Genomic DNA, 42,218 nt, shown 5'->3' on the forward strand with positions numbered 1-42,218 from the left:
TCCTTAAAATCAACATCTTCTGGATTCCCGCTTTCGCGGGAATGACGGGAAGGGCCTGGATTTCCGCTTTCCCCTGCCTGCAAGTGCCCGCCGGACAGGCGGGTAATGACAAAATTTACCCACTCACTTCCACGATGAGCCGTTTTTAAAAAAGGTTTTTTTCATCTCCAAAAATTCGCTGCGATATTTCGGGGCCAATTTCTTTAATAATAACCCGTTGGGCAAACCGAACCGCGCGGGCTTCGGCTTCTTTTTTATTCACATGGCCTTCTCGTCCATTCCTGTTGAGGGATCCAAAAACCCTACCGCTGCTTTTCTCCTTTAAAATGGCACTCACCTGCCAATTAAAAAATGGTTGAGCCTGAAGGGTCAGGGGAAAAAGACTAAATTCCACCTTAATTAAAAGAGATTCCACATCCTCTCGGTATTGGTTTTCAATAAACGGGAAACCCTCCTGGGAAAGGGATCGAACAAAAGCCATACGAATCTCCCTTTGAAAAGGACCAGAAACTTCCAAAACCACATCCAAGTCCTGCTCAAGAAATTTTCTGAGCCGGAGTGAAATCTTCTCTAAAGAAAATGGGGATTCCATCCCCCGACCAAAGGGTTCAATAATTTGAAGGTCAGCGTTTAATCCATGCCGAACCAGTACTGTTCGAAGGGCCCCATGTAGATTCTGAACAATTTGCAATTTACTTTCCAACCCTTTTGGGTTTTGAATTTGCTCCAAATTCTGGACATTGTTCAACAACTCCAAAGCTTTTTTATCCAAATCTCTAATCTTCTCCATTAGAATCTGGACAGAGTGCCCCCGGTTAATGATGGCCAGCACGAAAAATTTCTTTTTTTGTTGATCCTCCCAAACTTCAGCAATGGAAATATTTTCAAGAACTTTCTCTGTTGAAACCTGAGTTAATTGATCAATTTTAATTTTTCGTTGGACTACAGGATTTTTGTCTATTTGATTTTGGCCAGATGACTGGAGAAACTCCTCCCACTCACGGCTTTGGGATTGAATGTTGGCTTGAAAAATTTGGGACAGCGCTGCATAGGCCTTCTTCTCAGCGCTCTCCCGGGTATCACCAAATCCCACTCCTGTTAGGTATTCCTCCCTTGGGTAATCAACGCTTTCCCCATTAACCCAATCAGGAGGGGAAATTATTTTAATCCTTCCACACCCGTAAAAAAAATCCCCAAAAAGAAATAGGAGGGCTAAACCAAAAAAATATATTTCTATTTTAGCATCGAATACCATTAAATTTATTAATTTTTCCAATCAAACGCTCATTCAGAAGAGTTAACCATTCGGGCCCCTAAAAAAACCTTCTCTCCTGCCTTCACTTCAATTTTTGAAGGATTTCTTTGGGCTACTTTTTTACCAAATGAATTGAAATACTCCACTCTGATTTGGTATTGCCCTGGAGTAACCAGGACCCCCGCCATCTGGATTTCACCGGGTAAGGTACGCCAGCTCCTTTTATCGGACTGTTCAGAAAATAAAGAGAACAGATTGGTTCCTAGCTCCGCCAAAAAAGAGGAAAGCGGTTCTTCATCCTTCCCAGCCATCTGCCGAATTCCTCTGGCTAGTAAAAATTTTGAAGAAGCACGTGCGATGGCTTTTGTTGTAATCCTTCCCACCCGATCTTCAAGGTTTTTAATCGCAATATCAGAAATATTTTGCACGGTAACCGTTTTCTCGGAAAAAGACTCTTTAGGGTTCCAGACACTGACCAAAGCATAGGAAATATTAGAGGAACGGCGGATAAACCGGGGCATGGCAATATTTAAAATATAAATTCCACCTCGGCCATCAGGAACAGGAGCGGTAATAAAAAAATCTTCTTTAATAGGAGAAAGCCCCTTAAGGCTGATGAAAACCACCTCACCTAATTTTTGATATTCCTCTTGGGTTAACCAATGGGTCTGGCCAAAACCTTCCTGGTATTGGCTATTTTCAGTTTCTAGCCCAAGGAACTGGGTTAATCGGAGTAAATCGCTTTTCAACGCTACCGGAATGGCTATTGCGTAATTATGTTGATCATCCTGGTAAGCCTCATAGGCTTTTCGGAAAGCGATAAGGGCATCATTGGGTTCCTTTTTGGCTTCATATAATTTTCCACTTAAATACCTTGCGAAAGCATCCTGTTTATAAATGCTTTTTTTATCATATCGATCATTTAAAAGATTCAATTGATGGTCTATTTTTCTCACCTCGACCAAAGCCTCATCCAAATTTTTCATATAGGTATAATTCAAAGCTGAAATCAAATGTATCATCACCCGTTCAAAATCCTCTCCCTCATAGGGAAGGGTATTATCATTGGTAAAAAAAGCACCAGTCTCCGATACAATGCTTTTGGTATACAGATTTTCCGCAAATTGTTCTGCTTGGTGAAGGAACTGGTTACTCTCCGTAAATTGACCCAAAAGGTGGAGTGTCATGGCTCGGTCCATTAAATACAGCAACTTATTTTTTGGTCCATAGTGCTTCTGATTTTTCTCGATGACCTGGTCCGCTTGTTCAAAATCCTGTTTTGAGATTAAGGTCTCAACCTGATTATAGTGGTGGGAAATGGGACTACAGGATAAGTTCAGGAAAAGGGAAAGAAAAAAGAATGGAAGTCGAGTGTTATAATATTTCATCCCGCAACGGTTAAGTTAGAAACCGAAACGGCTCCGTTGAATAATTTTTTTTATTTTCTTCTGTCCAAACCAAGCCTTGGTATTATTTTCAATATTAATCATTTCTAGGTCCACCTGGTAAAAAATGGCTTTTGTTCCTTTGGCTTCATCTAAAATGGTATTAATGGTTCCCTTCAGCATAAAATCGGCCCCAATTTCCTTTCCTAGGCCTTTTGCGGTTTCCTCCGAGGAAAACTCCTGTTGTTCCAACCGTTCCTGCCTCACCTCCTCCCTTTCAGATTTGGACGCAACAAAGGTTACCCTTCCGGAATTGGTTAGCTCCCGCTCAAGGTCTTTAATAAAGGTTTGAACATTGATGTGTTCGTGACTTCGATTGACAACGGTTCCAACAATAACCGAGGGCTCCTTCCCTTTTCGGGCAATATAGGTATCCAACCAGGAGCGCCCCAGAGCATCGCCCAGCATCTCTTGGGCCACTAACCTCGAATCAGTGTCATTCCACCGACCGCTGAGGTCCGTCATGGTTTCCGGCTCCACACGGGAAACCTTTAATCCCCCACAGGCCTCTAATAAAAGGAAAATTGCCAATACCAAAAATAAAATTCCAGGTTCTCTTTGGAGTTTCATGTGGTTCCCCTCTCTCAAAATCTCCCATCCCCAAAAAGGCCATTTTCCCATACCCCTGACCTCCTGGACCGGATTACCCCTAATCATCTTAAATGATTCTCTTCGCTAGCCAACTCATTAAAACTTCGGTCAGCATTCTCACGAATAAAGTCTCTAACGTTTGCGTTGAGCTCCTGCATTTTTTCTGTGCTGTTTTTAAAATTTTCCAAATCCAGTTTGGCAAGGGAATAGTGTGTTTCAGTATTTTTATCCACCCAATGATCAACAATCATAACTCCAGACAAGGTCACCGATGAAAAAGTCTTAATCGTTTGCTGGATATGCTGCTCCTCCATTGCAGCCCCTTCCGCTGTTACGGCTGCGCCTCCTGTTGTGGATGCTACATAATCTTTCATCAAAGAGGCGGTGTAGGTTTTAAATATCTTTCCCACTTCCGCCCGAGCCCGGTTTTCTGCGGAAACACGCGCCAAGGGTTCATTTTTAATCCCCACCACCGCACCTACACCATAAAAAACCTTTTTTCCACCATCGGAAAAAGCTCCGTTTCCTTCCTTTACCCAAGGAGGCATCTTCCCCCCCCGTAGGGTAGGACCGGCACAAGCCAACATTAAAAATGAGAGGGAAATCATAATGAGAAAAATTATGCTAGATTGGGTTATGTCTTTCCGGATCATATAATGCCCCCTTGCTTCTTTTTTAACCCCAGTTTTGAAAAATATCATAACATAGTTAATTTCTAAATCCTACCCTTTTGGAATTTCAAAATTTCTTTAATCCTTCTAAAATAAAAACCCCCCTTTCAAGATAGAAAGAGGGGTTTTTCATTTTCTGCTCCTTGAAACAAAGGAACAGGAAAGGTTTGGAGATTTTTACCCGTTCATTCTGGAAAACAAAGGGTAATTTTAGTACATGTCTCCGCCCATTCCGCCCATTCCACCACCAGGCATCGGAGGCATTTTTTGTTCTTTTTCTGGTATCTCAGCCACCATCACTTCTGTGGTTAACATTAAAGATGCCACGCTGGCGGCATTCTGAAGTGCGCACCGGGCCACTTTTGTAGGATCAATGATTCCAGCCTTGAGCATATCCACATATTCCTCCGCTGCTGCATCAAATCCTATTGTGTCTTTCTCTTTTTTGGCCCGTTCCACCACCACAGAACCTTCCAACCCCGCATTGTGGACAATTTGCCGAATCGGCTCCTCTAAACTTCTTTTAATAATATTCACGCCTATCTGTTGATCCCCTTCCAATTTCATCTTATCCAGTGCGGGAATACACCTCAAGAGAGCAATTCCTCCACCGGGGACAATTCCTTCTTCCACGGCCGCTTTTGTTGCATGAAGGGCATCCTCAACGCGCGCCTTTTTCTCCTTCATTTCGGTCTCAGTGGCAGCTCCTACATTAATCACCGCAACACCACCCACAATTTTGGCAAGTCTTTCTTGGAGCTTCTCCCGGTCATAATCCGAAGTGGTCTCCTCAACCTGAGCCTTGAGCTGCTTAACTCTACCTTGAATTTTGCTGGATTCTCCCGCACCTTCAATAATGGTGGTATTATCCTTATCGATGGTGACGCGTTTGGCGCGACCCAAATCGCCAATCTTAACGTTTTCCAATTTTAACCCAAGGTCTTCAGAGATGACTTGTCCACCGGTTAAAACGGCAATATCCTCTAACATGGCTTTTCGCCGATCTCCAAACCCAGGAGCTTTCACAGCTGCACAGGCCAGGGTTCCTCGAAGTTTGTTTACCACCAAAGTGGCTAGGGCTTCCCCTTCGACTTCTTCCGCAATGATCACCAAAGGTTTACCCATCTTTGCAATCTGCTCTAGAACGGGCAAAAGATCCTTCATGGTACTGATCTTTTTTTCATTAATTAAAATGAACACGTCCTCGAGAGAAATCTCCATCCTTTCTGGGTCCGTGATAAAATACGGAGATAAATAACCCCGGTCAAACTGCATCCCCTCAACCACATCCAAGGAGGTGCTCATACTTTTAGCTTCCTCAACGGTAATCACACCGTCTTTTCCAACCTTCTCCATGGCCTCTGCAATTAAATCTCCAATGGTCGAATCGGTATTGGCAGAAATAGTTCCGATTTGAGCAATTTCTTTTTTGTCTTGGCAGGGCTTGCTTTGCTTTTTCAACTCTTCCACCACCAGCTCCACGGCCTTATCGATTCCCCGCTTCACTTCCATGGCATTGGCCCCTGCAGATACATTCTTGGACCCCTCTCGAAAAATCGCATGGGCTAAAACGGTGGCCGTGGTGGTACCATCCCCAGCAATATCGCTGGTTTTACTCGCCACTTCACGGACCAACTGTGCACCCATATTTTCATAAGGGTCTTTTAATTCAATTTCTTTTGCCACAGTAACGCCGTCTTTGGTTATCAGAGGAGCTCCAAATTTTTTATCCAAAATAGCGTTTCGCCCTTTGGGGCCCAGTGTGGCCTTTACGGCGTCGGTCAATTGCGTCATTCCCCTTAGAATGGCCGCTCTTGCTTCATCTCGAAAAACGATCTGCTTTGCCATTGATTCTTCCTCCTTGCTAAACTTTGGTCAAAAAAGGTTAATAAACTTTTATCTCTATTTATCAAAGACCCCAAGAATATCTTCCTCTTTCAAGATGAGATATTCCACATTATCGATGTTGATCTTTGACCCCGAATATTTATCAAAGAGGATGACATCCCCAACTTTCACCCCTTTTACCTCATTTCCAATAGACTCGATTTTTCCTTTTTGAGGTTTCTCCTTGGCTGCGTCTGGGATGTAAATTCCTCCCGCGGTTTTCTCCAATTCTTCTGTATAGCTGACAAATACACGGTCCTTCAAAGGTTTAAACTTCATAGAAACTGCTCCTTTCTGCTTTGCAACGGCTTCTGCTGCCATTTTTAACCTCCTTTTTTGTTATTGGGTTTCAAAAAAACAGGTTTGGGAAAAACCTTTTTGAAATAAATCAAATTAAAAGAAACCAAATATTGTTAGCACTCCCTGAAAGCGAGTGCTAATATACAAAGGCCTGACCCAAAAATCAAGCTTTTTTTTATTTTTTTTTTATTATTAATATCAATGAGTTAAAACAGAAAATTTCTGTTCCTGTAAAGGTTCTTGGAATATAGGGCTCAATCCAACGGAAGGTTAGTGAGAATCTTTTTTTAAATTTTTAAAAAAAGGTAAGGACTTAAGGACTGGTAATGAGAATACTATAAGTCCCTAAACGCCCTGCGGAAGGGGGTGCATTCGGAGAAGATTTGACCCGAACATAAAATAGGCCCGTTTGGGATGGTGTAAATACAATTTCTGAAGAAAGGGTTGTTTGATCATTGATAGGACAAAAAGGTTTACGCACCTGGCCACAGGAAGGGTCGTAACTGCTGCCGTTTCTATTATCATTGGTATTATTTGGATCAGGGGGAATAAGCAACACACCATTGCTATCCAGTATCTCTAAATAGGTATCCGCCCCATTTTTTAAATCCGTTGTCCCAATGGTATATTTCTGTCCAGATATACCATCAAAGGCTATATAATCAACATCCCCATTGGGATAAATGGTGTGGTTTTCCCGCGGGGATCCTAAATTAAATATTCTCGAGGAATTAGGAGTATCATCATTTTCAAACGAATCCTCAAAAAAATCCATTTTAAATTCTTTGGTAATGTTTTCCATTTCTGTCAGTGAGTTATGACCCTGAAGGAACCATCCCTCCCAAAAATCCTCCATACTGACGTTTCGAACCCCCGTCTGCGTCATATAATTGGTAATCACATCCCATATAGGACTGAGCCCGGTATTCAATCCATCAAAGGGTTCATTTTCGACATTATTATCAAAAATATCCCATAAGCTTTTTGCAACAGCCAGTTCATTGGTTGTATATACCTCATCATCCACCACCGAAGAAGGGGTTGATTCCAAATCCACCAGCAGTGAGAATCCATTGTTTGGCGGATCTCCGCCGGTTACATCCAAAATGAAACGGTCATTCCTGATTGCACCCGAAATAAAAGAAGCCCAGCCTTCTGACCAGGACAATCGGATATCTAGTGTATTGTCAACGGGGCTATGTGGCCCCCCAGGAGAGGAATCTTTTGAATAAACTTCGGACATAAAATGGCCGAATTCATGATATATTACCCCGGTATCATATTCATCTGGGTCGGCCCCTCCATTAATCTGTATAAAAGCCCCATTAGGGTCCATCGAAAAACCGGTACCGGGATCAGAACCCACTGTCCATAAGGCTCTCAACCCGGGGGGTATTGTCCCTGTTAACTGCCTGGCAAAATCAACACCTCTCTCGAAGGTATCCAAAATTTTATACGCACCGGAAATTCCATCGTTAACGGTGGCATTCAGATTTTTTGTAAAACTAGGAGCATCCTGACTATTAAAAGGATTTGATTTTACGGAATAAATGGTCGTATCGCCTAGGTTTTTTACCCGGAGGTTGTAATCGGGATGATTGGTTTTTGCCAAAACCCGCACATACACATCCGTTTCAGGAGCACCAAAGTCGATACAGAAAAAACCGGAACCGTTGGTTGCCCCAGAAGCTATGACCGACCCATTTGAGTTTCTTACGACCTCCACATCTGCAAAACGAATGGGCTGGTTATTTCTTACCCCCGTAAATCCGTTAAAATCAATGACCCTGTTTTCAAAAGTGGCTGTACCTGAAACCGTAGTACCACTGGATTGGCAGATCTGCTCACTCCCCTTACTTCCCCCGCAACCCCAAAGATTGAGGCTCAGTATTAGAAATAAAATGAAACCCAACTTTGAACCTTCAAACCCGGTTTTTTGTATCATTAAAAAAGCTTTATTGATTTGGGACCTCCCCTGGAAACTCAATGACATCCTCATTAAACCGGTTTTTTCTAATTTGGGGTTGGACCCCATTTTTCTGTTTGATTCCGCCTGGGGATGAAATGTTCACCAACGCACTTTTGGTCATTTTTGTACCATCCGGAAATTCAACACTGGCAAAGCCAAAAATCTGATGGTTTAATTCTTTCGATACCATCACCCCAATTTGAATTATTTTTTCTTCCCCTTTTTTCAAGGGTCCAGACCACATTTTTTCTCCCTGGGTTATCTGAACTTCTTTGGGGATTTCGACTCTGATCCTCACCATAGGAGCATCGATTTGCGGGGTCACCCGGGCTGTTAAAACCATCTCATCCCCATTTTGAGATGAGGAGGCCAGATCCATTGAAAAATTTATAGGAACAGTGGGCTTGGCCATAGCCGGATCCCCGTTTAAGGTTCCACAGGCATTCAAAAAAATTAAAAACCCGAAAACCAAGGGTGCCTTCAAACATTTCTTTAAATTCTCCATCCACTCCTCCTCATTTTTTTCAAAAAGTATTTTTCCTTAAATTAACCAAATTTTAAATTCTTATTCCACCCGCCAATATAGAATTTCAGGGTTTCCATTTCTTTGAACCACCGCATGAACCTTTTTTTGAATATCATTGACAATTCCTTGGGAATGAACAGAGAAAAAATCGCTCGTGAATCCAAACACCTCCTTGAACCCCAGCCCACTTCTCCCCCCCCCGATATCGGTCCCTAAAAAAAGGCCTTCACCTATGATTGCGTTCATATCTTCTTTAAAATCTCCATCGCTATCAAAAGAACGGTTTTCCATTATTTGTTGTGCTTTTTTTGATGTAATTTCATCGGAAAACGCCTGTATGACAACCGCATCAGCAGTATTCACATTGATTAGAATGTTTTTTCCCCCCTTTTTCGGAATCGGATAGACCGTTAAATAAGGGGTTACTTTTTGGTAAATTTCCTCTTTCATTCCCCGGATTTGCCGGAGTTCCGAGAGATGGGTCAAAAAATCATTTTTAGTTTGGTAAGGTTGTTCAAGGTTGGCATAATACCCATCTTCAGCCCCAAACAAGGTCTCATTATCAGAATCAATCCAATCTACAATACTTTCACCTATTTCAACCGCATCATTGGGATCAATATTCAAAAGCTCAAAAAGTCGCATCAGTATCTCAACGCGTTTTTCATCTTTAACCTTATTCTCTCCAGAAAACTTAACCACTGTATTTACGTTAAATTTACCCGCCTCATCCCCAATTTCTGCCACAATAAGGCCATCTCCCAAGGGGTAAGGAGGAAAGGGCGTGGCCCAGACTTCATCAAAACCGTCATATTTAGGACTCCGTTTGGAATCTTCCTTTAATAACGCACGGGCCGCCGCTACCCCGGATTTGGCAATGTAGGTAGCCTTAAAATCGTCCCGTAGGTTTCCAACCATTCTCAAATCCCTTCTAACCGTGGAATCCAGGCCCAAAATAAGGGTCACCAAAAGGGTCACCACCAAAAGGGTCATCAGTAGGGCAACTCCCCTCTGGTTGCCCAAAATGGAACAATGGCCCCCAACTTTTCTTAAGTAAAAATGACCTATTTTTCCCCATCCTTTCGAGTTTTTCACAATCCTGACTGGAAAATCAACCTCAACACTTAATCCTGTTACGGGTGGTTAGAAAATTAAAAAAAGGAAAACCCCTTTTCATTATAACTTTTTTTTCCATACCTTGGAGAAGGAACCCATTTCCCTTTAACTACCGGTATTTTTAGGTGAATTTTTTCTGGTAACTCGAGATCAAGAAGGTGGCATCCATAAAATTGGGATCGGAATAGCGTGTTTTCAAACGCACCTGTTTTACCCGGAGGTAAACGGGAGAGGACTCTATGGCGGTTAAAAACTCTACAATTTGGGATAGCTTCACATTCTCCACCCTCACCTCCACGGAATCCTCCTCAAAGCTATTATCTTCCGAAGCGATGGGTTGAGGACGCATTGAAGAAATATTCTTTCGGATTTCAACCGTATTGGCTGTTCCTTCCAAAAATGACAACAAGCTAAAATCTTTTTTTTGCTGGCTTATTTTCTGCTCGATCCCGCGGAGTTTACCCTTTAGTTCATCAAATTCCTTTTTGAGGAAAGCCATTTTCTGTAATTCATCTTCTTTTTGAAGAATTAACCGATCAACGGTTTTCATTTGTTCCAATAAAGGGCTAACCCCAAAAAAATATACGAAGAGAAAAACCAGGGTAATTCCCCCGCTAACGGTAAAAATCCGTTCCCGGTGGGAGAGTTTTTTAAAAAGATCAACACCCAAGGCTTTTTTGAAAGCACCAAAAAGGATTTTCATCTATATTCCTTCCCTCCACTCAAGGGTAACCCTAAATTTTACCCTGTCTTTTTCCGCACTTACCCTGGCATCGCTGACCACCACTTCTTTAACTTCTTTAACTTTCAGAAAAGACCTTTTAATACTATCAATGGAATCAAAACTGGCGGCTTCCGCCTCCATTCGAACCTTCGATTGATCAATGCTTAAATCATATACTTCAATGTCAGCCTCTTCAGGGATGCGGGAAGTTAATTCGGCAAGGATCTGCAATGGGGTTACCTGTCCCGTTCCTATTTTGGTTATTTTCTTTTTCATTTCCTCCAAAGCAGACCGCGTTTGCTGAACCTCATCCACCACGTTTTTTGCACCGGGAAACATGGCCATATAGGTTTGACTGAGGTCTTCTTTTAAACTTTGGTGCCGGGAGTCTTTCATATGGAAATGAATGTAAAGATCCAACAGACCTGAACTTAAAATAATAAAAACCAGACCGCCTAATATAAAAATTCGCCTACGCAAAGCCTGTGTTTCTTTTCCATAAACAAACTCCCCTTTTCTGAAATTTATCCAAGATCCCTCGTCACTAATTACCTCCTTCAACGCCAACCCCAACACAGGCAGATATAACCCTTTTTCATCGTGGGGTAAAAATTCTAAAATATTTTCTCTTTTTTTCAATGAAAGGGTTCGCTTGGATGAGATTCGTCCCAGATCGTTAATCGGAATGAGACTCATCTCTAAAGCCTGAGCTAAGTATTGTGAAACCTCTGGAATGTGAGAGCCTTCTCCACAAATAAAAAGATGAGAAATGACTTCTTCCCCTTGGAGATGATTAAATTGTAAAGTCGTCATAATTTCCTTCACAAACGAATCCAAGACATCTCTCAACAAGGGGAAAATTTTTTCGAGATGGGTATTCTGGGTATCTTCCTGTTTTTTTAAACCCAACCGGTGTAAATAACCTCGGGCTTCATGGATGTCCATCCCTTCTTTTTCAGTGAGGATGCTTTCCAATTGTTCCTCTCCAAAAAGTACCGTTCGAACCATTTTAAGAACCCCGTTCTTTACAATGCACAGGGAACTCCGTCTCCGTCCCATATCAATTAGTAAATTCCCGTTTTCATTAAAAACCCCGAAAAACCGTGCAATATTAAAAAGGGCCATGGATTCTAGCTCAATAATTTTAGGTTCGATTCCGACCTCACGAAGCCATTGTAAATATCGCTCAACAGTGGTTTTGGGTACCGCGGCCACTAAAACCTCGGAAGTTCCCTCCCTCCGATTCAATATTTGATGATCAATAACAAGATCCTCCACGTTCATTGGAAGAAAACCCTCTACTTCATAGGGAACCACCTGGGCAATCTTTTTTGGATCATGAAAGGGTAGGGAGATCACTCGGGTCATGACCTCATCTCCGGGAAGAGAAACAATGACGGTTTCTCCTTTTAAAACCCCTGACCCAATAAGATTTTGTAACCCCTCTCGAATCCCCTCTTCAGCAGAAACCCCAGTTTTAATTTCAATGGAACGGCACTCTCCCCCTTCAAGACCCCAGAGACCCTGCTGGAGGGTAACAACCCTGATCGATCCCAAACCCAATTTCAAACCGATTATTTTTTGTCCCATGGACTTAAACCTTTCAGCACTCAGCCATTACATGGTTAACAGGGAAGATAAGTCCAAGCCGTTGATTGACCATTGAACATTTCTTAAAGAACCTTTTCCGATAATGCGAAGGCGCTCCCCATTTCTGACAGAGGGAATCATAAGAGAGATCAATTCATTTTCTTTAAGATCCCCCTTTAAAAGTGCCTTTAAATCAAGGTTCAAAAGGCTCGTAGAAAAAGGGTTCCTTAAAAGAAGGCTTCCCGTTCCTTCTAAATCCAACAAATCACCTTTCACACGAATTTCTTCTAAGGTTCCCCTTCCTCTGCCAACTGTCACCCGGCTGGACCCTTGTGAGATAAATAGAGTTTGAATGGGAAAACCATGATAGGAGAAATCCCGAACGGAAAATTCTTCAAGGTTGAAATATGCAGACCCATCCCCTTTTAACACCTCTTCATTTTCCCAATCATGATCCCATTCTAAACCCATTTTACCCCGTACCGTCGCCTCGGGAAGGAACCCATTGAGAAAAGACAACTCTAACCCTTGACCTATTCCTGAGAAATGGATCCTGGAAGAATGACGGCCTGGATTGACCTGAAGTTTTCCTTTTACAAGGCCTTCCATGGCTTTCATTGAAAACGATCCATGAACTTGGCCGAAAAATAAAGGAAGCACAGCCACTCTGCATTTCAACTCCTTGATAAAAAGGGCTTCTTCCGAAAGAGGCAAGCGAACACTGACGGTAGCCCGTTCCCATTGGAACCCCATCGGAAAGAGAAATGATCTTTCCTTCAACGAAAGGTGAATGGGAGTCCTTTCCTCAACCCATTCCACCAAAATCTTTTCAATTCGGTCATAAGGAAATGTCAGCACCAGAAACAGCAGAATGGCTAAAAAAGTATAAAGGGCATACCCAAAAGCAAGACCAATTTGAAATTTTTTTGTTTGAAACCATTGAATAATTCGAAACATTTTATTGAACTAAACCCAATGTGGTTTTGGTGGTAAATTCCCGTTCCCTCCCTTGAATATCCTCAAGGACCAGGTTTATTTCAATTGCCTTAGGGAGTCCCCGACGCTCGGTCGAGTCCCAATTTTCAACCCATTCCTTTCCATCATAATACTTAAATTCCAACCCCTTAAGTCTTTCTCCCAACTCAAAAACCTGTTGGGTTTTGGGAGTTAAACTAAAAAGATTAACTTCTTCCTCATGAAACAGTAAAAGAGTAGAATGCCCGCGATCCTCTTCAAGGTAATAGCGGAGCAGGTTAAGATCCGATTCCCGGTTTTCGGCCCCGCGGCGGTAATGAGACAGAGAAGTAAATCTAACAGAATCCCTGGGGTAACCATCAACCTGTGCATGAGACCCCATTAAAAGAGTCCCCTCCTCATCAGGATTCCAATAGGCGCTCTCTAATTCATGGATCATTCTTGAAAGGGTCACACGAACGGTTCTGTAAAACTCTCGATCTTCCATGATTCGATCGGAAACCGAAAAACTGGTGGAAAAACTTCCATAAACCAGAGAAAAAATAACTGCGGTAATAGCAATGGCCACGAGGATTTCCAAAAGGGTGAATCCGTTTTGTTTGTTTAAATGCAAAACCTCTTTTTCTTTTCCCCTTGCCATTTCCTTCCCCCCGACTTTCGTCCGAAGGTTTTCAGTTTTATTCTTTTTTAAAAAAATATGAGGTCAGTCCCACATTTTCCTTCCGGTTTCCCCTATCCCAGGAAACCGTCACACGGACTTCTCGAACCGAATCAAAGGGAGTTGGGATCACATTTTCCTTCCAAGAGAAACGGGATTTTTCTTCACCAAAATTCCCCCGGTATTCACCCAATTCCGGGAATCCGGACAATTCCTGATCGGCCATTTTCTCCTTGACCAGAAGTGTGGCCTCCAAGAGCTCGCCTGAGTACTGGTGTAAAGCACTATCTCGATTGCGGAGCCCTAAAAGAACAACCAAGGCGGTGGCCAATATCCCCAAAGCGACCATAACTTCTATCAGCGTAAATCCTTTTTGGGATTTAACTTTCAAAAAAATCAAAATAACCTTTTTGAACATGAACCTTCCCAGTAAGAGGGTTTATTTTTAATGTAATTTTCTCACCCCTGCTGTCCTGAAGGTGTATGGTTGTTTTTTCAACTCCGCCAATGGGATAGAACTCCGTAAACGTTTCCCCTTGAGTCACCTTACCATCATGAAGGACCACCACATCCTCTAATCTCACGCCCCGGGGTAAGTCCCTTTCGGGAAGAAAGGGAACCTCCAACCGGGAAATACCATTGGCTTCCTGAAGAACAGAGGCCCAGTATTTTTGCTCGTTTAAATCAAAATTCAATCGGATAACTTTTCGTTGTATGGAGGATTCATCGTAGAGATATTGAATGGTTCCAACCATTTTTCTGGAAACACTTTTTATATCCCCTCCAAGAAGGTTTTGGAATTTGGGAAACGTGAAAGCCAAAACCATACCCATCACCAATAGAACCACCATCAACTCAAGAAGGGAGAACCCTTTCTCTCCTTTCATCGGGAATAAAAAAAAAGAGGCTCCCCATCGAATCTTATTTTGCTGTTTTGGATCCCACATTGATTTAAACCAAAAACCGGTAAAGTTTAGCCCGCATCATCAATATTCCAATTTTCGACATCTGCATTTTTCCCTTCGCCACCCTGTTCATGGTCTGCCCCATAGGACATAAGATCAAATTCCCCATGGGTTCCAGGACTTAAATAGGAATAATCGCTTCCCCATGGATCCTTTGGAATTTTGGAAATATATCCATGTTCACTCCAATTTCTTGGAATCTCGCCAACACTGGGTTTGTTCACCAGCGATTCAAGCCCTTGATCGGTAGAAGGGTAAAACCCGTTATCCATTTTAAATAGCTGTAACGCACCCTCAATATTTCGCATTTGAACTTTTGCAGCCGTCCTTCGGGCGTCATCTGTCCGGCCCACAATTTTGGGTGCAACCAATGCAACCAATACAGCCAGAATTACGACAACCACCATGATTTCAATGAGGGTAAACCCCGATTGATCTAATTTTTTCTGTTTCATACCAATGGATCACCTCCTTTTTGTAATTCCCACAAAAATTAGCGAATCACTTGACTCATTTCAAAAATTGGCAACAAGATAGAAACAACGATAAAAAGAACCACTCCCCCCATTAGAAGGATCATGACCGGGGTTAGCAGAGAGGTCAATGTGGTTGCAATGGTTTCGACTTCATGATCATAGGCTTCGGAAACCTTAAGGAGAACCTTTTCAAGCTCACCACTTTTTTCCCCAACCGCAATCATATGGGTCACCAAGGGGGGGAAAACCCCGCTTCTTTTTAGGGGCTCGGCAATACTTTCCCCTTCTCTTATATTTTCCCGGGCTGCGTTGATGGCTTCCGATAAAACCGAATTATTGACAACTTCTTTTACAATTTCCAAAGAACGAAGAAGGGGAATGCCACTTCCAAGGAGAGTGCTCAGGGTTGTGGTAAAACGGGAGATGGAAACCCGTTTAAACAAGGAGCCTAAAAAAGGCATTTTTAAGATCCAGCGATCGAATTGTTTACGTCCCTTCGGAGTGCGAACCCATCGTCTCAACCCAAAAACGCTGACCCCAGCCATTAACAGAAGAAGCCACCAATAATTTTGAAGAAAATGGCTCACACCCAAAAGGATCTGTGTGGGCAATGGCAAGACCTGTTTCATTTCTTCAAAAACGGACGTAACTTGAGGAACAACAAAAGTAATCAACATAAAAAGAATAATAGCCCCAATGGCCATCATGATAAGGGGATAGGCCATGGTTGCCATGATTTTATTCCTCAATTGAATTTGCTTCTCAAGAAAATCCGATAAACGCAAAAGCATTAAGTCCAACGTGCCACTGGCCTCACCCGACCGAACCATATTGATGTAAAGCTCCGAAAAAACCCTTGGATACTGGCCCAAAGCATCCGCAAGAGGACCTCCTTCCTTTACCATTTCCCTAACCCCCGCCACCACCCGTTTTAATCCCCCCCGCTCCAACTGATCCACCAATGCATTTAAAGACTCCATCAAAGGAAGACCTGCCCCAATCAACGTGGCCAATTGTCTTGTCATAATCGCAACATCTTGATGCCGAATCCGCTCGGTCAGGATTTGAGATAATCCTCGGCTAACCGTAGAAACAGGGAAAACGGAACGGGTGGGCCGCTTTCCTTCCAAAACCGAAACCGGGAAAATTCCGGATCGCTTCAATTTGGCCCGGGCCGTTTTGGAACTATCGGCATCGATAATCCCAGAGGTATCTTTTCCTTCTGTCGTCAACCCTTTATATTCAAAAACCGCCATAGAATTTAACGGATCTCCTGCTGGGTAACACGTAACACTTCCTCAGTGGTGGTCAACCCTTCTAAAACCTTTCGAGCCCCATCTTCCCGAAGAGTTCGCATTCCTTTCTGAATCGCCCTTTGTTTGATGGTTGAAGAATCGGTACAGCTCAACACAAGATTTCGAATTTCATCGTCCAAACGCATTATTTCATAAATGCCGATCCGGCCGTGATAACCGGTATTCATGCACTTTTCGCATCCAACCGCACGGTAAATATTCTTTTTAGAATCTCCAGTTAAGATTCCTAATTTCTGTTTCTCTTCCTCAGACGGCAGGTAAGGTTGCCTGCAGTGGAAACAGATAATGCGAACCAATCGTTGCGCAATAATCGCAACCACTGAAGAGGAAACCAAAAAGGGCTCAATGCCCATATCAATCAAACGGGTAATGGCTCCTGAGGAATCATTGGTATGAAGGGTGGAGAAGACCAAATGCCCAGTGAGCGAGGCATGAATGGCAATTTCTGCTGTTTCGGAATCCCGAATTTCCCCCACCATGATCACATCGGGATCCTGTCGCAAAATAGACCGCAACCCGCTGGCAAATGTGAGTTGAATTTTTGAGTTTACCTGCATTTGCCCAATTCCTTTTAACTGGTATTCAATGGGGTCCTCAACCGTAATGATATTTTTATCCGGAGAGTTAATTTTACTTAATGCGGCATACAGGGTGGTGGTTTTTCCACTGCCCGTCGGACCCGTCACCAAAAGGATGCCATGGGTCAATTGAATGATTTGTTCCAATAACCCTAAATCGGAAGAGGATAGGCCGATTTCCCCAAGGTTTAACAAAAGGTTGCTTTTATCCAACAACCTCATGACCACCCGTTCCCCATGGGCGGTAGGGATGGCCGAAACCCGGATATCCACTTCCTTCCCCGCGATCCGAACCCCGATTCGGCCATCCTGTGGAAGCCGTTTCTCCGCAATATTCATTCCCGCCATAATTTTTATTCGAGATACAATACTGGCTTGCGCGTGCTTGGGAGGGGAGAGGATATTATAGAGAACTCCGTCAATTCTAAAACGGATGAGCAAATCTCTTTCAAAGGGTTCCACATGAATATCACTGGCTCTATCTTTCACGCCTTGAAATAAAAGGGAGTTGACCAACCGAATGATGGGGGCTTCATCGGTTGCCTCCAAAAGATCAACCGGTTCCTCAAGAGAACTGGCAACTAAATCCAGGCGCTCTCCGGAAAGATCTTCCACAACCTGCTCCGCGGTATCGGAGGGACGATCATAAACCTCATTGATACGATCCAGAATGGTTTTTCCAGGTGCTACCGCTACCTGAATGGGGGATTGAAGAAGAAGGCGAATATCATCCAATGTGGTCACATTTAAGGGGTTGGAAGTGGCCACCCACACTTTTCCTCCCTCAGATTTTAAGGGGAGAAGACCGTTTTTTTTTGCAAAGCCCAGGGGAATGCGAACAGCCAAGGCTGGATCAATATCAGAAATATGAATTTCGGGAAGAAAAGGAATGCTCATTTGAACGGCCAAACTTTCCAAGACCTGGTCCATTTTGACGAATTTGAGACGAACTAAAATTTCCCCAATTCTTCCTCCCTTCTCTTTTTGGATTTTTAACCCCTCCTCCAACTGTTCAGGGGTTAAGAAAAATTTTTCCCGGAGGATTTCTCCAATAGGTTTCCGTCTCATAGGTTTAAGTTCCTCTTGGGCTTCTTTTTCAGACCGGTAATAGAATTACCACCATTTCATCCCTCCAAAGGCCAAGGTGGGAATCCAGGGTTAAGTAGAAGGTGGAGCACCCTGTAAAAAAATATCACTAAAGCCGGGGGACTGAGAGCAAAAGAGATGGGCCATGGCCTTTGGCGAGACATAAAACTTCTTTGCAGAGTTTGTTCCTACCGAATCACCTCTGGGTTTCCAGGAGGGTGAATTCCCTTTTCAAGGAATTCCAATCTTCTCTTTCTTATTTCCACCTGATTTTCCTGTAAAAATTCTGCCATCTCTTGGGTTTTTCTGGCAGTCACCAGATCCAATTCCCCCCCATTCCTGACAATATAGGGGGTTAAAAATATGAGAAGATTCCTTTTTTCCACCCGTTTGGATTGAAATTTAAACAACCATCCCAAAATGGGAATATCCCCTAAAAAGGGGACTTTTCGTTCGCTTTTAATAAGGTCATCCCTTATTAACCCCCCTAAAACAGCGGTTTGTTTGTCCTCCACAATTACTGTCGTATTGGTGGACCGCTTATTGGTCGTCGGTCCCACAAAAAGATCCTGAACAGATTGAGGGGTATCCGTAACGGTGGATATTTCCTGAAAAACATCCAACTTGACGAGGTTGTTTTCCATTATTTGTGGAACCAGACGAAGTGTAATGCCCACATCCATCCGCTCAATGGCGGTAACGGTATTTCCCCCAGTGGTTTGGCTTTGCCCAGTGGTAATGGGAATATTTTGTCCTACCACAATTTCTGCCTTCTGATTATCACTGGTTAGAAGTTGGGGGGTTGAAAGAATATTGACATCAGAATCGGACTGCAACGCACGAAGAAGAGCCCCAATATTTAAAAATTTATTCCCCTGAAATTCAAAAGTTCCCTTGATAATTCCGACTGCTAAACCGGTTAACCCAACAGGACCCTGAGTGGCCAGGGTACTGATACCCCCAAAATTGGTTCCCCCAGCAGGCTGTAACACACCACTGAGTTCGTTGTTACTATCGGTTTTAATGGGAACCTGGGCCTCAACACCGATTTCGCGAAGCGTATCCAACCCGATTTCCAGGATCACCGCCTCCACGTAAACCTGCCGACGCCGTACATCCAATTGCTGAATCACCTTTTTAATCCGCTCAAAATCTTCGGGAGAGGAGGTGATGATTAGAGCATTGGTTGACTTATCAGGAAGAATTTGAACCGGCCCCTCTATACCTGTGGAATCATCTCCAGTGGCTTTGGACACCGCTTGTGCACGGGCTGTCCCACCTGAACGGGCAACCAGTCCGGCCAATAACTTGGCCATATCTTCTGCATTGGAGTTCTCTAAAAAGTAAACATTGATATCCTTTGTTTCGGGAAGTTGATTTTTCGGAACAATCTGAATTACCTCTCCCACCGGAAGGGCTGCGAGCCCTTTCAAATCCAAAACGGAAAGGAAAACCCCATAAGCCTCCTCTGGGTTTAATTTTTTCGGGGAAAAAATGGTCACCCGTCCTCTAACTTTTTCATCTATCATAAAATTTTTTCCAGTCAGCTCACTTATAAATTTCACTAAAACCGGCAAATCCACATTATTAAAATCCATGGTGATGAGTTTAGGGTCTTTGTCGGATGATGGTTTTGCCAACACCGGAACTTTTTTTCCAAATTCTTTTCCGGGGGTCTCCCCTGAACCATTAGGGGTTTGTGAATTTTCAACTTTTGGAATTTGGGAGGCTACCAAGATAGGTTCCCCTTTTTTCATGCCCTCTTGGTTTAACGATTCAGTTTTTTGTTTAGTGTTGTCCGCACCCATCGTTTCCTTTACAATTGTCGCTTTCCCAAACGGGACCTTTTCGATTCCCTCAGATGATGAAACCTGTTCTTTTACCCGATCTTGTGAGGTTTTGAGCAATGTTGATGATGGGAAAGAGGGCCCTTCGCTGAAGGATTCAGGGGCCAAAAAAACCGAAATGATTTTTCCTTTTTCTATCACCTTGAAGGGAACCGATTCGGATAAATCCAAAACAACCCGAACCTTATTAGGGCTAACGTGTTCTCCAATTCGAATTTTTTTGAGTACGGGCTCTGCCCCCGGCAGGATGTGGGATTCCAATTGGCTTGAAGTACCCAACAAATCTACCACCAATCTATTATTATCAATCATGAACGATTTCTGTCTCAATTCACCATTCCCTTCAATAAGGACTTTAACCCCATTCTGATCCGCTATGGCCTCTACTTTTATGATCTTGCTGGCAAGGGGAATAGTCTCTTTACCAGAGATTTTCTCCCCCTGGGCATGTAAATAGATTGGAATTAAAAAATTAAAATAAAGAAAAAAAGGAAGACCTAAAAACAGAAAACATTTCCTAAAAATAAAATTTTGAAAAAAATACCGTTTATGGGGTTTATGGAAAAATGCCTTTTGGCATAGAAAGTCAGGAATACTCGTTTGTTTGCGATTCCTCATAATTAACGAATTTCGTAATCAAAAGAAGTTTTTATGTTATTTCGAACCAAATCCAAAGAAATACTTGTCTCATCTTTGAGTTGTTGAAAAATCTTTAAAAAACTCTGGGGATCCTTGATATCGATTCCATTGATTCTCTGCAGAATATCACCGTTTTTTAATCCAATTCTTTCATAGATGCTATTGGGCACGATTGAAATAATTCTGAAGCCGTTGGCCTTACCCTGGGTAAAATTGGGAATAATCCTGGCTTTTGTTAAAAGTTGGGGGAGATTTTCAAAGGCCTGTGAGACCTCCCGTTTATCTAACACCCAATTGTTGGGGGCAACGGTTCGGATACCCGTGTTTTCTCCTTCCTCTAATTTTGCATTTTCCATTTGGGATGAACCTTCCTCGAGCTCTTCCTCAAATAGAAGGAGTAATTCCTCTCTTCCTCCTCTTAAAAGGGTGGCCTTTTCTCGATCAACGTAAACCAGCTTCGCCCCTTCCACCACCATGTCATTGATTCGGTATAATTCCTGGTTCTTTGTTTTTTCATCCTGAATCACAGCAAAACTTTTTGCGGAATCCCACCCTACTACAGTCCCAATTAAACGAATATTAAGAGGGGTCAATTCTATTTCGGGCGGGTTATCAGGAATAGAGGCAATCTCAGTGTCTTTTTTCCCCCGAAGTTCCCGACTGAAGATATTTCCCTCCAAAATAGCTTGGGAATACTGTTGGAAAGGTTTACGAATTTGGGAAGGGGAAGCCAGGGAATTATCCTTTATTTTGGAGTGAACAACAAGTTTTTCTCCAATAAAAAACCCAATTAAATCAGCGACTATGAAGGAGAAAAGGGTCAATAAAATGAAATGGGAAAAAACAAAAAAACCTTTCCCGGGTTTAAAACCTCCTCTTATTCCCATAGTTCCTTCCTTACCCAAAAATAACGATGAAATTCTTCACACAAAAAGAATGCACCTGTGCAATTTAAAGTCATTATTGCCGGCGAATAAAGTCCTTAAAAACTGCCACTGAGGGTGAGCCATTTAAAATTGGAAAAAATGAAGAGAAGGTATCAGAATTTAATTTTCATTATAGTATTTTCTACTGATTTGTCAAGGAGATATGTCATTTCTCCCCACCAACAAAAATTACACATCTGCTATCTGTCCCTTTACATTATGGACCTTCTTATGGTAGAAATCCAAATTCCATAAAGAGCACTTGTTTTCATTCGAAAAGGAGGTATGGATGTTTAAGGGTCACTGTATTTTTAGAATTAGCCTTTTAATTTTTTTGTTTTTAATAACCAGTATATCCAAAAGTATCGGTGCTGAATCCGTTGAAGGTCCCGGAAGGTCAATTCCTTCCCAGGGGAATGAGCACATTGCTTCCATAGGGGCTCCCCATGATCCATATAACAGCAATCCTCCCACATCGGGTTGGCATGTGGGTTTTGTCGCAAGATGGGGTATTCATTCCAGCCCTATTCCAAAAGAATTACAGGTACACAATCTAGAAGATGGAGGGGTCATCATCCAGTACAATTGTAATAATTGCGATGAATTGGTCTCAAAATTAACCAAAATCGCAAAAAAATATAATCGCATTGTTTTAGCCCCCTACACGGATATGAAACCTCTGATTGCCCTCACCGCGTGGGGAAAAATCGATGAACTTCCGGAATTTGATGAAAAACGAATAATCCGATTTGTCGAGGCATATATTGGAGTTGATCACCACCCCAAAAAAGAAAACCTCCCCACCCCACCCCTCAAATAAGCCAGGTATTGGTTTTCCTTAAAAAAAGGGTTCCCAAAAGGGCCCCCTCCAAATAAAAAACTTAAATTAAAAAGAATCTCTCCATACCCAAGGTTTCCGGGGAGAGTTTTTCTTATCCCTTTTATCAAAAGTTAAGTTGTGCTTGTTGTAGAAGTGGTAGTCGTTGTGGTTGTGGTGGTGGTTGAGGTGGTGGTCGATGTCGTCGTGGTGGTGGTTGAGGTGGTGGTCGATGTCGTCGTGGTGGTGGTTGAGGTGGTAGTCGATGTTGTCGTGGTGGTGGTTGAGGTGGTGGTCGATGTCGTCGTGGTGGTGGTTGAGGTGGTGGTCGATGTCGTCGTGGTAGTGGTTGAGGTGGTGGTCGATGTCGTCGTGGTAGTGGTTGAGGTGGTGGTCGATGTCGTCGTGGTGGTGGTTGAGGTGGTGGTCGATGTCATCGTGGTTGAAGTAGTGGGCAAGGTGGTTGTTGCAGAAGTAGTTGAAGTGGTGGGTGAGGTGGTTGTCGCAGAAGTGGTTGTTGTGGAACCTGATATTGTCGTGGTGGTGGAAGTGGATCCTAAAGTCGTGGTTGGGACTAATGTAGTTGTCGTGGTGGTGGTTGAGGGAAGAGGATTAAGAACGTTTGAACTCAGAAAGTTAGTGATGGAATTAGTTAAGTCTGCCTTTAAGGCATCAGGGGATAAATTCACCCCGCTTCCACTCACCAACTCTATTGAGGAACCATAAACCTGCCCGTCAAAATTTCCATCCGTAATATCCAGCTCAAGGGCCTCCAGCAAATCCAATACCGTAAAATTGCTAAATCCGGGATTGGCAGAACCAATATCAAACGCCTGTTGCGACAGACCCAGGATAATTAAACCGTATTGTGTTGATGGATCCGTAAAATCAATGGGATTGGATAAAGACACATTGGGGATTATGTTGGTTATATTAAGGTTGATCAAATTCACACCGGAGACCTGAATATGTTGACTGCTCATTTCCTGATTGGCGGAGGCAATGGCGGAGGAGGCAGAATTGCCATCTAAAATTTTAAAATCGGCTAAAATGCATCCTAAGGTGGTATAGGGAGTAATGGCCACATTGGATCTGGTTTCTCCGGAATTTAGGGGGTCAATACAGGTTCTCAGAGGATTTCGCCCTGCAAGGTCCAAAAGGGAACCCGTCACTTCATCTACAAAATTTCCACTGTTCAAATTCAATTCCATCAGACCGGTGGCACCCCCAATCGACAAGAAATAATTTCCGCTGGAGTCGGTTAGACCTTGAACAATCGGGGTAGGTCCTCTTTGGCCATCGGGTGCAATATTCAAAGCATTGACCAAACCATTATCCACCGCTCCTTTGGTTACGGTCCCTGATATTGAACCTCTTGCCCCACCCCCGCCTCCCTCATCATCCCCCCCACACCCAAAAACCCCTATAAAAAGGGAAACAACCAACAAGGTTAGGATCTGTTTAAACCGTTTCAACGGATATTTTCCTCTTCTTTTTACTTCTGGTCCCGGGCCAAGCATGCCAATTTCAGGATTTCATGGCAAAATTTATTAAAAGTAATTCCTTTGTTTATAAAAGCACTTTTAATGCCATTTGGAGGCAAAAAAGGTATTTTTTAAAAAGAAATTGCATAGTACTGAAAATATTGGAAAGTTTCAATATAAATTTCACGGTTTCTTAATATTTAGGAAGGGTGTCCTTTTTAAGGATTGAAAAGGTTTTCTAGAAATAGGAATTTCAGTCTTTTTTTAAAAAGGAAACAGGGAAATCCTTTTCCACTTTAAAACCAATTAAATCCTTGAAATTTAAGCTTTAAAACGCTATATTCGTGCTTTTTTAAAATCAGACGATCCCAACGCACCCGGATGGAGCCTTTGATTGAATCGGTAACCAGAAAAAACCTGGCCCATTTTTTAATCCCCTCTATTTCCTCCGGAATTCTTTTTTTCCTTTGTTTTCCCTCTTTTGAGTTTCCTTTTCTTGCTTGGTTTTGTCTCATCCCCTTATTTTTCGCCATCCGGAATGTCACTCCAAAAACTGCTTTTTGGCTGGGGGGAATTTCAGGAACACTCTATTTTCTTGGAACCATTTCCTGGGTCACCAATACAATGGTGCAATACGGGAAGCTTCCTTGGGTGCTCAGTGTTTTGTTAATGTTTCTTTTAGTTTTTTACCTTTCCCTTTACGTGGCTACCTTTTCGTTTCTGGCCCATTGGGCTTCCACTTCAAAAAACATCCCATTATTTATAAGTGCCCCGCTTTTTTGGACCATGTTGGAATATGGGAGGGGCCACTTTTTCACGGGTTTTCCATGGGTATTGTTGGGTTATTCACAATATCAATCGCTTTGGGTCATCCAAATTGCAGATACCACAAGCGTTTATGGCATTTCCTTCTTGATCGTATTGGTCAATGTCTTTTTCTACGAATGGGTTTGCTTCTTTTTCCTGAGAAAAGAGAATAAGTCAGGAAAAACTATTCCATGGGCTTCTTCCGCTTTTACTTTAATCGCTCTTTTAATCACACTTTTTTACGGTCATTCAAAAATTTCCCAGACTGAAGAAAAAAAATCATTTATAAACCTCGCCCTCATCCAGGGAAATATTGGACAGGATATAAAATGGGATAGGAGATTTCAGGAGGAAACCCTTAACACCTACCTAACCCTTACCGAAAGGGAAACGCAAAAGGGCATTGATTTAGTGGTCTGGCCTGAAGCGGCAACTCCTTTTCTCTTTAATCAAAATCTTGAGTACCAAAAAAGGATTTTACAGTTCGCCCATGCCCAATCCACCCCCCTACTTTTTGGAAGCCCATCCCTCACTCTTCTTGAAAATTCAGCACCTGTTCTTCTCAATAGCGCTTATTTGATTTCCCCCGAAGGTCAAATAAAAAGCCGGTATGACAAAATGCATTTGGTGCCTTTTGGTGAATATGTCCCTCTTTCCTCCCTTCTCTCATTTGTCAACAAAATGGTAGAAGGGATCGGAAATTTTATCCCCGGAAAAACCCCACTGGTCATGGACCTCCCAAAAGCCAAATTTGGTGTGGTGATCTGTTTTGAAGTGATTTTTCCAGAGCTGGTCAGAAAATTTGTTAATCACGGGGCCCAAATGATGACCACCATCACCAATGATGCCTGGTTTGGATACTCCTCCGCTCCCTATCAGCATTTCTCTATGGTGGTATTTCGAGCCATTGAGAACCGTGTTTCTTTTGCCCGGGCGGCCAATACGGGGATCTCAGGTTTCATTGATTCTCGGGGAAGAATTTTAAAAAAAACCAATCTTTTTGAACGGACCACACTTCGAGAAACCCTTTTTCTAAATCATGAAAAGACTTTTTACACCCAATTTGGTGATATCTTTGCCTGGGTCTGTGTTATAATGTCTTTTTCCATCATTATTCCAAGCATTTACCTTGAAATTAAAAAGAAAGGAAAACTCCATGTTGGAAGAAACCCAGGAAAAATTTGAAGGACTTTTGAAAAAATTGGATCAGCTAAGGGGGTATCTTTGACCCCGCTTCTATAAAAAAACAAATTAACCAAATTGAAACCTCCATGGTTGCGGAGGGTTTTTGGGATAATGCTCAAAAGGCCCAAAGCCTCCTGAAAAACAAAACCCACCTTGAAAAAGAATTAAAACGTTGGGAAGACCTGGACCAACAAAAGGAAAATTTAACTCTACTTTTTGAGCTTTCCAATGAAGAGGGAGGGCAATCCCTGGAAGGAGAGCTCAAACAGGGGTTAACGCATTTTCAAGAACAGATCGACCGCTTAGAGGTAGAAATCCTTCTTTCGGGTGAGAGGGATATCAAAAACGCCATTGTGGCCATTCATCCTGGTGCCGGAGGAACAGAGTCCCAAGATTGGGCCCAAATGCTTTTACGGATGTACCTCCGTTGGGCGGAGCGAAACGGTTATTCGGTGGAAATGATCGATCTTCAGCCTGGAGATGAGGCCGGAATTAAAAGTGCAACTTTTTCCGTTAACGGCGAATATGCCTATGGTTACCTCAGAGCAGAGGGAGGGGTTCATCGACTGGTAAGGATTTCTCCATTCGATGCCAACAAACGCCGTCATACCTCCTTTGCTTCGGTTTTTATTTTTCCCGAGGTCTCTGATGACATTGAAGTCGTCATTGATGAAAAAGAACTCCGGATTGACACCTACCGGGCCAGCAGCGCGGGGGGACAGCACGTGAACAAAACCTCCTCGGCAGTGAGGATCACCCATCTTCCCACGGGGACTGTGGTTCAATGCCAAAAAGAGCGCTCCCAGCATAAAAACAAATCTATGGCCATGAAGGTCCTCAAAGCCCGTCTATTTGAGCTGGAACAACAAAAGAAAGAGGAAGAGCTAAATCAGTTGACCAGTGAAAAAAAGGAAATTGGGTGGGGAAACCAAATTCGATCCTATGTTTTTCAACCCTACCAAATGGTCAAAGACCATCGGACGAACCTTGATGTAGGAAATGTCAATGCGGTTATGGATGGAGAAATTACCCAATTTATTAAAACCTATCTCCTTCAGTCCTCAAAAGTAAAAAATTAAGGAATATCCTTCCACCTAAAAAAGAAAAATGGGGCCTCCAGGAAAAACCAACTTCAAAGAATGGCAAAAAAGTTGGGGGGGGATTAAAAAGGTTTGGGGGCTTTTGCGGTAATTCTCTCCGGAACCCGAAGCATCTCTCCGTCTCCCATCATAGCCATCCGAGCGGGTGCATAACCAGGATCAAGTTCCAATGCCCGTTGAAAACGGGGAACGGCTTCTTCTTCCCGCTCCAATGCCCGGTAGCAAATTCCTAGGTAAAATTGAGCCTTGGCTTCATCCGCGGGTTCCAAAGGTTGTTTTAAGACTTGTTCCAGAAGATTCATCGCTTCCGTTGGGTCGTCACCATTTCGAAAAGCTCCCATGGCATGGTAAGAGCCATATAAAATTAAAGCAGGGGCATAGTTAGGATCTAAATTTAACGCTTTTTCTGCGGAACGGCATACTTCAAAAAAGAAATCCGCCCGCTCTAAAACCGACCCGGCGACTCGGGACCCTTTAATGAGCACCTTTCCCCGGGTAACCCAGAGAGATGGTTCTTTAGGGAAGCGTTCACAGCCCTCATTAATGATTCCCACGGCCAAATCAATTTTATTTTCTTTTTCAAAGAACTCAGCCGCACGTATAAAAGATTCAGGCTGGTTGTTGATCTCCCTGAGCGGAATTCCCAACACATCCGGGTCCACCTGTGGGATGGCAGAGGGTTTTAATTCCTGCCAGCCGGTCATGTTTCGAACAATGCGTAAAACCGCATAACGAGGAGTTCCCCAGACCTGAGGCAAGGAACCATATTTTTCCGGAAGAGCTGCTTCCACCTTCTGGATCATCTCTTCCAACGATATTCCTTGCTCCACCATGGGAACCACTGAATTAATAAAATAGTTCTGAAGGTCAATAAAAAAATCGATTTCCGGAATTCCCCCCAAGGGCCCGTGACCAGGAATAATTTTTTCTGGTGAAAGGGCTTTCATTTTATTTAAAGCCTTAATCCAGGACCGGTCATCGGATAACCCCTCTCCCATAACTGGTTGTCCCAAAATCGGAAAACTTCCGGTCATAAGGGTATCCCCACTGACCATACAATGCTCGGTTGGCAAATAAACCGCTGTGGCATCATCCGTTTCAGCACTTCCCAAAAAGAGAAGTTGAATGGGCACAGACCCCAGGGTTAACATCAATTCTCCATTGAATGTGGTGTCCGGCAAAGCAGGGTCATTTTCAGGGATGGAAAAACCTCTCGACCGAAGAAAGGCACGTTGGCGTGTGTTTCTTCGTTCCATGAAATACTTTGTGAGCTCGCTTGAAATTATTTCCGCACCGGCCTCCTTGAAAACATCATTCCCGGCCCAATGGTCCCAATGGTAATGGGTATTGATCACATAACGGATCGGTGCGGGGGTAATGGTTCGAATGGCTTTCAGGACCCGTCTCGCCATGGGAGCATTGATTTGGGTATCCACGATGGCCACCCCTTCCTCTGTAATGATAATTCCGGAATTCACCACATTTCGGAACATGTAACAGTGATCGGAAATTTTTATTAGGCTACCGTATTGAAGTTTTCCAAAAGGATTGGGTATTTGTTTTTCCATAGTCTGGTAGCATAAACCAAAGAAATGGCTGGGGTCAACCCGGTGATGAAGGTAATGGAAAAAAAGATTGACCTAAACCCTCTGAATTGATAAAAAGATTTCTCATGATTCGTTCCTATGAAGACTTGATTCAAATTGCAGATGCTTATGCCAATTCCCGCACACTGGTCACCGGTGTGGAATTGAATGTCTTCACCCACATTGGAAAAAGATCGGTAACAGGCAAGGAAATTTCCCGAAAAACCCGTACCTCTTCAGAAGGAATGGAATTCCTTCTCAATGCACTTGCTGGAATGGGACTATTAACAAAAAACGGAAACCGGTTTCGAAATACCCCCATTAGCAAAAGATATCTTGATGCCACCAGCCCTAAATCCATTACCAACTTTCTTTGGTTGGCCGGCCAACATTGGGAAGATTGGATGAACCTTACCCTGGCCATTCAAAAAGGTCGTCCCACGGATAACATCGACACGCAAGATGATCCTGAATTTCGAACGCGTTTTGCCAAGGCCCTGCACGAGCGAAGTTTCTATGTCACCCCCCAACTGGTTCGCCATATTCACCTGGGAAAGGCAAAGACCCTTATGGATCTTGGCGGGGGAGCGGGTTCTTACGCTTTTGCTTTCGCCAGAAAAAACCCCGGGTTGCATGCCACCATTTTCGACAGGCCAGCCGCGGTCAAAGTGGCTCTCATGGAAGCTAAAAAAGAGGGCCTTTCAAAAAAGATCAGTGTGATTGGAGGAGATCTTTTTAGGGATTCATATGGTGGCCCCTACGATGTAATTTTTTTCTCTAATGTAATTCACATTTACGGCCTTTCCCAAAACCAAATCATCCTGAAAAAGGTAAAAAAAGCCCTTTCACCTGGGGGGAGATTCATCATCGTAGAATATTTTCTCGATAAAAATCAAACCCGCCCTCCCGATGTCTCCTCTTTCGCCTTGATGATGTTTCTTTTTACTGAAACCGGGCGGTGTTACACCTGGGATGAAGTGACCCAATGGCTTAAAGCGGGTGGTTTTTCTCAGTTTAAACGGAAACGGGTAAATGAAAAGATTGGGATTTTAGACGCCATGCTAAAAAGGTGATTAAAAGCCTCTCCCCTTTAAAAAAACCGGGGTCCATTTCGCGTGGAAATTGATTTCCTTAAAAATGGTGGTTCCGGCCTTTATTCGCTGTTTCATCAAAACCATTCGAGGGAATAATTAATTGATGAAGCCTGGGTTTGGACATCAAAATAGTGTCTCCAATGACCTCCCCCATGGTACCTACGATCTGACCAAAAACCTGAAACTCTTTTCTCCCCTTGTATTTTCCCCAAACCACCAGAAACCGGTCTTCATCAGCTGATACGGAGGGTTGATCAAGGACATAATTACACGATGTGGTTTGGCTAATGGGAAAACCCGAAGAAGGCATACTCCCGGAACGAAAAATGATTTTTGCCATGATGGCTGACCCACATTCTTGAATGTGGGCGCGCTTCCAAACCAATAAAAATGCATAACCATTAAAGGTAATGGATGGAGCGGTTTGGTTAAAAATGCCAGTGGCGATGGAGAGTTCCTCTTCCACCAAAAAACCATCTAAACTCACCAGCTGCCCATAAATGGATATACCTTGGGATTGGGTCATATCAAATCGGGAATGTCGATCATCGGCCCAGGTCACTAGAGCGTTTTTCCCATCCTGTGCAAGGTGAACTTCCCTCTTCATGGATGCGGCATCATTTATTACAATCTCCGGCCCTTCTTTCTCCCCATCTTGAGTCATCCAAAGCCCTTTAATTTTATTTTTTGTTTCCCCTTTTACACCATCCTCCCAAACCATAAAAAAATGTGTTCCATCAAAGACCATGGCAGGTGTTACGGAAAGGGAACCGGGCATGGGTTGAATGAGGAACTCCTCAACTAAGGGGTCTCCAAAACCATCCAATCGAATTCCATAAATACCAGAAGGAGTGGCTTCCTCATCAAACCATACCGCCATCACCTGTTGTTCAAATCTGACATGAGTTGCAATTTCAGGGTCATAGAGGGCAGGTTCTGAGAATTCCAAGACATGATTCATTTGAGGGTGAGAAAAATGGGGAATAAAGAAAAAAAGAAAAAGGCTGAAAAAAATTAATTTACGAAACATATTTTTCCTAAAAGGACCCGATTTAAATTTCGGTAAATGTGAATCATTTATTATTTATAGATTGCAATTTAAAAACCTAAAGGGGGAAATTTAGAGGAGGAAACCCATAACCTAATGAATATTCTAAAATTTTTATGGCCCACCTATTTAGGGTGGTTTTTCGACGCTTTATCTTCAAGAAATTTTTTCCAGAAAATAGGAAATTTTTTTCCTCGTTTCTGAAAAAAGATGAAAAAGCAACAAATTTTTGTTTTTTTCAAAAGAAGGGATGAATGGTGTGGATTTCTTGGAGAAAACTTTAATAAACGTGGGGACTCTCCGCAATTTCTCTTTGGTGAATCCCGGGGACCGGAGGTGTTGGGGTATCAAGGGTTAGGGTTTCCCGATGAGGAGCTGCTTTGTAAAGCTCACAAACCAGGCGGCAATTATCCGAGTTTTGGACCAAACCCACTAAAACGGTATAACGAGCCCCTTTGTAATAGGGGATATCATAGTGGAATCCAATGTGATCCCCCGGCTCTGTAAAAAAATAAAGCGCACAAGCGTGAGGATCATTTTCTGGACAAACCATTACCGGTGCCTGGACCAGGCGAGACAAGAAATCCAAAAAAACAGGATTTCGATAAAGAGCCATAAATGCAGGGGCTTTTTCCTTCATGACAAAATAACTCACATTTCCCCCCTTTTTATGTTTTGGAATATAGTTTTGGTGAACAAACCGGCGAAGCTGATTTAATTCTGGGAGGAGGAATTTCTCAATAACAGCCGGGAGAAAAATTGGTTGAATAATGATGCACTCTTCCTGTTCCCAATAAACCCTTTGAATTTCGCAAAAATCTAGTGCCTTGGTGGCTTTCTCAATTTCCTCATTTATGGCCCGAGGATTTTCTCTCACTACACAGGGTTCACTTCCCATGAGATTTCCACCTTCTTAAAGCACTCAATTTAGTTTGGGGTATGGCAGTCATGGGTAACAAAAAGTGAGAATAAATCAACCTTGCTTTAAGGTCAAGCCCCGTTTCTAAACATCGGTTTTAATGAGATTTTTATTCTATTTTTTTTCTTAAATCCTTTTCAATTATTGTGGATCTAAAAATAAAGAAAGGAGGGGATTGCAATGACCCTAACTGATTGGATAAGATTCATCGCGGGGACATTTGTGGCGTAAGACTAACATTGGTTTTTTTCCACAAACCCTACTGGTTTTTTCTGATCGGTTGGGTCGGGTTAAATTTAATTTGATCCGCATTTAAGAAAGGGTGCCCAATGATGGCCCTATAACGAAAAACCGGTATGCTGGAATAACAGACCGAAAATTTAAAGCAATTTTGATTGGAGGAAAACAATGGGATATTATTTTAGTAAAACTTTAAACATTTCATTTGACCAAGCGACCAAAAAAGTAAAGGAAGATCTCAGTAAAGAAGGTTTCGGGGTATTAACCGAAATCGACGTTAAGGAAACACTTAAAAAGAAATTAAATGTAGACTTTCAAAAATACATAATCCTCGGTGCTTGCAATCCAACGTTTGCTTACCAGGCCCTTCAGGCGGAAGATAAAATCGGTACCATGCTACCCTGCAATGTGATCCTTCAAGAAAGAGAAGACGGTTCCGTTGAGGTTTCCGCCATTGACCCCATTGCCTCGATGCAGGCCATCGATAACCCAAACTTGAGGCCAATTGCTCAGCAGGTCCAGCAAAAACTCAAAACCGTTATTGACCAACTATAAAAAGGAATTCGTCGTGGGGAATCCTATATTATTATAGGGATTTTTTATTGGCAGAAAAAAATTCAGGTGCCTTCACAAAAAAAACCGTGCAGGGGGGTACGGACCCTGCCAATTCTACTCACTGCACCTGCTTTGATGGTGGGAGTCTCTGTGATTATTTTGGACCCTATATTTCAGGGTCTGGCCATTTCCCTTTTATTCGGGGTTTTCGCGTCCGCGCTTTTAACTTTATTGGTGATCCCCACCCTCTACTATGAGGTCAATTTCTCCCTACAAAAAAAGAAAAGCTTTAAAGCGAGGGGGAAGTGGAGGTTAGATACTTTTCTGCAAATATTTTAAATACCTTTGCCGTATGCCGTGTATCATCAATGGCCCGGTGGGTTGGCTTTTCCTTGAGTAAAGAATCCACTAGTTTCTCAAGAGATACCCCTTGGAACCCTGAAAAAAATTGAGCCACGGATTGCAAATCAAGAAAACGGTGACCGAAGGGCCATGGCTTGCCCATTTTTTCATATAACCCTCGTAAAAAGGCTACATCAAACCACACATTCCAACCTAAAATAGTAGGAATTGAACCTCCCTCACAAAATCGTTTATGAAACTCCTCAATTACGATTTTAAAATCGGGAGCAGTTTTTAGCTCTTCCATACTGATTTTATTGACCGCCATGGAGTCTGCGTTCATTTCTGTACCAGGTAAGGGAGCAATTAAGGAGGAATATTCATCAACCAAATTTAATTCTTCATCCATTAAAACCGCCCCAATTTCGATACAGGAATGCTTGGTCGGATCTAATCCAGTGGACTCAACATCGATCACCAAAACTTTCTGGTTGGCTTTAAAGCTCATAGTCTTTCCTTTTTATTAAGGTTTTTTTTTGGGTGACCCGAATGCTATCAGATAGAGATGAATCCGTCAACAACGCTCTTTCGAAAAACTTATTTTTCCCCCCAAAAAAACAATCGTACTGAATCCGTCAATCCCACTGAGGTGACACCGATATTTTCCCTCCCTTGAATAAACTGCTGACTAGATCTTCGGATCATTTTCTCCCAAACCGACTCCGGCTCTTCATTAAAAATATCTCCTGAGACACCCTGAAGAACACGCCAAACACCCCGTGCCAGTTCCCCGTCGAGTTGCCCTGGGGCCCATCCGGAATACCCAGAATAAACCCTAAAAGTATCTTCAGGATCAGCCTTAGTGATAACCTTTAATAAGGTATCCACCTCACCACTAAAATAAATGTCATCCATAACGTGATAGGATGAATCAAATAGGTGTTGGCTTTTAAGAAGTAAAACCAGGGACTGGGGGGAAACCGGTCCACCCACATAAAGAATATCGGACCGGTCCTTTAATTCTTCAATATCAGGCAAAACCTGAAACAAACGCATGGAGGCAGGCCTGTTCACAATCACCCCGAGGGAGCCAACCGATCCATGGTCGGTAATTAATATCACAGACCTTTCAAAATAGGATCCCTGAAGTTTGGGATCCGCCACCAATAAAATCCCTTTTTCCACCCTTTTCCCAGGCCTTTCCTGGGTAAGAAACCCTTGATTTAAAAATTGGAACTGTGTTTCGTATGAAGGCTTTTCACCCCCCCCATTTTCATCCACTGTTTTTGCTCCCAGGCTTAAAAAAATTACAAAGAATCCAATTATTACCGACAATATCCCCATGGTAGCCTCGTTTTTTTTAATATATTTTCCTGGCAATTAAATTAATCCATTTCCCTTTTCGTTCTTGATTAGAAACGGTTTTGATCATCTCAAGGCTCCACCCTGAGGAAACCACTGCAGCGATCAACTCTTGTTTTAACCACCGGGAAACATAACGTCCAGGAATCCACCCTTTTTTCAAACGGCCGGAAACGTTCCCATGGGCAAAAGTAGCTCCCAAAATTCCACCGGAATTCATCAGGGATCCGATCCCCTTCAGGGCTTTTCGGAAATCCGGTTTTGAAACATGAATTAAGGAAGCGGCGGCCCAAATAACATCCAAGCGATTTTTTTTAATAGGCAGATACCTCAAATCACCATAAATAAGTTTAACCTGTGGATCTTTTCTCCTCGCCCACTTTAAAAAAGCCCACACGCCATCCAGGCCGATGGGGTGGTACCCTTTTTTCTTGAGATAGAAAATATCTTGTCCTGGACCACACCCCAGGTCTAATATTATTCCTTTTTTTGGCATTTCCCTCAGGACCTCTTTTAGCAAAGGGGGAACTCTGTATTTTTCCTTACCCCATTGGGCCAAAAAAGTCCCGGCCTGTGCTTCGTAAACTGCCAGGGTGTTCTTCACGTCACCCTTTTGCTTTTTTCGAAAGGATGCCAAGGAGAAATTCTATTCCTTATCTGCTTGAACTCCAAAAGCGGGTGGACTCACCCCTTCATGCCTGCATTGAGGGCATCCGCTTGGAGCAGTCAAACGACGCCGAGCTTCAAAAACAAAACCGCAATGGTTGCATACCGATGGGATAATAAGGAACCGCTTTGGTGGATGAATACTTTTCGCCACATAAGAAAGATGACTTAAAACCTCTTTTTCCGAAATACGAATCATTTGTGAAAGATCCCTGGCTGTTAAAACCTCATCATTCAATGCCGCCATAATCTGCTGACGAAGGGTCATGGATAGATTGTGCAACCATTCATTGTCCTTCCTTTCGGGTTTTCCCATCTTTCTCACCTTAAGTTTTCTGGCTCATCGTGGAAGTGAGTGGGTAAATTTTGTCATTACCCGCCTGTCCGGCGGGCACTTGCAGGCAGGGGAAAGCGGAAATCCAGGCCCTTCCCGTCATTCCAGCGAAAGCGGGAATCCAGAAGATGTTGATTTTTTGAATCCTGGATTCCCGATAAAACCATTCGGGAATGACGAACTGGATTTTGCAGGAACCTCTAATACTTCAAAGGCTTCAACCACAGAATAACTTTGACTTGACCCTTGCCCTGTATGGACCTTAAACACTTTTTAACAATTTTTACCCACTCGATTACACGAAGACCCAGTTTTCTAAAGAAAAAGTTATTGTAAACTTTTTTATAACCTCTGTCCATCCGCTGAATTAACCTTTAAACCCTTCTTTTTGGTAGGGGGAAAAAGTTTACAAACTCTCCCTTTGTTTGACAAATTCATTACTTAATTCTAATATGATCGTCCACTTAGAATCTAATTTTCGGAGATGGGAAAAGTCTCGGAGCTGTAGCAGAAATGACATTCTTTCAAAAGTTAATTTGGATTGGAACCGCAGGTGCTCTGGGAACTCTAGTGCGTTACGGATTATCGGGGTTCATTCAAAAAACCTTTGGATTTGGGTTTCCCTGGGGAACGCTCCTAGTCAATATGATGGGATGCTTTTTATTCGGTTTGTTTTGGTCCCTTGCGGAACACCGATTCACCTTTGGGGGTGAAGTCCGTATGATCGTACTGGTGGGTTTCTTGGGATCCTTTACGACCTTTTCCAGTTTCGCCTTTGAGACGTCCCAACTTCTTAGGGATTCTCAGTGGCTCATGGCCATGGGAAACCTCATGGCCCAAAATCTGATCGGCATAACAACCTTATTCCTAGGCCTGTTTTTAGGCCGTTTGTTATAAAACCCTTTTATGAGACTTCCATCTGAAGCGGAACTGCTTAGGATTTTCATCGGGGAAAGCGATAAACATAAGGGATACCCCTTGTATGAAGTTATTGTGGACGAGGCCCGAAAACATGGAATGGCGGGGGCAACTGTATTACGAGGAGTATTGGGTTTTGGGGCTCACAGCCGAATTCACACCAGCAAAATTCTTCGTCTCTCGGAAGACCTTCCAATGGTTATTGAAATCGTAGACCGACCGGACCGTATTGAATCCTTTCTTCCTAAATTGGACACCCTTATAGGGGAAGGACTGATCACACTGGAAAAAGTTCGGATCATCACATACCGAAGCATTGTTCCTGGAAAAACAGAGCGATCAAACGAGGAAAGTTAGGAGGGAAAAAATGCTATTCTTAAAATACCTTATTGTTGTGGGTTTTTCGATTCCACTAATTTTTTCTTGTGTTTCAAAATCTAAATTCCTGACCCTTGAACAAACCAGTTCCGCCGAGCGCGCAAAGCTAAAGGATCAAATTTCTGCACAGGAGGGGAAGATAAAGAAATTGGAAGAAGAAATCGAAAACAAGGATTTGGAAATCAAACAAGCCAACGAGCAAGTGATTCAAATGGAGAGAAAAGCGGGACGGATTAGGGCGGAAAAGGAGAAAGAGGCAGATGACCTAAAGGCGCAGAAAGATGCTGAAATCGATCGTCTTAAGGGAACCTATGAAAGCCTGGTAACGGATTTGAAAACTGAAATTGAAAAAGGGGAAATTAAAGTCACTCAAATCAGAGATAAACTCTCTGTAAACCTGGTTGAAAAAATTCTTTTTGATTCGGGCCGCGCTGAAGTAAAACCAAAGGGAAAAGAAATCTTGCAAAAGGTGGGAAATATTCTTCAAACCGTTCATGACAAAGAGATTCGGATCGAAGGTCATACCGATAATATTCCGATTGGTGGAAACCTGAGGCAACGTTTTCCGACCAATTGGGAATTATCCACACAACGGGCCACCAATGTCCTCCGGTTTTTACAAGAAGAAGGCCGCCTTGAAGGAAAATATTTATCCTCGGTGGGATATGGTGAATTTCGCCCCATGGCCACCAATGAAACTCCGGAGGGCCGTTCAGAGAACAGGCGAATTGAAATTGTTCTTGTCCCCCTTGACATCCAGGGAATATTCAAGGAGCTCAACTAAACCCTTTAGCCGTTCTTTTTATCCAAATAGAGGTTTCATGCAATGGGTCAACCCGAACGGGAAGCTCCCTTGGTTTGGCAAGGAAAACCCGCCTGGAGTTCCTATATTTATATTTGGATGTTTGTAACGATTATTGGAATTCGCGCTGTTGTTTCCTTCAGATTAGGGCTTGGGGAAAATGCTTTTTATGAAATTGTGTTGGTTTCTGTTCTTTTGACCATCCCACTCTATTTTCACCAAACCACCCATTACAGGGTCACCCGTCATGCCGTATTCCGTGCAAAGGGATTTTTGGGGAAAGAGGAACAGTCATTTCCACTCTCCGCTATAGAATCCGTCAGTCAGCAACAGGGTCCACTGGAACGTTTGTTCAACTGTGGGAATGTGGTCATAAAATTAAAGGACGGTAGGAAGGAAAGGCTCTCCGGGATAAAAGATCCGGACGTTGTCGGACGAAAAATCAGAGCCCTGCTGTGAAACCTTTATTCAATATTCTCCGGTTCCCTCATATTTTTTCAATCCGTGCCGGAAAACTCCTCCACCCACATGACAGTAGCCCCGGCAACGGCCGTGGGCATGACGATAAAATTGATAAAAGGAATCATTAAAAGAATCATGGTCGCTCCCCCAAAGCCCAGTACCATCCAGCGTTTTTCCTGAAGTTTGGAACGCTGCTCTTTAAATAATAACCCATGATTTCCCATGGGATAATCAGCAAATTCCAGGGCCAACATCCAGGCACTGAAAACCAGCCAAACCAACGGGGCAACCACATTGATCCCCGGAATAATAAACAGAAGGAGTAAAGGAAGGGACCGGGAAAGGAAATAAAAAATTTTTTTCCCTTCCGAGATAAAGGCGGGCCAAATATTCATGACTAAGGTTTTTATTCCACCCTCCGAAGGCATTAGGGTTCCTGTGAGATGAACCTCAACCGCTTCAGAAAGCAACCCATTAAAGGGAGCTGAGATTAAATTACAGAATAAAATAAAAAAATAAAAAACAATAACCAATATGACAACGGCAAATAATGGCCAAAGGAGCCACTCAAGCCAGTTCAACCAGATGGGCAATAAAAGGTCTATGAAGCGTTTAAATTGGCTGGCCCCAAACCAAATAATAAAAGAAAAAATTATAAGGTTGATCAAAAATGGAACAAAAACATACCTTCGGATTCCCGATTTTTGAATCAAAAAAAAACCACGAAGTAAAAAAACCATCCCTTTGACCACAGATCGGTTTACTCCCTAAATGAATCGGGTTTGGGTATATTCAGTGAAGGTAAAAACTCCTCTTTTTGTTTTAAACTGTTAATGATCGCTTCCTTTCCTCGTTGAATTAAAATCTCATTTTGCTCAAAACCAAACTCATAGATATCACTGACATTCGGACGGACGATTAAATCAGCGGATTTGCAGTCTGAAAAGGCCTGGCGAAAAAGGGCAATATCAAAAGACCGGCCGATGACCTCAACCAAATTGGTGGGCCTTTTCATTTGAATGCTTGAACTCAACACCACCCCAATCACAATATCCGCTCCCGCATCCTTTAAAATTTGGCATGGAACCTTATTTAACAACCCCCCATCACAATATAACTCCCCTTCCACTTCAACCGGGGCAAAAATTCCTGGCATGGCACAACTGGCCTGGACGGCAGGGAGGACGGGGCCCTTATTAAAAATTTTAATGGTTCCAGTGGTGAGGTTGGTAGCCGCCACAAAAAACGGAATCCTTAAATCTTCAAAATGGGGGTTTCCAATTTTCTTTTCAAGGTAAGATGCCATTCGGTCGTTGGTCGCAATTCCCATTTTTGGAAAATAGTTAAATTTTCCTGCATCTCTCCAGCGATATTCCTTTCCGCAGGCTTCCAACAACTCTCCTTCAATCCCGCCCACATATAAAGCCCCCACAAAACTCCCGGAACTGCTTCCGGAAAGAAAAGAAATGCGTATCTGAAGGTCATGAAAAACGGAAAGAACGCCCACATGGGCAACCCCCCAGGAGGCCCCGCTTCCCAAGGCAAGGCCTACCTTGGGTTGCCTCCCATACCGCTTGATTAAACCTTGGAACCAATCCCACAGCCCCCCCACTTCAAACTTTCCTGTTCCAATTTTTTCAAACCTACCCACCAATTCTCTTCCCTCGCTCTTTCATTGTGTTAGCCTGGAAAGATTACTCTTTTAATCATTGGTTAAGCAATAGGAACCACAAATTGTGATAGACTATTGGCATTAAAAAAAACGTTCATATCTTTTGAAAAATAGTCATTAGATAGGAGGCAAAGGATGAAACAAATTGGGTTTCTAGGCCTTGGAATCATGGGCAGCCGAATGAGTAAAAGGCTTTTGGATGCAGGTTTTGAAATCACGGTGTGGAACAGAACTCCTGGAAAGGCTCAGGATCTGGTCCGAGCGGGGGCAAAGGAGGCCAAAACTCCAAAAGAGGCTTCGTCAAATAAAGATGCGGTTTTAACCATGCTGGCAGATCCCCATTCCGTTCTTCAGACTGTATTGGGTCAAAATGGAATCATCGAAGGGCTCTCAAAAGGATCCCTGTTAATTGATTTTACAACCGTAGATCCCGCAACACCCCAAAAGATTAATGATGCTCTGAAAACAAAAGGGGTTCGATTCCTTGAATCCCCCGTTACGGGAAGTAAACCCGCGGCAGAATCCGGAGAACTGGTGTTGATGGTAGGCGGAGATCCCCAAGTTTTAGAAGAAGCAAACCCAATTTTAAAACCTCTTTCTAAAAAAATCGTACATATGGGACCTGTGTCTTCTGGGGCCCGAATGAAGTTGGTGAATAACCTGATCATTGCAGGGTCTATGCAGGCCCTTTTTGAAGGACTGACCTTGGGAAAAAAAGGAGGTTTGAATCATGAAGCCATGTTGGAGGTTCTCACCTCAAGTGCCCTTTCTTCATTTCTACTTAAAATGAAAGGGATCGCCGTCATGGACAGAGATTTTAATCCCAATTTTTCGGTTAAACATATGGCCAAAGACATACATCTTGCCATGGAAGAAGCCCATCACCAATGCCTTTCTCTTTCCCAATTGGCAACCAATCATGCACTGTATGAGGCCGCAATGGCGCAAGTAGGGAATGAAGATTTTTCAGCCCTTATAAAAGTAACCGAAAAGGTATCGGGAACCGAAAACTAAATCCTGATCGCCTTGGTCTTCTTGAAAAACTTCCTTGAAACTTAAAAAGTTCTGTGTTTAAATTCCCCGGATAGTCTATTTTAAAAATTAAGGGGAATTTGATTGAAATTCTTTGAATTAAAATTTTTAATTTAATTTCCGAAATTTCTACAGGAGATTGTCAAAAAACACTTCAATTAAATAAAGTGGATTCCTTTCCCCCCTTTTGGTATTTGTCTATCCCCCTGTAAACCTATTTCAGGTCAAATAAAAGTCAATTGAAATTTTAGGGATGGGGGGAAATTTGATCTCAATTTGGTCAAAAAAACTTTGTAATTGAAATTCAAGAAAAAGTCTCCCCTCCGGGTCTTTTAAAAGATCCATTTCTATTTAAAAAGAAAAAAAAATCAATCATTTGTTTTTTTAAGGAATGGTTATTTTTTTTCTTATCCAATTAAAGAGACCCAGACAATAATTTACTCACCCCTTTTCAACTCTTTTCACTCATTACGGGCTCCCTCATCGCTTCAATGACTTGGACCATCCCGAAAAAAGTCCGGTGAAAAGTAAAAGGAACCAAATGGGCTTCCCGGACCAGGTCAAGGGGTTCTCGGTTCCAATGACAACCTAACATTTCGGCATGTTTGGGCGCCCCTTTATCCTGCCAGCGCCCTATTTTTTCCCAACTGCTTCGGCCATGCTCCAAAAGTAAAATACGTCCGTCTGTTCGGCAAACCCGCCCCATTTCTTTTAGGGCACCCACAGGATTAGAGAAGGTACATGTGGAAAGGGAAGAGACCACCGTGTCAAAACTTTGATCCGGAAAACCCAATTTCTCTGCATCCATCAAACAAAAGGTAATTGAACATTTAAGATCTTTGGCTTTTTTTTGTGCAAAGCCTAACATGGCCCCACTCATATCAACCGCGGTCAACCGGCATTTTGCAGGATAGTATTTAAAATTCCGCCCGGTGCCCGCAGCCACCTCAAGGACTCGACCAAATGCCCTTTTCATTAATTTCTTTCTAAGAAGGTTCAAACCCAAAACCTCCGGAATCCCCTCAGCCCAATCGTACCATTTGGCCATAGACCTGTATTTTTCACGGAGTTCTTTATTATTCATAATGGAATTTTATAACAAATCCCTCAATGCATGGCGACCAATTTCCCTGGTTACCGATAAAGAAATAATGCCAACTAAAACCACAATTAAGGTGAAGAGGGTCCACTCACATTAATGATGAGTGCCAAAGCAAGCCCTGCTGCCGGGGGATGTTCCGTTTGGATCACCACCATCAAGAAAATGGATAACCCAACCGCCAGCGCCCCAAAAAATGCATAGTTTAATATCCCGCTTGAAAAAATCCCGGAAATAAAAGGCAAAAGTGCATGAATCACACCTCCTGATATTATCCCCTCCATGTACCCCCCAATGAGGTACCTTGGCCTGGAGGAAACCCTTTCAGGCATGGTGAATGCAATAAAGGAGCTGGCCCCTAAAGCAGAAATCACAACCGCATTGTTTTTTGCATCCAAAACCAACAAAATAATAAAAACGGTTGAAGACGCTAAAAGGCATTGTAAAACATAACTAATTTTATTACTTTTAAATTTTTCATCAAAAATTTCCATTATCACCATCCTTAATTTGAGGGTAAGCGAAGGAAACCAGGTTTACCAATCTTATTAAAGTTCCGCTTATACCAAAACTGGTAAGAAGAATCCATTCTCTATTTTTTTTATTTCCTTTTATGGATGAAAATTTTTCCATGCCTGTAATCCCAAAATGATAATGTCCTATTTGCCCAAAATAGAAATGTCCTATTGGCTGATAGAATGCCCTGACATGGAAGGAGGGCAGAATGGCCAGAGAGGACATGCTGAAGATGAGTGTGAAGGAACTTCCAAGGGTGC

General features: G+C 42.8%; 44 protein-coding genes. 11 read left to right on the forward strand and 33 right to left on the reverse strand.

What is annotated here, in order from left to right:
* Window positions 1-145 precede the first annotated feature (145 nt).
* The 20 genes from VGB26_09320 to gspC form a co-directional block, all read right to left on the reverse strand.
* Window positions 146-1,255: an LPP20 family lipoprotein gene (locus VGB26_09320; protein ID HEX9757986.1), complete on the reverse strand. Its 1,110-nt coding sequence runs from the start codon at window positions 1,253-1,255 to the stop codon at window positions 146-148.
* A gap of 29 nt (window positions 1,256-1,284) precedes the next feature.
* On the reverse strand, window positions 1,285-2,643 hold the full coding sequence (locus VGB26_09325) for a hypothetical protein (GenBank protein HEX9757987.1): 1,359 nt from the start codon (window positions 2,641-2,643) through the stop codon (window positions 1,285-1,287).
* Between the two features lie 15 nt (window positions 2,644-2,658).
* Complete coding sequence (locus VGB26_09330; protein ID HEX9757988.1) at window positions 2,659-3,270, reverse strand: penicillin-binding protein activator LpoB; 612 nt, start codon at window positions 3,268-3,270, stop codon at window positions 2,659-2,661.
* Between the two features lie 83 nt (window positions 3,271-3,353).
* Complete coding sequence (locus tag VGB26_09335) at window positions 3,354-3,839, reverse strand: LPP20 family lipoprotein (GenBank protein HEX9757989.1); 486 nt, start codon at window positions 3,837-3,839, stop codon at window positions 3,354-3,356.
* A 333-nt stretch (window positions 3,840-4,172) separates the two neighbouring features.
* Window positions 4,173-5,810 (reverse strand): chaperonin GroEL, encoded by a 1,638-nt coding sequence (gene groL, locus VGB26_09340; protein ID HEX9757990.1) that lies wholly within the window; start codon window positions 5,808-5,810, stop codon window positions 4,173-4,175.
* A gap of 54 nt (window positions 5,811-5,864) precedes the next feature.
* Entirely contained in the window at window positions 5,865-6,128 is a 264-nt protein-coding gene (locus tag VGB26_09345; protein HEX9757991.1) for a co-chaperone GroES, read from the reverse strand.
* Window positions 6,129-6,462: 334 nt separating this feature from the next.
* Window positions 6,463-8,094: a hypothetical protein gene (locus VGB26_09350; protein HEX9757992.1), complete on the reverse strand. Its 1,632-nt coding sequence runs from the start codon at window positions 8,092-8,094 to the stop codon at window positions 6,463-6,465.
* A gap of 10 nt (window positions 8,095-8,104) precedes the next feature.
* Entirely contained in the window at window positions 8,105-8,623 is a 519-nt protein-coding gene (locus VGB26_09355; GenBank protein HEX9757993.1) for a hypothetical protein, read from the reverse strand.
* A 60-nt stretch (window positions 8,624-8,683) separates the two neighbouring features.
* Entirely contained in the window at window positions 8,684-9,739 is a 1,056-nt protein-coding gene (gene gspK, locus VGB26_09360) for a type II secretion system minor pseudopilin GspK (GenBank protein ID HEX9757994.1), read from the reverse strand.
* A 142-nt stretch (window positions 9,740-9,881) separates the two neighbouring features.
* Window positions 9,882-10,463: a type II secretion system protein GspM gene (gene gspM, locus VGB26_09365; GenBank protein HEX9757995.1), complete on the reverse strand. Its 582-nt coding sequence runs from the start codon at window positions 10,461-10,463 to the stop codon at window positions 9,882-9,884.
* The gene (locus VGB26_09370) at window positions 10,464-12,074 is read right to left on the reverse strand and encodes a type II secretion system protein GspL (protein ID HEX9757996.1); all 1,611 of its coding nucleotides are present in this window, start codon (window positions 12,072-12,074) and stop codon (window positions 10,464-10,466) included.
* A 27-nt stretch (window positions 12,075-12,101) separates the two neighbouring features.
* A complete protein-coding gene (gspN, locus tag VGB26_09375) occupies window positions 12,102-13,031 on the reverse strand; it encodes a type II secretion system protein GspN (protein HEX9757997.1) in 930 nt (309 codons plus the stop codon).
* A gap of 1 nt (window position 13,032) precedes the next feature.
* Window positions 13,033-13,689: a type II secretion system protein GspJ gene (locus VGB26_09380; protein ID HEX9757998.1), complete on the reverse strand. Its 657-nt coding sequence runs from the start codon at window positions 13,687-13,689 to the stop codon at window positions 13,033-13,035.
* A gap of 37 nt (window positions 13,690-13,726) precedes the next feature.
* Window positions 13,727-14,098, reverse strand: a complete 372-nt coding sequence (locus VGB26_09385; protein ID HEX9757999.1) for a prepilin-type N-terminal cleavage/methylation domain-containing protein — start codon at window positions 14,096-14,098, stop codon at window positions 13,727-13,729.
* Window positions 14,088-14,654 carry a prepilin-type N-terminal cleavage/methylation domain-containing protein gene (locus VGB26_09390; protein HEX9758000.1) on the reverse strand — a complete coding sequence of 189 codons (567 nt, stop codon included), beginning with the start codon at window positions 14,652-14,654 and terminating at the stop codon, window positions 14,088-14,090. Before VGB26_09390 ends, VGB26_09385 begins: the two co-directional genes overlap by 11 nt.
* Before the next feature lie 26 nt (window positions 14,655-14,680).
* Window positions 14,681-15,127 carry a type II secretion system major pseudopilin GspG gene (gene gspG, locus VGB26_09395; protein HEX9758001.1) on the reverse strand — a complete coding sequence of 149 codons (447 nt, stop codon included), beginning with the start codon at window positions 15,125-15,127 and terminating at the stop codon, window positions 14,681-14,683.
* A 38-nt stretch (window positions 15,128-15,165) separates the two neighbouring features.
* The gene (gene gspF, locus VGB26_09400) at window positions 15,166-16,404 is read right to left on the reverse strand and encodes a type II secretion system inner membrane protein GspF (GenBank protein HEX9758002.1); all 1,239 of its coding nucleotides are present in this window, start codon (window positions 16,402-16,404) and stop codon (window positions 15,166-15,168) included.
* A 5-nt stretch (window positions 16,405-16,409) separates the two neighbouring features.
* Window positions 16,410-18,110, reverse strand: a complete 1,701-nt coding sequence (gene gspE, locus VGB26_09405) for a type II secretion system ATPase GspE (GenBank protein ID HEX9758003.1) — start codon at window positions 18,108-18,110, stop codon at window positions 16,410-16,412.
* Between the two features lie 206 nt (window positions 18,111-18,316).
* Window positions 18,317-20,593 (reverse strand): secretin N-terminal domain-containing protein, encoded by a 2,277-nt coding sequence (locus VGB26_09410; protein ID HEX9758004.1) that lies wholly within the window; start codon window positions 20,591-20,593, stop codon window positions 18,317-18,319.
* Window positions 20,594-20,595: 2 nt separating this feature from the next.
* Window positions 20,596-21,501, reverse strand: a complete 906-nt coding sequence (gene gspC, locus VGB26_09415) for a type II secretion system protein GspC (protein ID HEX9758005.1) — start codon at window positions 21,499-21,501, stop codon at window positions 20,596-20,598.
* A gap of 328 nt (window positions 21,502-21,829) precedes the next feature.
* Between gspC and VGB26_09420 the strand changes: the two genes are divergently transcribed.
* A complete protein-coding gene (locus VGB26_09420; protein HEX9758006.1) occupies window positions 21,830-22,360 on the forward strand; it encodes a DUF3105 domain-containing protein in 531 nt (176 codons plus the stop codon).
* Window positions 22,361-22,491: 131 nt separating this feature from the next.
* Here the strand turns inward: VGB26_09420 and VGB26_09425 are convergent, their stop codons facing one another.
* The gene (locus tag VGB26_09425; protein HEX9758007.1) at window positions 22,492-23,832 is read right to left on the reverse strand and encodes a hypothetical protein; all 1,341 of its coding nucleotides are present in this window, start codon (window positions 23,830-23,832) and stop codon (window positions 22,492-22,494) included.
* Between the two features lie 399 nt (window positions 23,833-24,231).
* Here VGB26_09425 and lnt point away from each other — a divergent pair, with 399 nt between their 5' ends.
* Window positions 24,232-25,833 carry an apolipoprotein N-acyltransferase gene (gene lnt, locus VGB26_09430; protein ID HEX9758008.1) on the forward strand — a complete coding sequence of 534 codons (1,602 nt, stop codon included), beginning with the start codon at window positions 24,232-24,234 and terminating at the stop codon, window positions 25,831-25,833.
* Window positions 25,805-26,912 (forward strand): peptide chain release factor 2 gene (prfB, locus tag VGB26_09435; GenBank protein ID HEX9758009.1). Its coding sequence is split into 2 segments (ribosomal slippage): window positions 25,805-25,870 and window positions 25,872-26,912, totalling 1,107 coding nucleotides; the frame shifts between segments, so codons are not numbered across the junction. Before lnt ends, prfB begins: the two co-directional genes overlap by 29 nt.
* An 83-nt stretch (window positions 26,913-26,995) precedes the next feature.
* On the opposite strand, the gene VGB26_09440 is transcribed toward prfB, so the two are convergent.
* Window positions 26,996-28,501, reverse strand: coding sequence for an MBL fold metallo-hydrolase (locus tag VGB26_09440; protein HEX9758010.1), 1,506 nt, complete (start codon window positions 28,499-28,501; stop codon window positions 26,996-26,998).
* 104 nt (window positions 28,502-28,605) lie between these two features.
* Between VGB26_09440 and VGB26_09445 the strand changes: the two genes are divergently transcribed.
* On the forward strand, window positions 28,606-29,592 hold the full coding sequence (locus VGB26_09445) for a methyltransferase (GenBank protein HEX9758011.1): 987 nt from the start codon (window positions 28,606-28,608) through the stop codon (window positions 29,590-29,592).
* Between the two features lie 58 nt (window positions 29,593-29,650).
* Here VGB26_09445 and VGB26_09450 read toward each other — a convergent pair whose 3' ends face one another.
* On the reverse strand, window positions 29,651-30,643 hold the full coding sequence (locus VGB26_09450) for a hypothetical protein (GenBank protein HEX9758012.1): 993 nt from the start codon (window positions 30,641-30,643) through the stop codon (window positions 29,651-29,653).
* A 298-nt stretch (window positions 30,644-30,941) separates the two neighbouring features.
* A complete protein-coding gene (locus tag VGB26_09455; GenBank protein HEX9758013.1) occupies window positions 30,942-31,559 on the reverse strand; it encodes a 2OG-Fe(II) oxygenase in 618 nt (205 codons plus the stop codon).
* Window positions 31,560-31,988: 429 nt separating this feature from the next.
* Here VGB26_09455 and VGB26_09460 point away from each other — a divergent pair, with 429 nt between their 5' ends.
* Complete coding sequence (locus VGB26_09460) at window positions 31,989-32,375, forward strand: DUF302 domain-containing protein (GenBank protein ID HEX9758014.1); 387 nt, start codon at window positions 31,989-31,991, stop codon at window positions 32,373-32,375.
* A gap of 289 nt (window positions 32,376-32,664) precedes the next feature.
* On the opposite strand, the gene VGB26_09465 is transcribed toward VGB26_09460, so the two are convergent.
* The 4 genes from VGB26_09465 to VGB26_09480 form a co-directional block, all read right to left on the reverse strand.
* The gene (locus tag VGB26_09465) at window positions 32,665-33,225 is read right to left on the reverse strand and encodes a 3'-5' exonuclease (GenBank protein HEX9758015.1); all 561 of its coding nucleotides are present in this window, start codon (window positions 33,223-33,225) and stop codon (window positions 32,665-32,667) included.
* Between the two features lie 89 nt (window positions 33,226-33,314).
* A complete protein-coding gene (locus tag VGB26_09470; GenBank protein ID HEX9758016.1) occupies window positions 33,315-34,097 on the reverse strand; it encodes a YqgE/AlgH family protein in 783 nt (260 codons plus the stop codon).
* Entirely contained in the window at window positions 34,078-34,683 is a 606-nt protein-coding gene (locus VGB26_09475; protein HEX9758017.1) for a class I SAM-dependent methyltransferase, read from the reverse strand. Before VGB26_09475 ends, VGB26_09470 begins: the two co-directional genes overlap by 20 nt.
* Window positions 34,684-34,725: 42 nt before the next feature.
* Window positions 34,726-35,061 (reverse strand): transcriptional regulator, encoded by a 336-nt coding sequence (locus tag VGB26_09480; protein ID HEX9758018.1) that lies wholly within the window; start codon window positions 35,059-35,061, stop codon window positions 34,726-34,728.
* Between VGB26_09480 and VGB26_09485 the strand changes: the two genes are divergently transcribed.
* From VGB26_09485 to VGB26_09505, 5 genes are all read left to right on the forward strand, one after another.
* On the forward strand, window positions 35,036-35,311 hold the full coding sequence (locus VGB26_09485; GenBank protein ID HEX9758019.1) for a hypothetical protein: 276 nt from the start codon (window positions 35,036-35,038) through the stop codon (window positions 35,309-35,311). The genes VGB26_09480 and VGB26_09485 overlap by 26 nt on opposite strands.
* A 281-nt stretch (window positions 35,312-35,592) precedes the next feature.
* Window positions 35,593-35,976, forward strand: coding sequence for a fluoride efflux transporter CrcB (crcB, locus tag VGB26_09490; protein HEX9758020.1), 384 nt, complete (start codon window positions 35,593-35,595; stop codon window positions 35,974-35,976).
* Window positions 35,977-35,985: 9 nt separating this feature from the next.
* Window positions 35,986-36,354, forward strand: coding sequence for a DUF190 domain-containing protein (locus VGB26_09495; GenBank protein ID HEX9758021.1), 369 nt, complete (start codon window positions 35,986-35,988; stop codon window positions 36,352-36,354).
* A 10-nt stretch (window positions 36,355-36,364) separates the two neighbouring features.
* Window positions 36,365-37,159, forward strand: coding sequence for an OmpA family protein (locus tag VGB26_09500; GenBank protein HEX9758022.1), 795 nt, complete (start codon window positions 36,365-36,367; stop codon window positions 37,157-37,159).
* Window positions 37,160-37,201: 42 nt separating this feature from the next.
* On the forward strand, window positions 37,202-37,636 hold the full coding sequence (locus tag VGB26_09505; protein HEX9758023.1) for a PH domain-containing protein: 435 nt from the start codon (window positions 37,202-37,204) through the stop codon (window positions 37,634-37,636).
* 38 nt (window positions 37,637-37,674) lie between these two features.
* Here VGB26_09505 and cysZ read toward each other — a convergent pair whose 3' ends face one another.
* Together cysZ and VGB26_09515 are read right to left on the reverse strand one after the other, a co-directional pair.
* Window positions 37,675-38,391 carry a sulfate transporter CysZ gene (gene cysZ, locus VGB26_09510; protein ID HEX9758024.1) on the reverse strand — a complete coding sequence of 239 codons (717 nt, stop codon included), beginning with the start codon at window positions 38,389-38,391 and terminating at the stop codon, window positions 37,675-37,677.
* 8 nt (window positions 38,392-38,399) lie between these two features.
* Window positions 38,400-39,290 carry a patatin-like phospholipase family protein gene (locus VGB26_09515; protein ID HEX9758025.1) on the reverse strand — a complete coding sequence of 297 codons (891 nt, stop codon included), beginning with the start codon at window positions 39,288-39,290 and terminating at the stop codon, window positions 38,400-38,402.
* A gap of 156 nt (window positions 39,291-39,446) precedes the next feature.
* On the opposite strand from VGB26_09515, the gene VGB26_09520 reads away from it, so the two are divergent.
* Window positions 39,447-40,325 (forward strand): NAD(P)-dependent oxidoreductase, encoded by an 879-nt coding sequence (locus VGB26_09520; GenBank protein ID HEX9758026.1) that lies wholly within the window; start codon window positions 39,447-39,449, stop codon window positions 40,323-40,325.
* Window positions 40,326-40,794: 469 nt separating this feature from the next.
* On the opposite strand, the gene VGB26_09525 is transcribed toward VGB26_09520, so the two are convergent.
* From VGB26_09525 to VGB26_09535, 3 genes are all read right to left on the reverse strand, one after another.
* On the reverse strand, window positions 40,795-41,427 hold the full coding sequence (locus VGB26_09525) for a class I SAM-dependent methyltransferase (protein ID HEX9758027.1): 633 nt from the start codon (window positions 41,425-41,427) through the stop codon (window positions 40,795-40,797).
* 86 nt (window positions 41,428-41,513) lie between these two features.
* Entirely contained in the window at window positions 41,514-41,936 is a 423-nt protein-coding gene (locus VGB26_09530; protein ID HEX9758028.1) for an HPP family protein, read from the reverse strand.
* On the reverse strand, window positions 41,923-42,218 hold a 296-nt coding region (locus VGB26_09535; GenBank protein ID HEX9758029.1), incomplete at its 5' end, for a hypothetical protein. The genes VGB26_09530 and VGB26_09535, both read right to left, overlap by 14 nt.

It is taken from the genome of Nitrospiria bacterium, from assembly GCA_036397255.1.
Classification (GTDB): domain Bacteria; phylum Nitrospirota; class Nitrospiria; order DASWJH01; family DASWJH01; genus DASWJH01.

Bases quoted from the DNA above. Each gene is read 5' to 3' on its own strand.
- VGB26_09495 (HEX9758021.1), top strand. From the start codon at position 35,986: ATGAGACTTCCATCTGAAGCGGAACTGCTTAGGATTTTCATCGGGGAA.
- VGB26_09465 (HEX9758015.1), bottom strand. From the start codon at position 33,225: ATGAGCTTTAAAGCCAACCAGAAAGTTTTGGTGATCGATGTTGAGTCC.
- VGB26_09420 (HEX9758006.1), top strand. From the start codon at position 21,830: ATGTTTAAGGGTCACTGTATTTTTAGAATTAGCCTTTTAATTTTTTTG.
- gspN (HEX9757997.1), bottom strand. From the start codon at position 13,031: ATGTTTCGAATTATTCAATGGTTTCAAACAAAAAAATTTCAAATTGGT.
- VGB26_09330 (HEX9757988.1), bottom strand. From the start codon at position 3,270: ATGAAACTCCAAAGAGAACCTGGAATTTTATTTTTGGTATTGGCAATT.
- VGB26_09320 (HEX9757986.1), bottom strand. From the start codon at position 1,255: ATGGTATTCGATGCTAAAATAGAAATATATTTTTTTGGTTTAGCCCTC.
- VGB26_09355 (HEX9757993.1), bottom strand. From the start codon at position 8,623: ATGGAGAATTTAAAGAAATGTTTGAAGGCACCCTTGGTTTTCGGGTTT.
- VGB26_09445 (HEX9758011.1), top strand. From the start codon at position 28,606: ATGATTCGTTCCTATGAAGACTTGATTCAAATTGCAGATGCTTATGCC.
- VGB26_09505 (HEX9758023.1), top strand. From the start codon at position 37,202: ATGGGTCAACCCGAACGGGAAGCTCCCTTGGTTTGGCAAGGAAAACCC.
- gspG (HEX9758001.1), bottom strand. From the start codon at position 15,127: ATGAAACAGAAAAAATTAGATCAATCGGGGTTTACCCTCATTGAAATC.
- VGB26_09500 (HEX9758022.1), top strand. From the start codon at position 36,365: ATGCTATTCTTAAAATACCTTATTGTTGTGGGTTTTTCGATTCCACTA.
- VGB26_09450 (HEX9758012.1), bottom strand. From the start codon at position 30,643: ATGTTTCGTAAATTAATTTTTTTCAGCCTTTTTCTTTTTTTCTTTATT.
- VGB26_09370 (HEX9757996.1), bottom strand. From the start codon at position 12,074: ATGGGACAAAAAATAATCGGTTTGAAATTGGGTTTGGGATCGATCAGG.
- VGB26_09350 (HEX9757992.1), bottom strand. From the start codon at position 8,094: ATGATACAAAAAACCGGGTTTGAAGGTTCAAAGTTGGGTTTCATTTTA.
- VGB26_09525 (HEX9758027.1), bottom strand. From the start codon at position 41,427: ATGAATAATAAAGAACTCCGTGAAAAATACAGGTCTATGGCCAAATGG.
- gspC (HEX9758005.1), bottom strand. From the start codon at position 21,501: ATGGGAATAAGAGGAGGTTTTAAACCCGGGAAAGGTTTTTTTGTTTTT.
- gspM (HEX9757995.1), bottom strand. From the start codon at position 10,463: ATGAAAATCCTTTTTGGTGCTTTCAAAAAAGCCTTGGGTGTTGATCTT.
- VGB26_09455 (HEX9758013.1), bottom strand. From the start codon at position 31,559: ATGGGAAGTGAACCCTGTGTAGTGAGAGAAAATCCTCGGGCCATAAAT.
- VGB26_09440 (HEX9758010.1), bottom strand. From the start codon at position 28,501: ATGGAAAAACAAATACCCAATCCTTTTGGAAAACTTCAATACGGTAGC.
- crcB (HEX9758020.1), top strand. From the start codon at position 35,593: ATGACATTCTTTCAAAAGTTAATTTGGATTGGAACCGCAGGTGCTCTG.
- VGB26_09480 (HEX9758018.1), bottom strand. From the start codon at position 35,061: ATGGGAAAACCCGAAAGGAAGGACAATGAATGGTTGCACAATCTATCC.
- VGB26_09345 (HEX9757991.1), bottom strand. From the start codon at position 6,128: ATGAAGTTTAAACCTTTGAAGGACCGTGTATTTGTCAGCTATACAGAA.
- gspF (HEX9758002.1), bottom strand. From the start codon at position 16,404: ATGGCGGTTTTTGAATATAAAGGGTTGACGACAGAAGGAAAAGATACC.
- VGB26_09410 (HEX9758004.1), bottom strand. From the start codon at position 20,593: ATGAGGAATCGCAAACAAACGAGTATTCCTGACTTTCTATGCCAAAAG.
- groL (HEX9757990.1), bottom strand. From the start codon at position 5,810: ATGGCAAAGCAGATCGTTTTTCGAGATGAAGCAAGAGCGGCCATTCTA.
- VGB26_09520 (HEX9758026.1), top strand. From the start codon at position 39,447: ATGAAACAAATTGGGTTTCTAGGCCTTGGAATCATGGGCAGCCGAATG.
- VGB26_09380 (HEX9757998.1), bottom strand. From the start codon at position 13,689: ATGGCAAGGGGAAAAGAAAAAGAGGTTTTGCATTTAAACAAACAAAAC.
- gspE (HEX9758003.1), bottom strand. From the start codon at position 18,110: ATGAGACGGAAACCTATTGGAGAAATCCTCCGGGAAAAATTTTTCTTA.
- VGB26_09325 (HEX9757987.1), bottom strand. From the start codon at position 2,643: ATGAAATATTATAACACTCGACTTCCATTCTTTTTTCTTTCCCTTTTC.
- VGB26_09390 (HEX9758000.1), bottom strand. From the start codon at position 14,654: ATGTGGGATCCAAAACAGCAAAATAAGATTCGATGGGGAGCCTCTTTT.
- VGB26_09460 (HEX9758014.1), top strand. From the start codon at position 31,989: ATGGGATATTATTTTAGTAAAACTTTAAACATTTCATTTGACCAAGCG.
- VGB26_09530 (HEX9758028.1), bottom strand. From the start codon at position 41,936: ATGGAAATTTTTGATGAAAAATTTAAAAGTAATAAAATTAGTTATGTT.
- VGB26_09335 (HEX9757989.1), bottom strand. From the start codon at position 3,839: ATGCCTCCTTGGGTAAAGGAAGGAAACGGAGCTTTTTCCGATGGTGGA.